This window comes from Pseudomonas sp. GW821-FHT01E10 (assembly GCF_059422365.1).
Genome location: NZ_JBWKWT010000007.1, coordinates 169,451 through 226,071, shown reverse-complemented (window position 1 = coordinate 226,071; position 56,621 = coordinate 169,451). Strand labels below are relative to the sequence as shown.

Annotated in this window: 52 protein-coding genes (1 of these 52 cut by a window edge); 24 read left to right on the top strand and 28 right to left on the bottom strand. The window is 61.0% G+C overall.

Features of this window, described 5'->3' with window-relative positions; all coding sequences use genetic code 11:
- Positions 1–33 precede the first annotated feature (33 nt).
- Positions 34–2,868: an excinuclease ABC subunit UvrA gene (uvrA, locus tag AC07V0_RS15595; RefSeq protein ID WP_018925658.1), complete on the bottom strand. Its 2,835-nt coding sequence runs from the start codon at positions 2,866–2,868 to the stop codon at positions 34–36.
- 191 nt (positions 2,869–3,059) lie between these two features.
- Here uvrA and AC07V0_RS15590 point away from each other — a divergent pair, with 191 nt between their 5' ends.
- On the top strand, positions 3,060–4,457 hold the full coding sequence (locus tag AC07V0_RS15590) for an MFS transporter (RefSeq protein ID WP_019650831.1): 1,398 nt from the start codon (positions 3,060–3,062) through the stop codon (positions 4,455–4,457).
- Between the two features lie 9 nt (positions 4,458–4,466).
- Positions 4,467–4,985: a single-stranded DNA-binding protein gene (locus tag AC07V0_RS15585; protein WP_064620707.1), complete on the top strand. Its 519-nt coding sequence runs from the start codon at positions 4,467–4,469 to the stop codon at positions 4,983–4,985.
- A gap of 173 nt (positions 4,986–5,158) precedes the next feature.
- On the opposite strand, the gene AC07V0_RS15580 is transcribed toward AC07V0_RS15585, so the two are convergent.
- The 10 genes from AC07V0_RS15580 to AC07V0_RS15535 all read right to left on the bottom strand — a co-directional run bounded on the left by AC07V0_RS15580 (position 5,159) and on the right by AC07V0_RS15535 (position 14,557).
- The gene (locus tag AC07V0_RS15580; RefSeq protein ID WP_086945159.1) at positions 5,159–7,357 is read right to left on the bottom strand and encodes an OsmC domain/YcaO domain-containing protein; all 2,199 of its coding nucleotides are present in this window, start codon (positions 7,355–7,357) and stop codon (positions 5,159–5,161) included.
- A gap of 120 nt (positions 7,358–7,477) precedes the next feature.
- On the bottom strand, positions 7,478–8,635 hold the full coding sequence (locus AC07V0_RS15575) for a glutathionylspermidine synthase family protein (protein ID WP_086945160.1): 1,158 nt from the start codon (positions 8,633–8,635) through the stop codon (positions 7,478–7,480).
- Between the two features lie 12 nt (positions 8,636–8,647).
- The gene (locus AC07V0_RS15570) at positions 8,648–9,376 is read right to left on the bottom strand and encodes a DUF1190 domain-containing protein (RefSeq protein WP_018925662.1); all 729 of its coding nucleotides are present in this window, start codon (positions 9,374–9,376) and stop codon (positions 8,648–8,650) included.
- A 19-nt stretch (positions 9,377–9,395) separates the two neighbouring features.
- Positions 9,396–9,824, bottom strand: a complete 429-nt coding sequence (locus AC07V0_RS15565) for a DUF350 domain-containing protein (RefSeq protein WP_086945161.1) — start codon at positions 9,822–9,824, stop codon at positions 9,396–9,398.
- Positions 9,825–9,838: 14 nt separating this feature from the next.
- Complete coding sequence (locus tag AC07V0_RS15560) at positions 9,839–10,519, bottom strand: DUF2491 family protein (RefSeq protein ID WP_086945162.1); 681 nt, start codon at positions 10,517–10,519, stop codon at positions 9,839–9,841.
- On the bottom strand, positions 10,506–11,540 hold the full coding sequence (locus tag AC07V0_RS15555; RefSeq protein ID WP_086945163.1) for an ion channel: 1,035 nt from the start codon (positions 11,538–11,540) through the stop codon (positions 10,506–10,508). The genes AC07V0_RS15560 and AC07V0_RS15555 overlap by 14 nt, the downstream gene beginning before the upstream one ends.
- A 71-nt stretch (positions 11,541–11,611) precedes the next feature.
- Positions 11,612–12,175, bottom strand: coding sequence for a rhomboid family intramembrane serine protease (locus tag AC07V0_RS15550; protein WP_086945164.1), 564 nt, complete (start codon positions 12,173–12,175; stop codon positions 11,612–11,614).
- Between the two features lie 247 nt (positions 12,176–12,422).
- The gene (locus AC07V0_RS15545) at positions 12,423–13,121 is read right to left on the bottom strand and encodes a PspA/IM30 family protein (RefSeq protein ID WP_007933675.1); all 699 of its coding nucleotides are present in this window, start codon (positions 13,119–13,121) and stop codon (positions 12,423–12,425) included.
- Positions 13,122–13,145: 24 nt separating this feature from the next.
- Positions 13,146–13,835, bottom strand: coding sequence for a YjfI family protein (locus AC07V0_RS15540; RefSeq protein WP_064620689.1), 690 nt, complete (start codon positions 13,833–13,835; stop codon positions 13,146–13,148).
- Positions 13,836–14,008: 173 nt separating this feature from the next.
- Positions 14,009–14,557 carry a cysteine hydrolase family protein gene (locus AC07V0_RS15535; protein WP_018925668.1) on the bottom strand — a complete coding sequence of 183 codons (549 nt, stop codon included), beginning with the start codon at positions 14,555–14,557 and terminating at the stop codon, positions 14,009–14,011.
- A 101-nt stretch (positions 14,558–14,658) separates the two neighbouring features.
- Between AC07V0_RS15535 and AC07V0_RS15530 the strand changes: the two genes are divergently transcribed.
- The 3 genes from AC07V0_RS15530 (at position 14,659) to AC07V0_RS15520 (ending at position 17,721) form a co-directional block, all read left to right on the top strand.
- On the top strand, positions 14,659–15,654 hold the full coding sequence (locus AC07V0_RS15530; RefSeq protein ID WP_086945166.1) for a GlxA family transcriptional regulator: 996 nt from the start codon (positions 14,659–14,661) through the stop codon (positions 15,652–15,654).
- Between the two features lie 209 nt (positions 15,655–15,863).
- Positions 15,864–16,973, top strand: a complete 1,110-nt coding sequence (locus tag AC07V0_RS15525) for a DUF3182 family protein (RefSeq protein WP_086945167.1) — start codon at positions 15,864–15,866, stop codon at positions 16,971–16,973.
- Entirely contained in the window at positions 16,963–17,721 is a 759-nt protein-coding gene (locus tag AC07V0_RS15520; RefSeq protein ID WP_018925671.1) for an alpha/beta hydrolase family protein, read from the top strand. The genes AC07V0_RS15525 and AC07V0_RS15520 overlap by 11 nt, the downstream gene beginning before the upstream one ends.
- Positions 17,722–17,763: 42 nt before the next feature.
- Here the strand turns inward: AC07V0_RS15520 and AC07V0_RS15515 are convergent, their stop codons facing one another.
- The 6 genes from AC07V0_RS15515 to AC07V0_RS15490 form a co-directional block, all read right to left on the bottom strand.
- A complete protein-coding gene (locus AC07V0_RS15515; protein WP_086945168.1) occupies positions 17,764–18,750 on the bottom strand; it encodes a lysylphosphatidylglycerol synthase domain-containing protein in 987 nt (328 codons plus the stop codon).
- Positions 18,747–20,033, bottom strand: coding sequence for a cardiolipin synthase ClsB (clsB, locus tag AC07V0_RS15510; RefSeq protein WP_086945169.1), 1,287 nt, complete (start codon positions 20,031–20,033; stop codon positions 18,747–18,749). The genes AC07V0_RS15515 and clsB overlap by 4 nt, the downstream gene beginning before the upstream one ends.
- On the bottom strand, positions 20,030–20,827 hold the full coding sequence (locus AC07V0_RS15505; RefSeq protein WP_018925674.1) for an endonuclease/exonuclease/phosphatase family protein: 798 nt from the start codon (positions 20,825–20,827) through the stop codon (positions 20,030–20,032). Before AC07V0_RS15505 ends, clsB begins: the two co-directional genes overlap by 4 nt.
- Positions 20,824–21,750, bottom strand: coding sequence for a DUF72 domain-containing protein (locus AC07V0_RS15500; RefSeq protein ID WP_018925675.1), 927 nt, complete (start codon positions 21,748–21,750; stop codon positions 20,824–20,826). Before AC07V0_RS15500 ends, AC07V0_RS15505 begins: the two co-directional genes overlap by 4 nt.
- Positions 21,751–21,907: 157 nt before the next feature.
- Positions 21,908–23,119 (bottom strand): MFS transporter, encoded by a 1,212-nt coding sequence (locus AC07V0_RS15495; RefSeq protein ID WP_086945170.1) that lies wholly within the window; start codon positions 23,117–23,119, stop codon positions 21,908–21,910.
- Positions 23,120–23,390: 271 nt separating this feature from the next.
- Entirely contained in the window at positions 23,391–27,731 is a 4,341-nt protein-coding gene (locus AC07V0_RS15490) for a DEAD/DEAH box helicase (RefSeq protein ID WP_086945171.1), read from the bottom strand.
- A 225-nt stretch (positions 27,732–27,956) separates the two neighbouring features.
- Between AC07V0_RS15490 and AC07V0_RS15485 the strand changes: the two genes are divergently transcribed.
- Positions 27,957–28,841 (top strand): sugar nucleotide-binding protein, encoded by an 885-nt coding sequence (locus AC07V0_RS15485; protein ID WP_032833719.1) that lies wholly within the window; start codon positions 27,957–27,959, stop codon positions 28,839–28,841.
- Entirely contained in the window at positions 28,834–29,763 is a 930-nt protein-coding gene (locus AC07V0_RS15480) for an NAD-dependent epimerase/dehydratase family protein (RefSeq protein WP_086945172.1), read from the top strand. The genes AC07V0_RS15485 and AC07V0_RS15480 overlap by 8 nt, the downstream gene beginning before the upstream one ends.
- Positions 29,764–29,950: 187 nt before the next feature.
- On the opposite strand, the gene AC07V0_RS15475 is transcribed toward AC07V0_RS15480, so the two are convergent.
- The 5 genes from AC07V0_RS15475 to AC07V0_RS15455 form a co-directional block, all read right to left on the bottom strand.
- Positions 29,951–30,649: an OmpW/AlkL family protein gene (locus AC07V0_RS15475; protein ID WP_064620668.1), complete on the bottom strand. Its 699-nt coding sequence runs from the start codon at positions 30,647–30,649 to the stop codon at positions 29,951–29,953.
- Between the two features lie 223 nt (positions 30,650–30,872).
- On the bottom strand, positions 30,873–31,391 hold the full coding sequence (locus tag AC07V0_RS15470) for a DUF3299 domain-containing protein (RefSeq protein ID WP_018925681.1): 519 nt from the start codon (positions 31,389–31,391) through the stop codon (positions 30,873–30,875).
- 11 nt (positions 31,392–31,402) lie between these two features.
- Entirely contained in the window at positions 31,403–32,668 is a 1,266-nt protein-coding gene (locus AC07V0_RS15465) for an ABC transporter permease (RefSeq protein ID WP_007933653.1), read from the bottom strand.
- A gap of 1 nt (position 32,669) precedes the next feature.
- Complete coding sequence (locus AC07V0_RS15460) at positions 32,670–33,380, bottom strand: ABC transporter ATP-binding protein (protein WP_086945959.1); 711 nt, start codon at positions 33,378–33,380, stop codon at positions 32,670–32,672.
- Positions 33,381–33,536: 156 nt separating this feature from the next.
- Positions 33,537–34,124, bottom strand: coding sequence for a DUF2796 domain-containing protein (locus tag AC07V0_RS15455; RefSeq protein WP_086945958.1), 588 nt, complete (start codon positions 34,122–34,124; stop codon positions 33,537–33,539).
- A gap of 135 nt (positions 34,125–34,259) precedes the next feature.
- Between AC07V0_RS15455 and AC07V0_RS15450 the strand changes: the two genes are divergently transcribed.
- Entirely contained in the window at positions 34,260–34,601 is a 342-nt protein-coding gene (locus AC07V0_RS15450; protein ID WP_086945957.1) for a hypothetical protein, read from the top strand.
- 15 nt (positions 34,602–34,616) lie between these two features.
- On the opposite strand, the gene trxA is transcribed toward AC07V0_RS15450, so the two are convergent.
- From trxA to AC07V0_RS15435, 3 genes are all read right to left on the bottom strand, one after another.
- The gene (gene trxA / locus AC07V0_RS15445) at positions 34,617–35,489 is read right to left on the bottom strand and encodes a thioredoxin (protein ID WP_086945956.1); all 873 of its coding nucleotides are present in this window, start codon (positions 35,487–35,489) and stop codon (positions 34,617–34,619) included.
- Between the two features lie 193 nt (positions 35,490–35,682).
- Positions 35,683–36,339, bottom strand: coding sequence for a class I SAM-dependent methyltransferase (locus AC07V0_RS15440; RefSeq protein WP_086945955.1), 657 nt, complete (start codon positions 36,337–36,339; stop codon positions 35,683–35,685).
- The gene (locus AC07V0_RS15435; RefSeq protein WP_018925687.1) at positions 36,336–36,800 is read right to left on the bottom strand and encodes a YbaY family lipoprotein; all 465 of its coding nucleotides are present in this window, start codon (positions 36,798–36,800) and stop codon (positions 36,336–36,338) included. Before AC07V0_RS15435 ends, AC07V0_RS15440 begins: the two co-directional genes overlap by 4 nt.
- A gap of 116 nt (positions 36,801–36,916) precedes the next feature.
- Between AC07V0_RS15435 and nrdR the strand changes: the two genes are divergently transcribed.
- The 12 genes from nrdR (at position 36,917) to AC07V0_RS15375 (ending at position 45,626) form a co-directional block, all read left to right on the top strand.
- Positions 36,917–37,381, top strand: coding sequence for a transcriptional regulator NrdR (nrdR, locus tag AC07V0_RS15430; RefSeq protein ID WP_007906838.1), 465 nt, complete (start codon positions 36,917–36,919; stop codon positions 37,379–37,381).
- Positions 37,378–38,511, top strand: a complete 1,134-nt coding sequence (ribD, locus tag AC07V0_RS15425; RefSeq protein WP_018925688.1) for a bifunctional diaminohydroxyphosphoribosylaminopyrimidine deaminase/5-amino-6-(5-phosphoribosylamino)uracil reductase RibD — start codon at positions 37,378–37,380, stop codon at positions 38,509–38,511. Before nrdR ends, ribD begins: the two co-directional genes overlap by 4 nt.
- A 44-nt stretch (positions 38,512–38,555) precedes the next feature.
- A complete protein-coding gene (locus AC07V0_RS15420) occupies positions 38,556–39,233 on the top strand; it encodes a riboflavin synthase (protein ID WP_086945954.1) in 678 nt (225 codons plus the stop codon).
- 16 nt (positions 39,234–39,249) lie between these two features.
- On the top strand, positions 39,250–40,341 hold the full coding sequence (ribBA, locus tag AC07V0_RS15415; RefSeq protein ID WP_019581380.1) for a bifunctional 3,4-dihydroxy-2-butanone-4-phosphate synthase/GTP cyclohydrolase II: 1,092 nt from the start codon (positions 39,250–39,252) through the stop codon (positions 40,339–40,341).
- A gap of 91 nt (positions 40,342–40,432) precedes the next feature.
- Positions 40,433–40,909, top strand: a complete 477-nt coding sequence (ribH, locus tag AC07V0_RS15410) for a 6,7-dimethyl-8-ribityllumazine synthase (protein ID WP_495019691.1) — start codon at positions 40,433–40,435, stop codon at positions 40,907–40,909.
- Positions 40,906–41,406: a transcription antitermination factor NusB gene (gene nusB, locus AC07V0_RS15405; RefSeq protein ID WP_007933632.1), complete on the top strand. Its 501-nt coding sequence runs from the start codon at positions 40,906–40,908 to the stop codon at positions 41,404–41,406. Before ribH ends, nusB begins: the two co-directional genes overlap by 4 nt.
- Before the next feature lie 23 nt (positions 41,407–41,429).
- Positions 41,430–42,395: a thiamine-phosphate kinase gene (gene thiL, locus AC07V0_RS15400; RefSeq protein ID WP_086945953.1), complete on the top strand. Its 966-nt coding sequence runs from the start codon at positions 41,430–41,432 to the stop codon at positions 42,393–42,395.
- Entirely contained in the window at positions 42,392–42,895 is a 504-nt protein-coding gene (locus AC07V0_RS15395; RefSeq protein ID WP_018925692.1) for a phosphatidylglycerophosphatase A family protein, read from the top strand. Before thiL ends, AC07V0_RS15395 begins: the two co-directional genes overlap by 4 nt.
- A 22-nt stretch (positions 42,896–42,917) precedes the next feature.
- Entirely contained in the window at positions 42,918–43,652 is a 735-nt protein-coding gene (locus AC07V0_RS15390; protein WP_064620650.1) for a type 2 periplasmic-binding domain-containing protein, read from the top strand.
- A 140-nt stretch (positions 43,653–43,792) separates the two neighbouring features.
- On the top strand, positions 43,793–44,410 hold the full coding sequence (gene ribA, locus AC07V0_RS15385) for a GTP cyclohydrolase II (protein ID WP_018925694.1): 618 nt from the start codon (positions 43,793–43,795) through the stop codon (positions 44,408–44,410).
- Complete coding sequence (locus AC07V0_RS15380) at positions 44,407–44,826, top strand: hypothetical protein (RefSeq protein ID WP_018925695.1); 420 nt, start codon at positions 44,407–44,409, stop codon at positions 44,824–44,826. The genes ribA and AC07V0_RS15380 overlap by 4 nt, the downstream gene beginning before the upstream one ends.
- The gene (locus AC07V0_RS15375; protein WP_086945952.1) at positions 44,826–45,626 is read left to right on the top strand and encodes a cobalamin-binding protein; all 801 of its coding nucleotides are present in this window, start codon (positions 44,826–44,828) and stop codon (positions 45,624–45,626) included. Before AC07V0_RS15380 ends, AC07V0_RS15375 begins: the two co-directional genes overlap by 1 nt.
- A gap of 55 nt (positions 45,627–45,681) precedes the next feature.
- On the opposite strand, the gene dxs is transcribed toward AC07V0_RS15375, so the two are convergent.
- The 3 genes from dxs to AC07V0_RS15360 all read right to left on the bottom strand — a co-directional run bounded on the left by dxs (position 45,682) and on the right by AC07V0_RS15360 (position 48,798).
- The gene (dxs, locus tag AC07V0_RS15370; RefSeq protein WP_086945951.1) at positions 45,682–47,580 is read right to left on the bottom strand and encodes a 1-deoxy-D-xylulose-5-phosphate synthase; all 1,899 of its coding nucleotides are present in this window, start codon (positions 47,578–47,580) and stop codon (positions 45,682–45,684) included.
- Between the two features lie 91 nt (positions 47,581–47,671).
- Positions 47,672–48,559 (bottom strand): (2E,6E)-farnesyl diphosphate synthase, encoded by an 888-nt coding sequence (gene ispA / locus AC07V0_RS15365; protein ID WP_086945950.1) that lies wholly within the window; start codon positions 48,557–48,559, stop codon positions 47,672–47,674.
- A complete protein-coding gene (locus tag AC07V0_RS15360; RefSeq protein WP_007894317.1) occupies positions 48,556–48,798 on the bottom strand; it encodes an exodeoxyribonuclease VII small subunit in 243 nt (80 codons plus the stop codon). The genes ispA and AC07V0_RS15360 overlap by 4 nt, the downstream gene beginning before the upstream one ends.
- A 508-nt stretch (positions 48,799–49,306) precedes the next feature.
- Between AC07V0_RS15360 and AC07V0_RS15355 the strand changes: the two genes are divergently transcribed.
- The 4 genes in view from AC07V0_RS15355 to AC07V0_RS15340 are tightly spaced (at most 48 nt apart) and all read left to right on the top strand, a layout consistent with a single transcriptional unit that may run on beyond the window.
- The gene (locus tag AC07V0_RS15355) at positions 49,307–50,098 is read left to right on the top strand and encodes a YfaP family protein (RefSeq protein ID WP_018925700.1); all 792 of its coding nucleotides are present in this window, start codon (positions 49,307–49,309) and stop codon (positions 50,096–50,098) included.
- A gap of 48 nt (positions 50,099–50,146) precedes the next feature.
- The gene (locus AC07V0_RS15350; RefSeq protein WP_064620641.1) at positions 50,147–51,868 is read left to right on the top strand and encodes a DUF2138 domain-containing protein; all 1,722 of its coding nucleotides are present in this window, start codon (positions 50,147–50,149) and stop codon (positions 51,866–51,868) included.
- Positions 51,838–52,503, top strand: a complete 666-nt coding sequence (locus AC07V0_RS15345; RefSeq protein WP_032833720.1) for a DUF1175 domain-containing protein — start codon at positions 51,838–51,840, stop codon at positions 52,501–52,503. Before AC07V0_RS15350 ends, AC07V0_RS15345 begins: the two co-directional genes overlap by 31 nt.
- An 11-nt stretch (positions 52,504–52,514) precedes the next feature.
- Positions 52,515–56,621 carry the 5' portion of an alpha-2-macroglobulin family protein gene (locus AC07V0_RS15340; protein WP_370741144.1) on the top strand. The gene runs 453 nt beyond the window's last position, so only the first 4,107 of its 4,560 coding nucleotides appear in the window; its start codon is at positions 52,515–52,517; its stop codon lies off the right edge, out of view.

The following is a 56,621-nucleotide window of genomic DNA, read 5'->3' as shown; positions in this document are numbered from 1 at the left end:
ACAAAGTGACAGGGGCTTTTTCATGGGCCTGATTCAGGCCTTGTCGCGAGCCAGCAGTGGTTTGAGGTAGTAGCCAGTGTGAGACTGCTTCATCTCGGACACGTCTTCCGGCGTGCCGACGGCAATAATCTGGCCGCCCTTGGAGCCGCCTTCCGGCCCCAGGTCCACCAACCAGTCGGCGGTCTTGATCACATCCAGGTTGTGTTCGATCACCACCACGGTATTGCCATGGTCGCGCAAGCGATGCAAAACATCGAGCAGTTGCTGGATATCCGCAAAGTGCAGGCCGGTAGTTGGCTCATCGAGGATATACAGGGTCTTGCCGGTATCGCGCTTGGACAGCTCGCGGGACAGTTTCACCCGCTGGGCTTCACCGCCCGACAGCGTCGTCGCCGATTGTCCCAGCTTGATGTACGAAAGGCCTACGTCCATCAGCGTCTGAAGCTTGCGCGCCAAGGCCGGAACTGCGTCGAAGAACACCCGGGCTTCCTCGATGGTCATCTCGAGGGTTTCGTGGATGCTCTTGCCCTTGTATTTGATCTCAAGGGTTTCGCGGTTGTAGCGCTTGCTCTTGCAGACGTCGCACGGGACATAGATGTCCGGCAGGAAGTGCATCTCCACTTTGATCAGGCCATCGCCCTGGCAGGCTTCACAGCGTCCGCCCTTCACGTTGAAGGAGAAACGCCCCGGCCCGTAACCGCGGGAGCGCGATTCCGGTACGCCGGCGAACAACTCGCGAATTGGCGTGAACAAGCCGGTGTAGGTCGCCGGGTTGGAGCGCGGTGTGCGACCGATCGGGCTCTGATCGATGTCGACGACTTTATCCAGGTGCTCAAGGCCCTTGATGCTGTCGTGAGCCGCCGCTTCCAGGGTCGTTGCCCCGTTGAGTGCGGTAGCGCTCAAGGGAAACAACGTGTTGTTGATCAGCGTCGATTTGCCCGAGCCGGACACGCCGGTCACGCAGGTCAGCAGGCCGATTGGAATCTCCAGATCGACATTGCGCAAATTGTTACCGCGAGCACCCTTGAGGGACAGCGATAGCTTCTTGTTACGGGGTGTGCGTTTGGCTGGAACGGCGATCTTCACCCGGCCCGACAAATACTTGCCGGTCAGCGAATCAGGGTGAGCCATGACTTCGTCCGGCGTACCTTCGGCAACGATATGTCCACCGTGCACACCTGCGCCCGGGCCAATGTCCACCACATAGTCAGCCAGACGAATCGCGTCTTCGTCGTGCTCGACCACGATGACCGTGTTGCCTATGTCACGCAGGTGCTTGAGGGTGCCGAGCAATCGGTCATTGTCTCGCTGGTGCAGGCCAATTGACGGTTCATCGAGGATGTACAGAACCCCCACCAGGCCGGCGCCAATCTGACTGGCCAGGCGAATGCGCTGGGCCTCACCGCCGGACAGCGTGTCGGCACTGCGATCCAGTGACAGATAGTCCAGGCCTACGTTGACCAGAAACTGCAGGCGTTCGCGGATTTCCTTGAGGATCTTGTCGGCAATTTCGCCACGGCGGCCGGTCAGCTTCAGCACGCCGAAGTATTCGCAGGCATCGCCGATCGGCAAGTTGGTCACCGCCGGCAAGGTCTTCTCGCCAACCCACACGTGTCGCGCCTCGCGACGCAGACGGGTGCCACGGCAATCCGGGCAAGGCTGGGTGCTGAGGAATTTGGCCAGTTCTTCGCGGACTGAAGCCGATTCGGTTTCGCGGTAGCGGCGTTCCAGGTTCGGCACGATGCCTTCGAACGGGTGCGAGCGTTTGACGATATCGCCGCGGTCGTTCAGGTACTTGAAGTCGACGTTCTGCGAGCCACTGCCGTGCAGGATGAATTTCTGTTGATCGGCCGGCAGTTCGTTGAACGGCACTTCGAGGCTGAACTTGTAGTGGGCGGCCAGCGAGCCAAGCATCTGGAAGTAATAGACGTTGCGCCGGTCCCAGCCGCGGATCGCGCCTTCGGCCAGGGTCAGTTCACCGTTCACCAATCGTTTGGTGTCGAAGAACTGTTTAACCCCCAGGCCATCGCAGGTCGGGCAGGCGCCGGCCGGGTTGTTGAAGGAAAACAGCTTGGGTTCCAGCTCGCTGATGGCGTGGCCACAGATCGGGCAGGCGAAGCGTGCGGAGAAGATGATTTCTTCGCCGGGCTCGTCGTCCATTGGCGCCACCAGAGCGATGCCGTCCGCCAGTTTCAGCGCGGTCTCGAACGATTCGGCCAGGCGCTGTTGCAGATCGGCGCGGACCTTGAAGCGGTCGACCACGACGTCGATCGAGTGCTTCTTCTGTTTATCCAGCTTCGGCAACTCGTCCAGCTCACAGAGCTTGCCGTTGACCCGGGCCCGCACAAAGCCCTGGGCGCGCAGTTCTTCGAAGACCGAGAGGTGTTCGCCCTTGCGCTCGCGGATTACCGGAGCCAACAGCATCAGTTTGCTGCCTTCCGGTTGCGCCAGCACCAGGTCGACCATCTGGCTGACGGTCTGGGCTTCCAGCGGAATGTCGTGGTCCGGGCAGCGCGGAATACCGACGCGAGCGTAGAGCAGGCGCAGGTAATCGTAGATTTCGGTAATGGTGCCAACCGTCGAGCGCGGGTTGTGCGAGGTCGACTTCTGTTCGATGGAGATCGCTGGCGACAGACCTTCGATGGTGTCGACGTCAGGCTTTTCCATCATCGACAGGAATTGCCGGGCGTAGGCCGACAGCGATTCGACATAGCGGCGCTGGCCTTCGGCGTACAGCGTGTCGAAGGCCAGGGACGACTTGCCGGATCCGGACAGGCCGGTGATGACGATCAGTTTGTCCCGTGGCAGGGTCAGGTCGATGTTCTTCAGGTTGTGGGTTCGGGCCCCACGAATCAGGATCTTGTCCAAAGTGGCCTCGCTCGGCGGGCGTCGAAAACGTAGGAGTATACGGCCAAATACTGGATGGATGCACACTATCAAATGAGGGGCGCGCAACCTTGCATGAAGATTGCGTCATCTGCGCGCGTCATAGCGTCGCTATATACCCCGTCAATCGATGGGACTGGTAGAATCGCCGCCGGTTCAGATGAGGTTTTTCCATGCACGATCCCCACAGCGAACGCATGAGTGGCAGTGAGACCCGCGCAGCAAGCGGTCTGGCCCTGGTGTTCGCCTTCCGTATGCTTGGCATGTTCATGGTGTTGCCGGTGCTGGCGACCTATGGGATGGACCTGGCAGGCGCGACCCCGGCCCTCATCGGGTTGGCGATTGGCGCTTACGGCCTGACCCAGGCGATTTTTCAGATTCCCTTTGGCTTCATTTCCGACCGCATCGGTCGTCGCCCGGTGATTTACCTGGGGCTGATCGTCTTCGCCCTGGGCAGCGTGCTGGCGGCCAATGCCGATTCGATCTGGGGCGTCATCGCCGGACGCATCCTGCAGGGCGCCGGGGCGATTTCTGCGGCGGTCATGGCATTGCTGTCGGACCTGACCCGGGAACAGCATCGGACCAAAGCCATGGCCATGATCGGCATGACGATCGGTCTGTCGTTCGCGATTGCCATGGTGGTAGGGCCATTGCTGACCCGTGCCTTCGGCCTCTCGGGGCTATTCTTCGCCACCGGCGGCATGGCGCTGCTCGGTATCGTCATCGTGATGTTCATGGTGCCGCGCGCCACCGGGCCATTGCAGCACCGCGAGTCCGGTGTCGCGCGTCAGGCACTGATCCCGACGCTCAAGCACCCGGACCTGCTGCGCCTGGACCTGGGCATTTTTGTGTTGCACGCGATGTTGATGTCGAGCTTCGTTGCATTGCCCCTGGCGCTGGTCGAAAAAGCCGGTTTGCCCAAGGAGCAGCACTGGTGGGTGTACCTCGCTGCGCTGCTGATTTCCTTCTTCGCCATGATCCCGTTCATTATCTACGGCGAGAAGAAACGCAAAATGAAACGAGTTTTATTGGGCGCGGTGCTGACGCTGATGCTCACTGAGCTATTCTTCTGGCAGTTCGGCGACAGCTTGCGGGCTCTGGTAATCGGCACGGTGGTGTTTTTCACCGCGTTCAATCTGCTGGAAGCGTCCTTGCCGTCGCTGATCAGCAAGGTTTCACCGGCAGGCGGCAAAGGCACGGCGATGGGGGTTTATTCCACCAGTCAGTTCCTCGGTTCGGCACTGGGCGGGATCCTCGGCGGCTGGCTGTTTCAGCACGGCGGTTTGTCGGTTGTGTTCCTGGGATGTGCCGGGCTGGCTGCACTTTGGCTGGCCTTTGCTGTTACCATGCGTGAACCACCTTACGTCACGAGCCTGCGCTTGCCGTTGTCGCCCGAGGCGATCCGCGAAGCGGGTCTGGTTGAGCGCCTGAAGGCCGTCGTAGGGGTAACAGATGCGGTGATCGTTGCTGATGAAGCGGCGATTTACATCAAATTGGACACAGAACTATTGGATCGCACGACCCTTGAGCGCCTGGTGAACAACCCGGCCGAGGCAGCGTGCGTAGCCTAGGAGAACGTTATGGCCCGTGGGGTTAACAAAGTCATATTGGTCGGCACTTGCGGCCAGGATCCCGAAGTTCGCTACTTGCCTAACGGTAACGCCGTGACCAACCTGAGTCTGGCGACCAGCGAACAGTGGACCGACAAGCAAACCGGTCAGAAGGTCGAGAAGACCGAATGGCACCGTGTTTCGATGTTCGGCAAAGTGGCCGAAATCGCCGGCGAATACCTGCGTAAAGGTTCGCAGGTCTATATCGAAGGCAAGCTGCAGACCCGCGAGTGGGAAAAAGACGGTATCAAGCGTTACACCACTGAAATCGTGGTCGACATGCAAGGCACCATGCAACTGCTGGGCGGCCGTCCACAACAGGGCGACCAACAAGGCGGGAATAACTACCAGCAATCCGCTCCAGCCCCACGCCAGCAGGCTCCGCGTCCGCAGCAGTCGGCACCGCAACAGTCGCGCCCGGCTCCACCGCAGGCTGCTCCGCAACCGGCTCCGGATTTCGACAGCTTTGATGACGATATTCCGTTCTAGGACTTACCTGAGACTTTTTTGTAAAGTTTAGGTCTGGAACCCCCGATCAGTCCTCTCGACTGGTCGGGGGTTTTCTTTTGCGCACCATATTGTAGGAGCCGGCTTGCTGGCGATGAACGATAACTCGGTTTGCCTGGTTAACCGCGGCGCCTGGATCGCCAGCAAGCCGGCTCCTACAGGGCGGTCATGTTGGCCCGCGCCATGTGCAGTTTTTTGTAGCTCTCGATCAAGCGCAAATGCCTGTCGAGCCCTTCCAGTTTCATGCTGGTCGGCGTCAAGCCATGGAAGCGCACGCTGCCGTCTACCGATCCAATCGCTGCATCCATCCGCTCGTTGCCAAACATCCGGCGGAAGTTGGCCTCGTAGTCTTCCAGTTCCAGGTCTTCGTCCAGCTTCATCTCCAGCACCACATTGACCGCCTGATAGAACAAGCCGCGCTCAACCGTGTTGTCGTTGTACTGCAGGAACATTTCTACCGCTTCTTTCGCCTCTTCAAACCGCTGCAAGGCGAGATAAATCAGCAGCTTCAACTCCAGAATCGTCAGCTGACCCCAGGCGGTATTGTCGTCAAATTCGATGCCGATCAAGGTGGTGATGTCGGTGTAGTCGTCCAGCTCACTTTCCACCAGACGCTCAACCAGCGCTTGCAGCTCTTCTTCGTCCAGGCGATGCAGGTTCAGGATGTCGGCGCGGAAGAACAGCGCTTTGTTGGTGTTGTCCCAGATCAGATCGTCTACTGGATAAATTTCCGAATAGTCTGGCACCAGGATGCGGCAGGCCGTTGCACCGATATGCTCGTAGACCGCCATGTACACTTCTTTGCCCATGCCTTCGAGAATGCCGAACAAGGTCGCGGCTTCCTCGGCATTGGAGTTTTCACCCTGGCCGGAGAAGTCCCATTCCACGAATTCGTAATCCGATTTTGAGCTGAAGAAGCGCCACGACACCACGCCGCTGGAGTCGATAAAGTGCTCGACGAAGTTATTCGGCTCGGTCACCGCATGACCTTCAAATGTCGGCTGGGGCAGGTCGTTGAGGCCTTCGAAGCTGCGGCCCTGCAGCAATTCGGTCAGGCTGCGTTCCAGCGCCACTTCCAGGCTCGGGTGCGCGCCGAACGAGGCGAACACACCGCCGGTACGCGGGTTCATCAACGTGACGCACATCACCGGGAATTCACCTCCCAGGGACGCATCCTTCACCAGCACGGGGAACCCTTGCTCTTCCAGTGCCTGAATCCCGGCCAGTATTCCGGGGTACTTCGCCAGCACGTGAGCCGGCACATCCGGCAGGGCAAATTCACCTTCGATGATTTCGCGTTTTACCGCGCGCTCGAAGATCTCCGACAGGCACTGCACCTGGGCTTCGGCCAGCGTGTTACCGGCACTCATGCCGTTGCTCAGGAACAGGTTTTCAATCAGGTTGGACGGGAAATACACCACCTCGCCGTCGGACTGGCGCACGTAAGGCAGTGAGCAGATGCCGCGCTCTTCATTGCCCGAGTTGGTGTCGATCAGGTGGGAGCCACGCAGCTCGCCGTCGCGGTTGTAAATCTTCAGGCAGTACTCGTCGAGGATTTCGGCCGGCAGTGCATCTTTACGGCCAGGCTTGAACCAGCGTTCGTCCGGGTAGTGCACAAACGCTGCGTCGGCGATGTCTTCGCCCCAGAACTGGTCGTTGTAGAAGAAGTTGCAGTTGAGTCGCTCGATAAACTCGCCCAACGCCGACGCCAACGCGCCTTCCTTGGTCGCACCCTTGCCGTTGGTAAAGCACATCGGCGAGTGCGCATCGCGGATATGCAGCGACCACACATTGGGCACGATATTACGCCACGAGGCGATTTCAATCTTCATGCCCAGGTCCGCCAGAATGGCCGACATGTTGGCGATGGTTTGCTCCAGCGGCAGATCCTTGCCGGCAATATAGGTGCTCGCCTCTGAGCTGGAAGCAGGCATCAGCAACGCCTGGGCATCGGCGTCGAGGTTGTCCACTTCTTCGATCACAAACTCAGGCCCGGCTTGCACCACTTTCTTCACGGTGCATCGGTCGATGGAGCGCAGGATGCCCTGGCGGTCCTTGTCGGAGATGTCCGCCGGCAACTCGACCTGGATCTTGAAAATCTGGTTGTAGCGGTTTTCCGGGTCAACAATATTGTTCTGCGACAGGCGGATGTTATCCGTGGGGATATTGCGCGTGTTGCAGTACAACTTCACAAAATACGCCGCACACAGCGCCGACGAAGCCAGGAAGTAGTCGAACGGACCCGGTGCCGAGCCATCGCCCTTGTAGCGGATAGGTTGATCGGCCACCACCGTGAAGTCATCGAACTTGGCTTCAAGTCGCAGGTTGTCGAGAAAGTTGACCTTGATTTCCATGGGGGATTACCAGAATAACGGCTAAACGAATGGCCGCCATTATCCGGCATTTGCGCAGTAAGTCTTGTGGGTGTCTGACGATATGTCGACACCAGGCTTTTTTAGTGGGCAATGAAGGGCTCAGTCGAGTATCAGATGCGGCAAGAACCGGCTCGAATCCTTGGTAATCAAGCTGTTGTCCTCACGCACGCCGATGCCGGCCGCCTGATCCCCGATCACCCAGGAGCCGATCAGCGTGTAGCTGTCGCCAAATTTCGGCAGCGGGGCAAACTCCTGAAGGATAAACGGCGCATCAGTGTAGGGGCCGTCCTCTTTTACGATCAGGCCATCGGCAGTTTGCAGCTCAATGTTCGCGCCTTCCCGTGAGAAGAATGGCTTGCGCACCCAACCTTTGGGCACCGCTTTACTCGGATCGGAGTCCAGGTGCGCCGCGAGCAGGTTCGGGTGACCTTGGTTGAACTCCCACAGCAGCGGCAGGATGCCCTTGTTGGAGATGATGGATTTCCAGGGCGGTTCGAAAAACTGCGTATCGCTCTGGGCAATCGCTGCGCCGAAGGGTTCGTGGAAGATGAACTCCCAGGCATGCAGTTTGAACAGGTGAGGGATCCAGCGATCTTCGAGGTCAACGAAACGTCCGTCACTGGTGAGGCCAATGTCTTCGATGTCGATGTGCCGCGATTCGATGCCGACCTTTTCCGCGACCAGGCGCAGGTAATCGGTGGTGCCCTTGTCTTCGACCGAGTCTTTCATCGAGGCGAAATAGAAGGGCTGTTTGAGCTGCAGTTGGGCAAAAGCCTGATGCAGCTTGGTGTCGATGCTGTTGAACTGGTCGGCGTGCCTGGGCAGCAAGCCACGCTCGATGCATTGTTCCAGCCAGCCCCACTGAAACGCCGCGGCCTCATACAGGCTGGTCGGCGTGTCGTAGTTGAGTTCCAGCAGCTTGGCTGGCCCGCTGCCGTTGTAGGAGAAGTCCATGCGCCCATACAGGTGCGGGTGGCCTTCGAGCCATGAAGTGCGAACCATGTCGAAGAACGGCGCGGGGATGCTCAGGCGCTCCAACAACTCTTCGCTTTGCACCACTCGCGCCACCAGGTCCATGCACATCTCATGAACTTCGGTGGTCGGGTCTTCGAGGTCGTTCTCGATCTGCTTGAGCGTGAACTGGTAGTACGCGCTCTCGTCCCAATAGGGTTCGTCGTCGATGGTATGGAACAGAAAACCGAGGCTTTCGGCGGTCTGTTTCCAGTCATGACGCTCTGCGCAGAGGATTTTCTTCATGGCCTTGTTCCCTTAGCTACTCGAACCGCCAAAACTCTTGCCTGATCCACCCCAGCCACTGCGTGCGCTGGCCTGGCTGCCGAACCCGCCGCGGGAGGTGGACGATGCAACGGACACCGGCTTGCTGCGGGTGATGGTGTCGGTGTAACTGCCACTGCTGCCGTAGCGCGCCTGATTGGACCTGTTGAAGGTTGAACCTGACGATACCCGCTGACTGAGTGTCGAGGACGAGTAGTCACCGCGATCATCGCGATAGCGGTAGACCGGTTCGGAGTAGTAGCTGTTGCGGTTGCTGCTGAGCATGTTGCCGATCAGCAGCCCGGTCAGCAGGCTACTGCCGGAGAAACCCGACCCTGCGGCATTCGCTTCCGATGCGGGCAATTTAGCCTTGGCCGCGTCCACTTCGGACTGCGTCACCTCGCCATCGGCACTCAGTTCGAAACCGCCGAGCTTGGGGATGAATTTGCCGGCGGAATCCTGCTGGCACCAGTCGGCGACAAAGTCGGCGTCGCAATCAGCCTGGTTGTCGTACACCGGCGCAATGCTTCGATGCTGGGCCATGGCCTTCATATAGGCGTCAGAACAGATGTCGACCGGGAGTTTTTCATCGGCGCACTGCTGGACGGACTGGAAGTTGTACTTTTTGTGTATCTCGTAGGTTTTTTCCGTCGGCCCGCAGCCTGATATCGCCATGGCGACCGATGCCGCCAGCGAGAGCTGAACGTACTTGCTTCGTTTCATCGCAATCTCCGTGGCGCAATCAGTTCTGGGAAGGGGTCATGCACGCGGCGTTCAACATGCCGACGCTGATGGCCACTGCCGCGACATAGATACCCGCAGCGATTTCGCCTTTCTTGATGCGTTCAGAGGCGCCTTTGAGCACCAGGCTGGTCACCAGGAACGCCAGCAGTTGTACGAAAGCGGCGATCACCGCCCAGACGACGAAGTCCAGAATGCTGATCGAGTAGGCGATCACATTGCTGGCCGGAATGGCGAATCCGATGATGGCGCCGCCCAGGGCGATGGCGGCCGCAACGTTGCCCGCACGGATCAACTCGAATTCCCGGTGCGGTGTGATGCGGGTGTAGATGAACTGGAACAGCGCGAACAACGCGGCGGCGCCGAGGATGTACAAAACAAACCCGAGCACGGCGGCTTTGTTCAGGGAGATAGAGAGCGCTTCAAGCATGGACTTCTTCCTTTTTAAAAAGTGTTCAGGTCGGTGGTGTACAGCGATATACCCAGCGAAGTGCTCAAGCTGATGGTGCCTTCGGCGTCTTCTTCGACGGAAAACAGCAGGAATTCCCGGCGATCGGTCAGGCCGGTTTCGCGGGCGTACAACATCGAACAGTGCTGGATGCTGTATGTTTCGTCCGGATTCTTCAGGTGTTCGCTCAACGGCACCAGTTCGGTCTGGCCGTTCTCGGTGCCCCATTCGCGGGTGTATTCGACACCGTTGAGGGTGTAGGTCGGCAGCCCGATCAGGCTTTGAGGGCCGGCCAGCCGCCGCAGCTCCGCTTCACTGTTGATGGTGACGTAGCTGAGGTAGTTGAACAGGATCACCGACTCGACCTGCCCGGCGATGTCGCCGGTGGTGTGCACTTGCAGCCAGTAGTCTTCGTCGTTCATGTAATAGCGCGACAACCAGGTCGACTGCCCGAGCTCAATGGTGCCGGCGCTCCAGATCTGCTGGGAGCCGGGAATGGTTACCGCGGTTTTTTCGTCGAGTAACAGTTTCAGGGTCGTGTCGAACATCACGCCCTTGCCCATTGCCAGGCCCAGCGGGCCGGTGACTGGCAGGTTATCGTTGGCTGTCCATTTCGAATCGGTATTCGTGCCCGCGTTCGGGGCCTCAAGCCCCAGCAACTGTTTAAACCATCCCATTGGAGATTTCCTTGAGGCGAGTAGAGGCGATGTAGAAGAGTTCGCCGCCCTTGACGCGAGTGGCGCCGGGCGGGTTGATTGAAGGCTGTCGGGCGCCTTTGGCGCGGTAGCCGATAAGGGTCGCGTTATGGCGTTCTTTCATCTGTGCGTATAGATCGCCGAACGTTGTTTCAAAGGTTTCGGGCAGTCTCATCAGGTATTGGGTGGCGCCTTGGCCCACGCACAGCAATTCATTGATGACCACTGACGAGCCCGGATCCTGAGAGGCGCGCACCAACATCTCGATGGCCATGCTTGAGGTGCATTCCAGGCTGGGCGCGTAGGCGCTGGCGAGCGCGGCGATTTCACTTTCATTGAAGTGGGCGACCACATGCCCGACCGGGCTCAGTTGATTGACCGCCAGCACGGTGGCCAGGGTCAGATCATCTGAATGGGTACGCACCAGTACGCGTTCGGCGCCAGGCACGCCGGCACGCAGCAAAAGCGCGGCGGATGACAGGCTTTCACCTTTGATAAAGGCGGCCTTGCCCGGCATGGGGTTTTCTTCGAGGTCGCAATCGCAAATGACGATCAGGTTGTCATTGGACGTTTCGTCCTGCAGCAGCAACTCAATAACCCGCTCGCTGGACGCGCCTTCCCAGCCGATGAGAACGGTATGGCCGACCTTGCCGGTGAAATCGCCTTTGCCCTTCATGCCTTTTCTCCATACATCGATGACACTGCTGGTGGTTTTGCCGATGGCCGCCGTCAGCAGCGCAATGCCCCCGAGCATGACCCAGGTAGCCACGAAAATCCGTCCCGCGGCTGTCTGTGGCGCAAGATCGCCGTAGCCGACGGTGAGCGTGGTGGTGAGATAGAAGTAGGTGAACGTGGCGGGAGCGATGAGGTGTTGTTCGCCCAGAAACGCCAGGCCGAGCCAGGCCGTGCTCAGGTGTACGCCCAGCGCAATGGCCAGGCCGGCCCAGCCGAAGCGATGGAAGAAGGACGCCGCGTACGCGCGCAATAAAAGGAAAATCGACATTACATCCCTGACTCCTTGGGGGCTCATTCCTGGCGACGTAATCACTCGGGCATCTGAGTGCTCGAGTGTGGTTACCGGGCGGCATTAAACCTGCTGCGCGGCGTAGATAACAGTACCTTGGCTGCAATATACCCGGCGATTGCAGCAAAAATATGCCCTTCGAAGGAAATGCCCCGGCGCGGAAGGAAGCCAACAATCAGCCCACCATAGAGCAGGGCCACGACACTGGCCGTTATCAGGTTGCTCCAGCTCCTCTGAAACCAGGCGCGCGACAGGAGATACGCCCACAGCCCGAACACCCAGCCGCTGGCACCGATATGCACGCCGGCAAAACCGAACAGCCAGATCAGCGAACCGCCCAGCAAAATGATGATGGCGCTGACGGCCATGAACCGGTTGAGCCCTTCGGCGATGACCAGGGTGCCGAGGATCAAAAAGGCAATCAGGTTGGCACTCAGGTGCGCAAAGGATGTGTGCAAGAAAGGCGAGGTGATGATGCCGACCAGTCCGTGCAAGGTTCTCGGAACCAGGCCGAAGGCGTTAAGGCTGTAGCCGGTCGCCACATTGAGCAGTTGCAGCGCAACCATGAAGATGGCCAAGCCGGCGACTGTCTTGAAACCCTTCAGGGTATCCATCCTTGACCTCAATTCGGCAGTAAAGAAGGGCGATCAATTAATGCCTGCCAGTTAAGAGATAGAACAAGCACTGAGTAAAGTTGTGGCGAGGGAGCTTGCTCCCGCTGGGCCGCGAAGCGGCCCCTCTTATCCCCAAAAAGAAGGGACTGCTGCGCAGTCCAGCGGGAGCAAGCTCCCTCGCCACAGGGTCAGTGCACTTGACTGACTGGCATCAGGGCAATGAATGCCCTTTCTGCTGGGGTATTGCTTACTCGGCCGATTTTTTCTTCAGGCGTTCCAGGATCGCATTGGCGCTGCCTTCGTCCGGCGTGATGCCGGCTTCGCGCAGTTTGCGCTCCAGGTCGGTGCCGGTCGACGCATCGGCCAGTTCGTCCTGGGCTTGCAGTTCAGCGGCGCGTTGCTGCTGCTTGGCCTGCAGGCGGTTCAGTGTACCGACGGCGGTTTCCAGCTTGCCGTTGGCGCCGCCACTGGCGATCGAGGCGCTGACCTGGGCTTTCTGTACACTTTCACGAGCCTTGGCCATGTCCACTTGCTGGCGCAGGCTTTTGATGCGGTTTTCAGCCTTGGTGATGTCTTTGCGCATGTTGTCGGCGTAACCGCCGAATTCGGTGGCCTGCTTTTGCTCGACATCCAGTTCATTGGTCAGGGTCGAAATGGCTTCGGCCACTTCCAGTGCCAAGTCTTCGCGGTTGGCCTGGATCGCGGCCAGGGCTTTGGATTCCAGGTCCTTGATCTTGGCGTTGTACTCGCTGACGCGGTCAGCCGACAGTTTGTGCTTGGCCATGATGGTGACCAGCTCACGCTTGGCGTTGGCCAGCGCGCTGTCAGCATCGCGAATTTCCTGGTCGAGAATGCGCAGGGCCTGTTGGTCGACGATCGATTCGCCGACTTCGTTGGCACCGCCACGCAGCGCGGTGAACAATTTGCTCCAGATGGACTGAGTCATTGGATATATCCTGTTCCCGAATAATTAATTGAAGAAGCGTTCAAAGGCTTCGCTGGCGCGCTGGACGTTGTCGACGAGGGTTTTGATCTCAGTCACAACGTTGGTCAGGCTGGAGTCGGAGCTCAGCGCGCCGAACATGTTGTAAACGACCTGCCCGTTGGGCATGGACTCGATACCGATCGAGGACAGCGGGAACATTTCCCGGCTGCGCAAAACGGCATCATTGAATGCCGGGACGTTGTTGATCGATTCGACATCGACCAGGACCGTATCGACGATGATCTGATCGCCAACCACCGCGATGTAAATCGGCAAGCCACCGAAATCGTTCATTTCCAGCTTGATGCTGGATTCGGAGCCTTGAACGAGGGAGAGGGTGATTTCGTTCGCAACCACTTCGTCGAGGGCCTGGAGGGCGCTGTAGAGGCGATCGATGTTCCAGTTATTACCTGCGCTCATGTAATTCTCCGACATGAATGAGCCAGCCAGAATCGGTTGGCGTAGCTGTTTCTCCATCTGCTTGAGCAGGCTTCGATTTTCGGGAAGCACCCAAGTCTCGTGTTTCACATAGCCGGCGGCACCCAGGCCCGCGCGCATCTGCTTCATGTAGAAGCTCGATGGTTTTTTCGCGGAGGGTTTCGAGCGCTCTCCTTTGCGGCTCGCTGAATCGGTAACAGACCCGGTAGGCGGATCTGATGGAGAGCTGCTTTTCATGGTGCTGATCCCGTTGTGAAAAAACTCACGCGTGATAACACTACAGGCTATTTTTGCAGCCCTCAATAGCTCACGCGTGAGATTTTTTCGACGGTTGCGCAGGTGTATGAAAAAGAAGGGAAGCAGCATGATTCCGATCAGTTAAGCGCAATCCTGTGGAACGAGCTTCTCATCTAACCAGCCAGAAAGTCATCGGTGGACACCACGCTGGCATAGGCAAAACCCAAAGCCGACATGAACGCGGCATGCACATGGGCGGCCGGGACGGTGACGCCGTTGAACTCCAGATCAAGGGTGGCACAGGCGTCGTGGATCACCGTGACCGTATAGCCGAAGTCCGCTGCGGCACGGGTGACGCCGTCGATGCACATGTGGCTCATGCTGCCGACGACCACCAGGTGTTCGATACCTTGCTGGTCGAGGATGGCCTTGAGTTCGGTTTCGCGGAACGCGTTGACGAAGTGCTTGAGCACCACCGGTTCATCGGCGCGGTTGAGGACTTTGGGGTGCAGCTTCGCGCCGTCGGAGCCCGGGGTGAAGAACGGCGCGGCGTCGGAGGTGAATTCGTGGCGGATGTGCACCACCGCGTCACCGGCCTCGCGAAAGGCCTGGATCAGCCGTGCAGCGTTGTCTGCGGCGGCATCGGCGCCCGCCAAAGGCCACTTGCCCTGGGGGAAGTAGTCGTTCTGGATATCGACTACGATGAGTGCTTGCTTGGCCATGAGTGTTTCCTCGAAGTGCTTGTTGGGTGTGATTCAAGTATCAGGTTCTGCAGGCCGTCCGAGGATTGGCCGCACCGACAATAGAAGGGGGAAAACTGACAATGGGCGTAGAAAGGGCAGTCGTCGAATTGGGCGTGCTGATCTATCCCGGCGCGCAGATGGCGGCGGTGCATGGGCTGACGGATCTGTTCGGGGTGGCCAACCGGATTGCCGCCGAGCATCAGACGGCGCAGTTGCCGTTGTTGCGGGTCAGTCATTGGCGGGTCGAGGGCGATCAGGTGCCAGAGCGGGTCTATGACAGTCAACCCGGCCCGGCCGAAGCGTTGGTCGCGGTGTTGATCCCGCCGTCGATTGGCGGCTTTTCCGAGGGCCAGGCACCGCAGGGGCTGATCCGCTGGATTCGTCAGCAACACGCCAGTGGTGCGACGTTGGGCGGGGTTTGCGTGGGGTCGATCCTGTTGGCTGAAAGCGGCCTGCTCGACGGCCGTAGCGCCACCACTCATTGGACCTCTGCCAAAGCCTTCGCCGAGCGTTACCCGGCGATCAAGCTCAAGGCCGACACGCCCATCGTCGACGACGGCGATCTGATCACCACCGCCGGGCTGATGGCCTGGTCAGAGCTGGGATTGCGCCTGGTGAACCGTTTACTGGGGCCGAGCATCGCCACCAGCACGGCACGCTTTCTGGTGGTGGAGCACAGCGACAGCGGGAGCGAATGCGGCAGTAATTTTTCACCGATTCTCAGCCATGGCGATGCCTCGATTCTCAAGGTCCAGCATTGGCTGCAAAGCACCGGGGCGGTCGATGTCTCGCTGGCGGCAATGGCCGAACGGGCGGAGCTGGAAGAGCGCACCTTCCTGCGGCGATTCCGTGCGGCGACCGGGTTGAAACCCACCGAGTACTGCCAGCACCTGCGCGTCGGCAAGGCGCGCGAGATGCTCGAATTCACCAACGGCACCATTGATCACATTGCCTGGACCGTGGGTTATCAGGACCCGAGTGCGTTTCGTGCGACGTTCAAAAAGATTACCGGGCTGGCGCCGAGTGATTACCGGACGCGGTTTGGCGTGACGCCGCCAGCTGTTGTGGCCCGGTAGCCAGAGCACGCCAGATCAAGAAAATGTGGGAGGTTTGAGTCGTGCAAAATGCCGGAGTCCTGAAGGGCGTCGTGCATAATCAAACAGGCGTAATGCCATTACTGTCTGGGCAACCGGCTGATTTAACAGTCGTTCTTCATCAGCCGCCATTGGCCTGATCCCTGCACCCCTCCAGCTACATTTATCCAACGCAGATTGAAGGGGGACGCATGACCCCAACAAATCGCAAGAAACTGGTACTCGCCCATTCGGTACGGCCCGATGCCCCGTTGCACGAAGTTGAAACCAATCGGGCGCTGGCTCGTTGGCTGGCGCAGATCGTCGGGCTCGAATACGGCGGCAGTTACGACCCGCAACTGCACAGCGGTCGTGACCGCTATCTGTTGCCGACCCAGACGCTGGTGGGCGCCGCTACCGCCCGGAAGCTGGGCGTCAAAGGGCCGGAGGATTTGTGGGGCGGTTACGTCGACCACGATTTCATCTGCACCAAAGCCATCAGTCATGGGCTGTTGAACCGCTATGCGTTCGCGCCCGAAGGCTGGGCAACGTTGTTTTGCGAACGGGTGCGCAGCGTCGTGCTCGATGGCCTCAGCGTGTTCTCCCTGGACGATGCGCGCCCGGCGGCGGAGCACCTGCTCTACAGCGGCCCGATCCGCATCAAGCCTATTCACGCCTGCGCCGGACGCGGTCAGGAAGTGATCAAGAGCCTCGACCAGTTCGACGCCATCCTCGCTCGCCCCGAGGCCAAGACACTGTTCACCGAAGGCGTGGTGTTGGAACAGGACTTGACCGAGGTGATCACCCACAGCGTCGGCCAAAGCTTCATCGGCGACAAAGTGCTGAGTTATTGCGGTGATCAATACTTGACCGAAGACGCTCAGGGCGAGCAGGTTTATGGAGGGTCCAATCTGTTGGTGGTGCAGGGTTATTACGAGGACCTGCTGGCGCTGGAACTGCCGGATGACGTGAGGCTGGCGATCCAGCAGGCACAGGTATTCGACAGTGCGGCGGATGAAGCCTACCCCGGTTTCTATGCTTCGCGGCGCAACTACGACATCGCCCAGGGGCTGGACTGCAACGGCCGACAACGCAGCGGCGTGCTCGAACAATCCTGGCGTTTGGGCGGTGCCAGCAGCGCCGAAGTCGCAGCGTTGCAGAGCTTCGTCCACGACCCCGGCCTGCGTGCGATTCGCGTGTCCTCGGTCGAAACCTATAGCGATCAATCGCTGCCGGCGAACGCTATCGAGGTGTACCGCGGGCCGGCGGAACACAGTGATTTTCTTCTCAAGTACGTGACGGTCAAATCCTATGACGGCTAGAAGCGAAACCATTCAGATCGACATCGACGATGAACAGATGAGCGGGACCTTTCTCAGCCCCAAATCGAAAGTCCCGGGGGTGCTTTTCGTCCACGGCTGGGGCGGTAGCCAGGAGCGCGACCTGGAGCGGGCCAAAGGCATTGCCGGGTTGGGTTGTGTGTGCCTGACGTTCGACTTGCGTGGCCATACCGGCGGGACCGGCATTCCGTTGTCCAGGGTCACCCGCGAAGACAACCTGCGCGACCTGCTGGCAGCCTACGACCGCTTGCTCGCCCACCCGGCGCTCGACACCTCTGCGATCGCGGTGGTCGGCACCAGTTATGGCGGTTATCTGGCGGCGATCCTGACGACGTTGCGTCCGGTGCGCTGGTTGGCGCTGCGGGTACCGGCATTGTATCGCGACGACTTGTGGCACACGCCCAAGCGTGAGTTGGACAAAGCCGACTTGCGCGACTATCGCGGCACGCTGGTGCGCGCCGACAGCAATCGCGCGTTGCACGCCTGCTCGCAATTCACCGGGGATGTGTTGCTGGTGGAGTCCGAGACCGATGCCTATGTACCCCACGCGACGATCATGAGTTACCGCGCCGCGTGTCAGCAGACTCACTCGCTGACTCACCGGATCATCGATGGTGCGGATCACGCCTTGAGCGACCCGGTTTCGCAACAGGCGTACACCTCGATTCTGGTGGATTGGATCACCGAGATGGTGGTGGGTGAGCGGTTGAGCATCATTCAATCGAGTTGAGAGAGGCGGTGGTCTTGCGGTCGTTCGCAGGCAAACCACATCTCACCGAGGTTTCTTCGAGATCCGCAACGACTTGGCCTTGGCTTCCACCACCAGGTACATCACCACGGTTATCAGCAGCGGCAGAATGAAATAGATCGCCCGATAAGCGATCAACCCCGCCACCAGGCTGCCCCGCGATACTTCGTGCTGCAGCAGCGCCACGAACACCGCCTCCAACACACCGAGCCCGGCCGGGATATGGGTGATGACCCCGGCAATGGCGCTGATCAGCAACACGCCAAGCACCGGCGGATAGTCCAGTTTGCTCGGCAGCAACGTGAAGATCACCGCCGCCATCAGCGCCCAGTTCAGTGCGCCGAGGGCCAGTTGCAGGATTGCCATGCGCAGCGACGGCAGAATGATATCTACGCCGCGAACCGACCATTTCCGGCGCCTGGAATACCGGCAGGCCGCCAGATATCCCATGCTCAACAACAGCAACAAAATCCCCACGTCCTGCAGTGCATTGCTGCTCACTTTCCAGCCCGGCGGCATTCGCATCAGGCCGCTGCTGAACACCGCGCCGGCAATCACCATGTAGCCGAACCAGTTGGTCGCCAGGCTCAGCCCGAGGATTTTTGCGATGTTGCCTTTGCTCACGCCGAGCCGCGAATACAGCCGATAACGCATGGCGACGCCGCCGACCCAGGCGCTCAGGTTGAGGTTGAAGGCATAGCTGATGATCCCCACCGGGAGGATCTGCCGCCAAGTCAGGTTCTGCCGGATGTAGGTGCGCCCGATCAGGTCGAAACAGGCATAGACCAGAAAGCTTGCCAGGGTCACACCTGACGCAATGATCAACGTGCGTACTTTGAAATCAGCCAGGGTATCGAACACTTCGTTCCATTCGATGCGCTGGGCGAGCATCGTGAACAATACGATCAGCGCCAGGAAAAACAGCATCGTCAGCGGCCTTTTCCAGCGGTGCCAGTGGTGTTTGCCCGGCGTGTCGGAGTGCGACGCAGGCTGCGCTTGGGAATGGCTCATGCCTTGGCGCTCCCGGGTGGGTGGATGAAGGGCTTCAGGCGTGGTTTATGCGCCGGCAACCAGCCGGCCCATGCGGGGAAATGCCGCAGGAAGTGAAACACCAGAAAGCCGATGGTCATGTCCCAGATTCGCCCGCGAGGGGCTGTGTCCACCGAGATGACCTTGCAATGGTTGCTGCTCAACTCGTCGAGACGCTCGTACAGATCGCGGTTGAAGATACGGTCGCGGATCAGCACGTTGGCTTCCAGGTTCAGGGACAGGCTCAGCGGATCGAGGTTGCTTGAGCCGACAGTGCTCCAGTCCTCGTCGACCAGGGCGACTTTGCCGTGCAGTGGGCGGTCGCAATATTCGTAGATCACCACCCCGGCCCGCAGCAGGTAATCGTAGGTCATGCGCGCGGCGAGCCTGGCCACCCGCAGGTCCGGTTGTCCCTGAAGAATCAGGCGCACCTCGACCCCCCGGCGTGCCGCATTGCGAATCTCGCGCAGCAGCCGATAGCCCGGAAAGAAGTAGGCATTGGCGATCACCACGCGACGCCGGGCACTGCGCAGCACCTGCAAATACACCTCTTCGATATCGTTTGGGTGTTCTGCGTTGTCGCGATACACCAGCCGCACCTGACCGTCATGATCGCTGACCGCCAGTTCAGCGTGCCGCTGCCGGCGGCGCTGCCACCAGTATTTGGCCCGAGCCGGTCGACCGCTTTTTAGCAGGGCGAAATGATGAATATCGGCCACTGCCGGGCCTTGCACTTCAACCGAATAATCCTGCTTGGCCTCGGGGCCGAAGTCGGCCAGATGGTCGGCGGAAAAATTGATCCCGCCGAGGAACGCAATCGTGCCGTCGACCACCACAATCTTGCGGTGCAGACGGCGGAACCAGTTGGTGCGGATGCCCAGGTGACGCGGGGCAGGGTCGAATATTTGCAGGTGCACGCCTGCGTTGCTCAGGGCGGCGAGGAACGCCGTACTCAGTTCGCCACAACCAAAGCCGTCGAGACTGACCGTGATACGCACACCGCGTTGCGCCGCTTCAATCAGGATCTGTTGAAGCTCATTGCCGACCTTGTCTTCGAACAGAATGAAGGTTTCCAGGAGGATTTCCCTCTGGGCCTGGCGCAGCACTTCAAACACCCGTGGAAAGTACGCCTCACCGTTTTCCAGCAACTCGACCCGGTTGTTACCGTGCCAGCCGTATTCAACTTCAGTCACCGCAGGCTCGCGCACGGGGGGAGGAGGGGAGACGTGTTCGACCGTGGTTTTTTCCATCGATGGGCTGCTCATAACTCGATCTCCACCGACAGGGGCGCATGGTCGGAAAGGTGTGACCAGGGGCGTGCCGCCAGCACTTGCGGATGGCTGGCCTTGAGATGGCGCACGTAGATGCGGTCCAGGCGTAACGCCGGCAAACGCGCGGGGAAACTGCGCGCCGGTTTGCCATGCTGCTCGGCAAAGACCTCACGCAAACCGCAAGGCTTGAGCAACGCATCGGCGCGTTGGCGCCAGTCGTTGAAGTCGCCGGCGACCACCACCGGGGCATCTTGCGGTAACTCTTCCAGGCGTCGGATCAGCAGCTTGAGCTGTGCCGTCCGGTGGCTTTCGCGCAGACCCAGATGGACGCAAATGGCATGCACTTCCCGGCCATCGCCGGGCATCCGCAACACGCAATGCAGGACTCCACGGTTTTCATGGCCGCTGATGGACACGTCGAGGTTGTCGTGGCGAATGATCTGGAATTTCGACAACAGTGCATTGCCGTGATCGCCCGCCGGGTAGACCGCGTTGCGCCCGTAGGCGAATTGCGGCCACAGGCTATCGGCAAGGAATTCGTACTGGGGCATCGCCGGCCAATTGTTGTAGCGCTGGGGATGCTGTTCGTGGGTGCCGTGGACCTCCTGCAAAAACACCACATCGGCGGACACACTGCGCACCGCTTCGCGCAACTCGGGCAGGATGAAGCGCCGATTGAGTGCGGTGAACCCCTTGTGGGTGTTGACCGTCAGCACGGTGAAGCGGCTCACGGCATTGATGATGGGTTGCTGTTCATCCGTTCCGCCGACCGGTTCGGGAATGCTCATGGCAGCGCTCCTTCGGCAACCGGCTCGCCGGGGGCCGTGACCAGGTCTTTGTCGAGATGCAAACGCTCAAGCAGGTGGCGGGCATCGAAGGGCGCGCGGACTTTGATGTCGTTATCGAAATAGCAGAACACTTCCCGGGATCTGCGAGTCTTGGGTTTTTGCCGGGGCGCGATCAATTGCGGATCTGCCGGTTGCTGGCCGTGATGCCAGGCCTCGATCCGCTCGCTCCAGCGTTGCAGCGCTTGAGGGGTGTAACCGCTGGCGTAGAGTTCTTCGGCGCCGTGCAGGCGCAGGTAGACGAAATCGCTGGTGAGGTCTTCGCGGTACGGCCATTTGCCGGCGGTGTCGGCAATCACCAACGCGGTGTTGTAGCGTTTGAGCAGCCGGACGAAGGCCGGATCGACGAAGCTTTCGTGGCGAATTTCCACGGCATGACGCACTGGTTTTTTGCCGTAGGCCTTCATGCTGGCGTGACCGTTCAGACGTGGTTCGTGCTGGCGGGCAAGGGCGGCGGCCTGTTCGGTGTCGTGGGGCAGTTGTTCAAGAAAGTGTTCGAACAGCTCCGGGTCGAATTTGAAGCTGGGCGGGAACTGCCAAAGGATCGGGCCGAGTTTTTCCTTGAGTTCCAGCACCCCGGAGGCGAAGAAATTCGCCAGGGGTTTATGGATCTCCCGCAAGCGCTTGATGTGGGTGATGAAACGCGGCGCCTTGACGCTGAACACGAAGCCCGCCGGGGTTTCGGCGTACCACTGGGCGTAACGTTCGGGCCGTTGCAGGGCGTAGAATGATCCATTGATTTCGATGCTGTTGACCGCCCGTGACGCGAATTGCAATTCGCGTTTGTGGGTCAGCCCCTTCGGGTAGAAGGCTCCCCGCCAGGGCGTGTAGCGCCAGCCTGAAATGCCGATATGAATCGCCGCCATGTCGCCTCCCATCCTCGGACAGCCCTGTCTTTTGATGACTGCCGGGTGTGCGAGAAAGTTTCGACGGGGCTACGGACGGTAAAAGCAAAAGATCGCAGCCTTCGGCAGCTTCCCACAGGCGTGCAGGAGTTGCCGAAGGCTACGATCTTTTGATCTATCAGTGCCCGACAACGATCCGGGCCGAACCTTCAGCCGGCTCGGCATACACCGGACCCAATCGATCGAGACGACCACTCCAGGCGGTCAGTGCCAATGCCACCAACACCACCAGGCCACCGATCCACGCGGTATGGATCAGGCCCATATGCGCCACGATCAAGCCACCACCCCACGCACCACCGGCAATGCCGAGGTTGAATGCCGCGATGTTCAGGCCCGACGCCACGTCCACCGCATGCGGGGTGTGATGTTCGGCCTGACGCACCACATACACCTGCAGCCCCGGCACGTTGCCGAACGCCACCGCACCCCAGACCAGCACAGTGGCCAGGGCCAGCCATGGATTGGCGGCGGTGAAGGTCAGTGCGAACAGTACGGCGGCTAGCAGGGCGAAGATGATTTTCAGGGCGCCGATCGGGCCGCGTTTATCCGCCAGCTTGCCGCCCCAGATGTTGCCGACGGCCACCGAGATGCCGTACACCAGCAGCACCAGGCTGACGGTGCTGGCGCTGAAGCCCGCAATGTCCTGAAGAATCGGTGCCAGAAAGGTGAAGGCGATGAACGAGCCGCCGTAGCCGACCGCCGTCATGGCATACACCAACAACAGGCGCGGTTGCTTGAGCACTTGCAACTGCTGCAACAGCGAAGCCGGTTTGCTGTGGGCGATGTTCTTCGGTACGTAGAGCAGGCTGCCGATGAAGGCGATCACACCCAGTGCAGACACCGCGAGGAAGGTTTCACGCCAGCCGAAATGCTGACCGATAAACGTCCCCAGCGGCACGCCAGTGACCAGCGCCACAGTCAGGCCGGTAAACATGATGGCAATCGCGCTGGCGGCTTTTTCCTTAGGCACCAGGCTGGTGGCGATGATCGAGCCAATTGAGAAAAACACCCCGTGGGCCAGGCCGGTGACGATCCGCGCAATGATCAGCGACTCGTAGCTCGGCGCTTTCCAGGCCAACAAGTTGCCGAGGGTGAACAGCACCATCAGCGACAACAGCAGCAATTTACGCGGGACTTTGCCGGTGAGGGCGGTCAGCACCGGCGCGCCGACGGCCACCCCGAGTGCATACAAACTGACCAGCAAACCGGCAGACGGCAGGCTGACGCCCAGGTCGGCGCCGATGGTGGGTAACAGGCCAACGATGACGAACTCCGTCGTCCCGATGGCGAAAGCGCTAAGGGTCAGCGCCAGCAAGGCAATGGGCATGGCTGCAACTCCGATGGATTGATTGATGGAGCGCAGTGTCGGGGTTTGGGGCGTGCGGAAAAATACAGGGATGGGCATTTGATATTTGCGTGCAGGTCAAATATCTCGCGGCTGGTATTAAACCTTGTGGCGAGGGAGCTTGCTCCCGCTCGGCTGCGGAGCAGTCGCAAAGCCATACAGCGCGGTGCATCCGGGAGAAATTGGTTTACAGGTTTTGGGGGCGCTTCGCACCCCAGCGGGAGCAAGCTCCCTCGCCACAGGAGATTGAATCCTACAGGGGGGAGTGGCGGATCAGTGTGTTGCGTACTTCTGTAGTCGATTGCTGATCCAGCTCCAGCCAGAATTGCTGCTTGCCGGCGATCTCGGCGGCGGTCGGCAAGCCGTCGCGATAAACCAGCCGATTGCTCGCCAGCGCCGGCACTTTCGCGCCCGGCAGCAGGGTGCCGGCGAGGTTCAGCGGATCGACCCCGCACACCGCGATCAAACTACCGTCATGGGGGCGCCGCCTGACTTCGCGCAACAACGGGATCGCCTCGGGCAGGGCAAACTGTTCGCCGGCCAGGCCACTGACAAACCGCCCGCCACGAATCTCGCCCCGGGCCTCCAGCCGATGGAACGTGCGCAGCAATTCCCGCCAACTCGGCAACCAGTCCGCCTCGCGCTCCAGCAAGCGCCAGAACACCACACCGTACCGGCGCAGCAAGGTCATGGCGATGTGTTCCAGGGTTTCTGTGGGTGTGGACGTCGGGCGTTGTTTATCCACAACCGGTTTATCCACAACCGGCGCGACCGCACTGCGGCGCAGCAAGGCCCAGCGCCCGGCGTCTTCCATCCCGCCGACAAACGCTCCACGCCCGCGTCGGCTGCTGCGATTCTGGCGTTTGCTGGCCGGGGTGATCAGCGCCCGCAACCCGGCGAAACTGTCGGCGTTGACCAGTCCGGCACCGACCAGTTCCTGCAAGGCGATTTCCAGTTCCGAGCGCAGCAGATGGGCCTCGTGCATCAGCTCATCAAAAAACAGCGCGCCGTGCTGGCTGAGTGCTGCATGGACCTTTTGTGTTTTGGGCGACAACTCGTTGACCGGCGTCTGCTCGGTCAAGCTGCTCCACAACCCGACCTGATTACGCGGCAGCAGCAGAATCGGCGTGCTGCGCAATGCCGTGCCGGTGCTCTTGTTGCGCGCGGTCAGGCGGGTCCAGACCAGTTTGCCGCTGCGGCATAACTCATCCAGCCAGCTCGCCGAATAGTCTTTGAGCCGCGCCGGCAGAATGTCGCTGTCCCATGCCGAAGCGGCGGCGGGGTAGCCTTCGAACTGGCTGATGATCGCCGGCAACACTGCGCTGCCCTGGCCTCGGCTCATGCTGGAAAGATGCTGCCAGTCGAACAGAAAGCGCATGAAATCCTGCAACGCCACTGGCTCGATTTCCCGGCGCAGCCGTTTGACCGTGTAGCGATGAATCCGCGCCAGCAGATGCCGTTCGCACCATTCCTCTTCGCGGGCGCCGGGGCTGAATTGCCCGCGCAGCACGTAACCTTCGCGTTCCAGTTGGGCCAGGGCCTGAGTGACTTGAAGCGCCGGTAAACCGAGCGGTTCGGCAATCGCTTTCAGCGGCAATGGACCAAACGCACTGAGTCGCGCGCGGACCACTTCCAGCACCGCTTCGTCCGTCTCCCAGGTTTCATCGAAACCGGGCAACGCCTCCAACGACGGAAACAACATGGCCTGTGGATAAATCGCCCGTAGGCAGGTCAGTCGCTCCAGTGGCAGCCACAGCGATTGCTTGGCGTTGATCTGCAAACGGCTGGCGCGGCCACTGTCGGCCAGGGTGTTCAGCCATTCGAGCCAATTGGGGTTGGCCCGGGCCTCGGCGTCGGTGATGCACGCCAGGCTCATCAAGGCCTCATGCATTTCATCGAGGCCGGTTGGCGTTGGCCAGGCTTCGTCGCGCACCGCGGCAATCGCCTCGGCGTCCAGTGCACCGAGGTCGTCGGTGGACTGCGGATCGCTCCAGCGACGGTTGAGTACCGCCTGAGTACGGCGTTCTTCCAGCGGCGCGTCGTCGAGGAAGGTGTAGGGGCGGGCACTGAGGATTTCCGCCGCCATTGGCGAAGGCGCCGGCAGGTCGCGGCTGATCAGGCGTATATCGCCCTGTTCCATGCGCCGCAACAACGCCAGCCAGCCTTCGCTGTCCATGGCCTCGTGCAGGCAATCGTCGAGGGTTTGTTCCACCAGCGGATGGTCGGGAATCTCGCGCTCGCCGGCGAGGTTTTCCACGCAGGCGATCTGATCGGGAAACACGCTGGCGATCAGGTCTTCGCTTTTCATCCGCTGGATCTGCGGCGGCACTTTGCGGCCGCCGCTGTAGCGTGGCAGCGCGAGGGCGACCCCGGCATTCCAGCGCCAGCGTACGCCGAACAGCGGGGCTTCGAGCACCGCTTGAGTCAGGATATGTTCGGCGCTGTTGCTGTGCAGGTAGCGCCAGACGTCGTCCAGCTCGAAGCTGTGGCTGGTGGACAGCGACAACACGATGGCGTCCTCGCTGGCGGCGGCCTGCAATTCGAAGTTGAAGGTGCGGCAGAAACGCTTGCGCAGGGCCAGGCCCCAGGCGCGGTTGATGCGGCTGCCGAACGGTGAGTGGATGATCAGTTGCGTACCGCCTGACTCGTCGAAAAAGCGCTCCATCACCAGTGTGTCCTGGGACGGCAAGGCGCCGAGGGTCAGGCGGGCCCGGGCCAGGTAGTCGACCAGTTGCTCGGCGCTGGCGAGGTTCAGGCCGAGGGTGTCGGTCAGCCAGTCGAGGGCCGGTTGCAGATCGCCGGGTGTGGTGGCGAGCAGTTCATCGAGTTGCGCTTGCAGGCGGGCCACGGCGAACGACAGTTCATTGCTGCGACCGGGTGCTTCACCGAGCCAGAACGGAATGGTCGGCGGCTGGCCCTGAGCATCTTCGACCCGGACCTTGCCGGTTTCGACCCGCAGGATTCGATACGACGTATTGCCCAGCTGAAAGATATCCCCGGCGATGCTTTCCACCGCGAAGTCTTCGTTGACGCTGCCGATGTTCAGCCCCTGAGGCTCCAGCAACACGCTGTAGTCGGCGTTGTCGGGAATCGTCCCGCCGCTGGTCACGGCGGTCAGCTTGGCGCCCCGACGACCGCGCAAGGTGCGGCTTACGGCGTCCCGGTGCAGGTACGCGCTACGTATGCCCTGGCGACCGTTGTAGCCCTCGGCGAGCATGTGCAGCAGCGCCTGATAATGCTTTTCGTCGAGCTTGGCGTAAGGCGAGGCTTTACGCAGCGTCTCCAGCAATGCCTGCTCGTGCCATTCCTGGCAACTGACCTCGGCGATGATCTGCTGGGCCAGCACGTCCAGCGGCGCTTCGGGGATCAACAAGGTGTCGAGTTCGCCACGGCGCACGCAATCGAGCAAAGCGGCGCATTCGATCAGGTCGTCGCGGGTGGTGGCGAACAATCGGCCCTTGGGCGTGCCGCCGACCTGGTGCCCGGAGCGGCCGACCCGTTGCAGAAAACCGGCAATCGAGCGTGGCGAAGCGATCTGGCACACCAGGTCGACGTCGCCGATATCAATCCCCAGTTCCAGCGAGGCGGTGGCGATCAGCACTTGCAGCTCGCCGCGCTTGAGCCGTTGCTCGGCGTCCAGACGAAACTCCTTGGCCAGGCTGCCATGGTGGGCGGCCACCGCGTCTTTGCCGAGGCGTTCGCTCAAGTGTCGGCTCAGGCGTTCGGCCAGGCGCCGGGTGTTGACGAAAATCAGCGTGGTCCGGTGTTCGCGGGCGAGGGCGGCGAGGCGGTCATAGACCAGCTCCCACACGTCGTTGGCCATCACCGCTGACAACGGCACGGGCGGCACTTCGATATCGAGATCCCGTGGGCGGGCATGGCCGATGTCGATGATTTCGCAGTCGCGATCACCGCCAACCAAAAAACGCGATACCGCCTCGATGGGTTTTTGCGTGGCGGACAGGCCGATCCGCACCAACGGTTGCGGGCAAAGCGCTTGCAGGCGCTCCAGGCTCAGGGCCAGGTGACTGCCGCGTTTGCTGGCGGCGATGGCGTGGATTTCGTCGACGATCACCGTTTGCGTGGTGCCGAGCATTTTCCGGCCGGAGTCGGAGCCGAGCAGCACGTATAGGGATTCCGGAGTGGTCACCAGAATGTGCGGCGCGGTTTTGCGCATGGCCGAGCGGTCTTTTTGCGGCGTATCGCCGGTGCGCACGGCAGTGCTGATCGGCACGTCGGGCAGGCCCATCAGGCGTAACTGCTCGGTGATGCCGGCCAGCGGGTTTTGCAGGTTGATCCGGATGTCGTTGGACAGGGCCTTGAGCGGCGAAACGTAGACCACCAGGGTTTCGTCCGGCAGGCCATCCGGGTTTTCCAGGCCGCGATGGACCAGATCGTCGAGCACGGCCAGAAACGCGGTGAGGGTTTTGCCGGAGCCGGTGGGCGCGGCAATCAGCGTTGAACGGCGCTGGCGGATCAACGGCCACGCCCGGGCCTGGGCGGCGGTAGCCGTCGCGAAGGTGTTGCTGAACCAGGCGCTGACGGCGGGGTGGAAACCGTTCAGCGCGCTGTCTGCGGGGATGGGCAGGTTCATGAGCCAATTTATGCGGGTGGGGACGGGAAGTTGCAAGTACCGCTCAGGCTCTGTGTTGCTCCTGAGGCCAGTAGCGGCACCACAAATCCCCGGGAACTACACTTTACGGGTGACGGTTGCGCACTAAACCCGCAAAATGCAACGATTCCGGCAATTATTGAGGACATCGCCTGCGGGCGCTGTCGATAAAGCCATCGTTCCAATCAGACTGGGCCTGCTGACTCTATGCGAATGCGCCTTATGTTACTGGGCGGCGGAAATGCCCTTGGGCAGGCGCTGATTCGCCTCGGTGCGGAGGAAGACATCGGTTTCCTCGCCCCCCGCCCACCACAAGACGGCTGGGACGCCGCGAGCCTGACGCAACTGCTCGACGATACCCGTCCAGATGCGTTGATCAATCTCGCCTACTATTTCGACTGGTTCCAGGCGGAGACCGTCAGCGAACAGCGTCTGGCCGGGCAGGAGCGCGCCATCGAGCGTCTGGCCGAATTGTGCCAGCATCACAACATCGTGCTGGTGCAACCGTCGAGTTATCGCGTGTTCGATGGCTCCCGGGCGACCGCCTACAGCGAAAAAGACGAACCGGTACCGTTGGGCCTGCGCGGTCAAGCTTTGTGGCGCATTGAGCAAAGCGTGCGCGCCACTTGTCCACAGCATGTGTTGCTGCGTTTCGGCTGGCTGCTCGATGACAGCCCCGAGGGCACCCTCGGGCGATTCCTCGCCCGAGCCGAGAAAGCTGAAGAACTGCTGTTGGCGGATGATCGTCGCGGTAATCCGACGCCGGTGGACGACGCTGCCCGAGTGATCATTTCGGTGCTCAAGCAACTCGATTGTGCTGCGCCGCTGTGGGGCACCTACCACTACGCCGGGCATGAGGCGACCACACCGCTGGCACTGGGGCAGGCGATTCTCACTGAAGCGCGCGCCCTGCATCCGCTGGCCATCGAAGCGCCGACCGCCCAGGCTCACGCCGCGCGGCCCGACGCTGCCGAAGAACCGCAACACGCAGTGCTGGCCTGCAAGAAAATTCTGCACACCTTCGGGATCAAGCCCCGCGCCTGGCGCGCGGCACTCCCGGGCTTACTGGATAGGTTTTATCGCCATGGCTGACGGCCCTGTTTTAATCACCGGCGGCGCCGGTTTCATCGGTTCGCACCTGACCGATGCCTTGCTTGCCAAAGGTCATTCGGTGCGAATTCTCGATGACCTGTCCACCGGCAAGCGCAGCAACCTGCCGATGGACAATCCCCTCGTCGAACTGATCGAAGGCGATGTCGCTGATGCCGCCCTGGTGGCGCAGGCGATGCTCGGTTGCAGCGCGGTGGCGCATCTGGCCGCGGTGGCTTCGGTGCAGGCTTCGGTGGATGACCCGGTGAAAACTCACCAGAGCAACTTCATCGGCTCGCTGAACGTCTGCGAGGCCATGCGTCAGGCCGGTGTCAAACGCGTGTTGTACGCGTCCAGCGCAGCAGTCTATGGCAACAATGGCGAGGGCGAGTCGATCGACGAAGACACGCCCAAGGCACCGTTGACGCCATATGCGGTGGACAAGTTGGCGAGCGAGCATTACTTCGATTTCTATCGCCGCCAGCATGGTCTGGAACCGGTGATTTTCCGCTTCTTCAACATCTTCGGCCCGCGTCAGGATCCGTCTTCGCCATACTCCGGTGTGATCAGCATTTTCAGCGAGCGCGCGCAGAAAGGCCTGCCGATCACCGTGTTCGGTGATGGCGAGCAGACTCGGGATTTTGTCTACGTCGAGGATCTGGTGGACGTGCTGGTGCAAGCCATCGAGAAACCGCAGGTCGAGGTCGGCGCAGTGAATGTCGGCTGGAATCAGGCGACGACTCTCAAGCAGATGCTTGAAGCCCTTGAAGCCGTGGTCGGCAAGCTGCCGCCCGTTAGCTTTGGCCCGGCGCGTTCCGGTGACATCCGCCATTCACGAGCGAATAACCGGCGTTTGCTGGAGCGGTTCACCTACCCGGAGCAGACGCCGATGAGCGTTGGCCTGGCGCGGTTGTTGGGGCGCTGAGGTTTTACACAGTTGTGAAAAAGGCGCCTTGAAGGCGCCTTTTTTGTGTGTCGAATATGACCGATGCAGTTCCGTGGCGAGGGAGCTTGCTCCCGTTCGACTGCGCAGCAGTCGCCATCAATCTTGGGGCTGCTTCGCAGCCCAGCGGGAGCAAGCTCCCTCGCCACAAAAGCTGATCACATGTTGCTTAGAACTTGTAACCCAGACCGACCATGTAGATGAACGGATCGACGTCCACGTTCACCCGTGCGCGGGTGCCCGGAGCCACGGCGTTGTTTTCCACGGTGGCACGGGTGTCGATGTCGATGTAGCGCACCTGGGCGTTGATCATCACCTTATCGGTGAGCATGTAGTCGGCACCGACTTCCCAGGCCAGGCCCCAGGAGTTTTTCGCGTTGAAGTTGCTGAAGCCATTGGCGCTGGCTTCGCTGCTGACGTGCTCGTCGTAGATCCAGGTGTAGTTGATCCCGCCGCCGACATACGGCTGGAATGCGGACTTGGCATCCATCGGATAGTAGACCAGGCTCAGGGTCGGCGGCAGGTGTTTCAGGGTGCCGAGTTTGCCGTTGGCGGCGCCGAGCGCGGTGCCTTTGAGCTTCACGTCATGCTCGAACGGCGAGGCCGCGAGCAGTTCGATCCCCAGGTGGTTGGTGATCATGTAGGCGAAGTTCAGGCCCAGTTGCGTGTCGCTGCTCATGGTGGCCTTGCCACCCAGGTCGGCGCCCTTCAGCGGGCCTTGATCGACCTTGACGCTGGAGCTGTCGGCTGTCGGATTGACGGTGATCGCACCGGCCCGAACGATGATATTGCCAGCCTCATGGGCATGGGTGAGCGGGGCTGCGAGCGCGAGGGCAAGCAGCGAAGCGCTGAGCAGGGACTTGTGCATGGGGGCTCCAAAGGACGTTAAAAATGTTCGATGTCCAATGGTAGGGATCCAACTGATACGGTCTTTTGACTCAGCTCAACGAATCAGTGATGGCCCAGATTTTTGCGGAACCTTCGAGGGCCTCTTCGCGGGCAAGCCTCGCTCCTACAGGTTCAACATTGCCTTGTAGGAGCGAGGCTTGCCCGCGAAGGCGTCCTTTCATTCAACACCGAACTACCGGTGTTCACTCCGGCAGTTCATACACATAAATCTTCTGCGCCTCCATCTGATACCCGGCATCCGCCAATTCGCTGGTGGACGCCTTGACCTGCAACGCACCTTCGACCCAGTACGGCTGGTACAGCTCATCGAGCTTCACGCCGACTTCGCTTTTGACGTGCACGATCTGGTTCGACGGCGGAGGCGGTACGTGGATGCAGGCGCCGAAATACGGCACCAGCAGAAACTCCGTGGTGCGGCCTTCTTCACTGACCTCCAGCGGCACGATGTACCCCGGCAAGCGAATGTTCTGGCCATCGAGACTTTTCACCACCGGCGCGTTCGGCATGTCCTGTTTGGCGGCCGGGGCCGACTCCGCGGACAATGCGTCGCTCATCTTCGACAGGTCGTGCAGCGGCGTCATGTTCGGCACTTCCGGCGGGGCATCCGGCGGGATCATTTCCGACCAGGTCAGGTCTTTCGGCTCGGCCGCCCACAGCGGCAGAGCAACCAGCATCAACAGCGCAAGCAGAGCGCGGGGCATGTTCAACGTCCTCACAGGCGGATCGACAGGCCATCGGCCAAGGATTGGCGATAAGCGCGCCAGGCCGGCACGCTGCCCATCAGCAGCGCGGCGATCAGGATGCCACCGAGCAGCGTCCATTCATATTCGCTTGGCCAGGCCAGTGGCAGGTACAAACCGTAATTCGACTGCACGTAACCCTGCGCCACGGCGATGCCGACATACAGCAGCGCCACGCCGGCAATCACTCCCGACAGCGCCAGGGCAAACGCTTCCAGCACCAGTAAAGTCGCGATATGCCATGGCCGCGCACCCACCGAACGCAGAATCGCCATCTCCCGGCGCCGCTCGTTGAGGCTGGTGAGAATCGCCGTGAGCATGCCGATCAACCCGGTCAGCACCACGAACAGCGAGACGACGAACAAGGCTTTTTCCGCCGTGCTCATCAAACTCCACAGCTCCTGCAACGCCACACCCGGCAGGATCGCCAGCATCGGTTCGCCACGGAATTCGTTGATTTCACGTTGCAGCGCGAAGGTCGAAATCTTGTTGTTAAGGCCGAGCATGAACGCGGTGATTGCTTGCGGCGTCAGGTCCATGTTGCGCGCCTGATCGGCACTGACCCGACCGTTACCCCGCGCCGGTACACCGTTGTGCCAGTCGATGTGGATCGCTTCCATGCCGCCGAGGCTGATGTGCAGCGTGCGGTCCACCGGGGTGCCGGTGCGTTTGAGAATGCCGACCACGGTGAACGGTTTGTCGTCATGCTTGACCAGGCTGATCGCCGCCACGCCATGGGCCAGCACCAGTTTGTCGCCGAGTTTGTAGTGCAGCGCGTCGGCCACTTCGGCGCCGAGCACCACTTCGAACGGATCGCTGGCGAAGGCACGGCCGTCGGCCAGTTCCAGATGCTGTTGATGGCCGTACTGGTAATGCTCGAAGTACGCCTCAGTGGTGCCCATCACCCGATAACCACGATGGGAATCGCCGAGGGACATCGGGATCGCCCACTTCACTTTCGGGTTGTTGGCGAACTGCTCGAAGCTGTCCCAGCGGATGTTGTTGGTGGCGTTGCCGATGCGGAATACCGAATACAGCAGCAGGTTCACCGAGCCGGAACGCGCGCCAACGATCAGGTCGGTGCCGCTGATGGTGCTGGCGAAACTGGCCTTGGCCTCGGTGCGCACCCGCTCCACCGCCAGCAGCAGGCAGACCGACAGGGCGATGGCGAACGCGGTGAGGATCGCGGTGAAGCGACGGTTAGCGAGGCTGGCCATGGCTAGACGAAACAAATACATCTCAAACCTCGGACGGGGTGGCGGCGCGATTGAGATCGGCCAGCGACAGGTGGCGATCGAACAGCGGCGCGAGGCTCTGATCGTGGCTGACGAATAACAGGCTCGAGCCGGCTTCGCGGCATTCGGCGAACAGCAGGCGAATGAAGTTTTCGCGGGCGTCGTAATCCAGTGCCGAGGTCGGTTCGTCGGCGATCACCAGTTCCGGCTGACCGATCAACGCACGCGCGGCAGCGACCCGTTGCTGCTGGCCGATGGACAGCGAATCGGCGCGGCGGGCCAGAATGTTTTCGTCCTTCAGGCCCAGATGGGCGAGCAGGGTGGCGGCGGCCTGATCGACGCTGCCGTGGCGTTGTTTCGCCCGCTCGGCGCGCAGTTTCGAGAAGTGACAGGGCAGTTCGACGTTCTCCCGCACCGACAGAAACGGCAGCAAGTTGAACTGCTGGAAGATGTAGCCGGTGTGATCGACCCGGAAGTGGTCGCGAGCCCCGGCAGACAGTTCGGTCAATTCCTGGCCGAGCAGCCGGATGCTGCCGCGATCAGGCTTTTGCACACCGCCGAGCAAGCCGAGCAGGGTGGTCTTGCCGCTGCCGCTGGGGCCTTTGAGGAACAGGGTTTCACCAGGCTCCAGGCGAAACGCCGGGATGTCCAGCAACGGCGGGTGACCGGGCCAGCTGAAGCCCAGGTCGGACAATTCGATGAGTGCTTGGGTCATGGCGCCGATTTCATGAGGTTTGTCTCGACTTCACATTCAACATTACCCCCTGTAGGAGCGAGGCTTGCCCGCGAAGAGGCCAGTAGATCCAACAGAGATGTTGACTGACAGATCGCTTTCGCGGGCAAGACTCGCTCCTACAGGATTGGTGTCGGATCAGAATTTCAGGGCAGCCGCCTTGGCCGTCACCTCAACCCCTTGCTGCCCGCTCGGGCTGACCAGTTGTACCTGAATCTTCTGGGTAGCCGGGAACGTGTTGAAGACAGTCGCCAGGTCCAGGGTCTTCAGCGCGCCCGGGGCCGAGCAGCTGAATTGGTAACGGGCGTGGATTTCGCTGTGGTCATGTTGATGCTCGTGACCATCCTTGGCTTCTTCATGCTCATCGTCGGCATCCGGTTTGTCACCGAACAACGGGCTTTCCAGCTCCTGGGTCGCGACCACGCACCCGGCGGCTTTCGGCAGGTTGAACAGTGTCAGTGGTTTTTCCAGTTGGGCACGGACGGCGGCGACTTTGGCCTTGTCGGCATCGGTGGTGGCGGCGTGCTCGAAACCCACCAGGTTCATTGCCGGGCTTTCCAGCTCCAGCTCCAGGGTCTGGCCGTCCAGCGCCGCATTCAAGCGACCGACGCCGTGTTCGTGGGCACCGAGGCTGCCGTGCTCATGGTCGTGATCTTGCTCGACAGCCGCGTGGGCGACAGCCAGCGGTAACAAGGCAAACGGCAAAGCGAGCAGCAGACGGCGCATGACGGGTCTCCGAAAAGTAAAATGAAAAATTTGTTATGTAATCTTATAACGAAAGTGCCGAGAGTTTGACCGTCTGCTTGGCGTTGTGCAAGACCCATGGGAGCATGCGAGTCAGGTATGTGCTGGAGCAGACTTATGTTGCGAATACGCGGAAGCATCGGCGACTGGCCGGTGGATTTGACCCTTGAACTGGATGAGGGCGACTGGGCGCAGCTCGGTGCGCAGTTGCAGGCTGCCAAACCCGAGGCGAGTGCAACACCGGTCAAACCGGTGAATCAGGATGATGCGCTATGGCAGATCGCCAAAGAATTGCTGCGCAAGGCCGGGCAATTGAGTGGGCCGGATTTGCTGGAGCAACTGGAAGGGCTGACCGGCAGCGCAGCGGCGGGCAAGCGCTTGTTGGTGCGCTTGCGCCACTGCGCAGAGGTCAAAGTAGTGAGCGGCGGGGATACGCCGCTCTACAGCTGGATCGAGTAAGCCGCAAAAAAGAGCTTAATAGAGCGCGGCAAACAGCTTGCGACGGTACGTGGTCACCAACGGGTGATCGTTGCCCAGCAGTTCGAACACTTGCAGCAAGGTCTTGTGTGGCAAGCCTTCGCTGTAGCTGCGGTTGCGGACGAACAGTTTCAGCAACGCATCCAGCGCCGCGTCGTATTGCTGACGGGCCAGTTGCTGGATCGCCAACTGATAGACCGCCTCATCATCCTGCGGATTTTTCGCCAGGCGTGCTTTCAGGTCTGCCGCATCCGGCAAATCCCTGGCCTGGCCGAGAAACTGGATCTGCGCCTTGGCGCCGGCCAGCGCGGCCTTGTGTTCATCGGTCTTGACCGCGTCGAGTACGGCTTGCGCTTCACTCAGCTCGCTGCGCTCGGTAAGGCAGCGGGCGTAGAGGATCAGTGCCTTGGCATTGGTGTTGTCTTCAGTCAGCAAGATTTTGAGCGTGGCTTCGGCGTCGGCGAAACGGCCTTCATCGAACAGCGCCTGAGCCTGTTCAAACGGGTCGGCGGCGGCTGGAGGCGGCATTTGCACATGAGGTTCGAGCATCGTGCGCACAGCGGATTCCGGTTGCGCACCGGCAAAACCGTCCACCGGCTGACCGTCCTTGAACAGCACCACGGTCGGCAGGCTGCGAATGCCGAAACGCGCAACAATGTCTTGCTCGATGTCGCAGTTGACCTTGGCCAGCAGCAACTCACCCTGATAGCTCTCGGCGATGGTTTGCAGCATCGGCATCAAGGCCTTGCACGGCGCACACCATTCGGCCCAGAAATCCACCAGTACCGGTTTGTGGAAAGAGTTCTCGATCACCGACTGGTCGAAATCGGCAGTCGTGGCGTCGAAGATGTACGGCGTTTCCTGACTCATGGGGGATCTCGTAAAAGCGTGGATGAGGCCACTATAAGGCTTGGTGGGGGGCGGCTGAAAGCGGGGTGATCATTGAGTGATGTGCTGCCAGGCAGGACGTCTTCGCGGGCAAGCCTCGCTCCTACAGGTCCGCGCTGATTTCGAAATCGCCACCCAACCCTGTAGGAGCGAGGCTTGCCCGCGAAGCTTTTTGCTAACCGCGCCGCGCGTGGTAAAGGCTCACATGCCGAAACTCTTCGGGTTCGGCCAGGTCCGGCAAGGTCATCGCCTGCAGCATCTCGATGCGCTGATACAGCGGATGGCGAAAATCCCGCACCCGTGAATCCGCCACCAACGCTTCCCGGCCACGGCTGAGAAACTCGTCGAGTAGCGGCAGATTTTCCCGGTCGTACAACACGTCGGCCACCAGAACCAGATCAAATCGATCCGCTTCGGCGAAAAAATCCGTCGAGTAGCGCAGCTGCACATCATTGAGTTCGGCATTCGCCCGACACGCGGCAATCGCCAGCGGGTCCAGGTCACAGGCCACCACTTCCAGCGCCCCGGCCTTCACGGCCGCAATCGCAGCCACGCCGGAACCGGTGCCGAAATCCAGCACCCGTTTGCCTACGACCCAGTGCGGGTGTTCGGCGAGATAGCGGGCCACGGCCAGCCCACTGGCCCAGCAGAAACTCCAGTACGGCGGCTCGTGGAGAATCCGCCGGGTTTCTTCGGGGCTGAAAGCGCGGTCCATGTTGTCGCCGTCGATCAGCCAGAGTTTCAGCTCGGTGCCCGGCAATTCACAGGCTACAAGCTGTGCGTCACCGAGCAGTTCACCCAACGCCTGTTGCAGGCCGAGCGGTGCAATCATGGCGCTTTGACGAATTGCAACTGACCCAGGGCCTGGGTCGTCGGCTGGGTGATGAGTTGCGCCGGCAGATGCAGAATCAACTGCCCGGACTGGCTGGCGCGGCCGCGCAGTTCAACGCGAGCGCCAACCGGGAAGGATTCAGGGTTGAAACGCAGGCGAAACGGCAACACCTGATTGGTGCCAATCAGGTTGGCACTGGCGAGCAATTGTTGCGGGCGATCCTTTTCGTCGATCACCAGCAGCGCCAGTTCGACTTCGGCGTCGGCCGGCACGCCCATCAGGGTGCCACTGATTTCACGTTGGTAAGCCGGCAGCGGGCCGAGCTCGGCAGACGCCTTGGCCTTCTTCTGCGCCTGTTGCGGCGCTGGGCCTGGTGTTGGTGGCTGGGGCTTGGGTGCATCGCTGCCACAGGCCACCAGCAGGCTGAAAAGACTGAGCAAAACGAGCGGTCGTAACGACATTGGCGGCTCCAGCAAGGTGAAAACATTATAGCCCGTCTGTATACCGCAAACCCTATGGCTTGTCTTGCCACGGGGATGCGCTACCATGGCCCTCCCATTTTTTGTTGCCTGCCACCATGCACTGTCCCTTCTGCGGTGCCAACGACACCAAGGTCATCGACTCGCGTCTGGTCGCCGAGGGCGAACAGGTGCGCCGCCGGCGTGAATGCCTGGCCTGCGGCGAACGCTTCACGACGTTCGAAACCGCTGAACTGGTGTTGCCGCGCCTGATCAAAACCGACGGCAGTCGCCAGCCGTTCGACGAAGAAAAACTTCGTGCCGGCATGCAGCGAGCGCTGGAGAAGCGCCCGGTGAGTGTCGAGCGCCTGGAATCGTCGCTGGTGCACATCAAACACAAGCTGCGCGCCACTGGTGAGCGCGAGGTCAAATCCCTCGTGGTCGGCGAACTGGTGATGGCCGAGCTGAAAAAGCTTGATGAAGTCGCCTATATCCGCTTCGCTTCGGTGTACCGACGCTTCCAGGACCTCAACGAGTTCCGCGAAGAGATCGATCGCCTCGCCCGTGAACCGGTGAAAGAATGACCACCTCCCCGGAACAAGCCATCCTCGACGCCCATTACATGGCCCGTGCCCTGGAACTGGCGCGCAAAGGTCATTACACGACGCACCCCAACCCGCGGGTTGGCTGCGTGGTGGTGCGTGACGGGCAGATTGTCGGCGAAGGCTGGCATGTGCGCGCCGGCGAGCCCCATGCCGAAGTCCACGCCTTGCGTGCCGCCGGCGACAAGGCGCGAGGCGCCACGGCTTACGTGACCCTGGAACCGTGCAGCCACCACGGCCGTACGCCGCCCTGCGCCGATGCACTGGTGAATGCCGGTGTGGCGCGCGTCGTTGCGGCGATGCAGGACCCGAACCCGGAAGTTGCCGGTCGCGGTCTGCAACGTCTGGCCCAGGCGGGAATCGCCACCGAAAGTGGCGTGCTGGAAGGTGAGGCGCGCAAGCTCAATGAAGGCTTCCTCAAGCGCATGGAACACGGCTTGCCGTTCGTGCGGGTCAAGTTGGCCATGAGCCTCGACGGTCGCACAGCGATGGAAAGCGGCGAGAGCCAATGGATTACCGGCCCGGCGGCGCGCTCGGCGGTACAACGGCTGCGCGCGCAGGCCAGCGTGGTGCTGACCGGCGCCGACACGGTGCTGGCGGACAATGCCCGCTTGACCGTGCGTGCCGATGAATTGGGCCTCGATCCCGAACAAACCGCCTTGGCCATGAGCCGTCCGCCACTGCGCGTGCTGATCGACGGTCGCCTGCGGGTGCCTCTGGACGCGCCGTTTTTCAAGGCTGGTCCGGCGTTGGTTGCGACGTGCATGGCGATCGAAGAGCAATACGCCAACGGTCCGGAGTGCCTGATCGTGGCGGGCGACGATGGCCAGGTCGACCTGCGCAAGTTGCTGGTTGAACTGGCTGCCCGTGACGTCAACGAGGTGCTGGTCGAAGCCGGTCCGCGTCTGGCCGGGGCGTTTGCTCAGCAAGGGTTGGTGGACGAGTTCCAGATTTTCATTGCCGGCAAGTTTCTCGGCTCCACGGCGCGACCGTTGCTGGACTGGCCGCTGGCGCAGATGAAAGATGCGCCCGAGCTCAAAATTACCGAAATCCGCGCGGTTGGCGATGACTGGCGAGTCATTGCCATACCTGTCCCAACGGTCAGCGTATAATTCCCGGCTGCAGCCCAGAAGGCCCTGTTCTCGAGGAGGACTCCATGTTTACCGGCATCATCGAATCCATCGGCAGTATTCGTGCATTGACCCCAAAAGGCGGAGATGTGCGGGTTTACGTAGAAACCGGCAAGCTCGACCTGAGCGACGTCAAACTGGGCGACAGCATTGCCGTCAACGGCGTGTGCCTGACGGCGGTTGAACTGCCGGGCAATGGCTTTGCGGCGGACGTCAGTCGCGAAACCCTCGACTGCACCGCCATGAATGACCTCAAGAGCGGCAGCCCAGTGAATCTGGAAAAAGCCCTGACCCCGACCACCCGCCTCGGTGGGCACTTGGTCAGCGGTCACGTCGATGGTGTCGGCGAAGTGGTCTCGCGCAGCGACAATGCCCGCGCCGTGGAATTTCGCATCCGTGCGCCGAAAGAACTGGCCAAGTACATCGCCCATAAAGGTTCGATCACCGTCGACGGCACCAGCCTGACGGTGAACGCGGTCGATGGCGCCGAATTCCTGCTGACGATCATTCCGCACACCCTGAGTGAAACCATCATGGCTTCTTACAAGCCAGGTCGCCGGGTGAACCTGGAAGTGGACTTGCTGGCACGTTATCTGGAACGCCTGCTGCTGGGTGACAAAGCTGCTGAACCGGGCTCATCACAAAAGTCTGGCGGCACTATTACTGAAAGCTTTCTGGCCCAAAACGGCTACCTCAAATCCTGACTCAAGGGGGTGCCTTGTGGCGCTCAATAGCATCGAAGAACTGGTTGAAGACATCCGCCAAGGCAAGATGGTCATCCTCATGGATGACGAAGACCGCGAGAACGAAGGCGACCTGATCATGGCCGCCGAGTGCTGCAAGGCTGAGCACATCAACTTCATGGCCAAGCACGCCCGTGGCCTGATCTGCATGCCAATGAGCCGCGAGCGCTGCGAACTGCTCAAGCTGCCATTGATGGCGCCACGCAACGGTTCCGGCTTCGGCACCAAGTTCACCGTGTCCATCGAAGCCGCCGAAGGCGTGACCACCGGTATCTCCGCGGCCGACCGTGCGCGTACCGTACAAGCCGCTGCCGCCAAAGACGCCAAGGCTGAAGACATCGTCAGCCCCGGCCACATCTTCCCGCTGATGGCCCAGGCCGGCGGCACCCTGGCCCGCGCCGGCCATACCGAAGCGGCCTGCGACCTGGCGCGCATGGCCGGTTTTGAACCGAGCGGTGTGATCTGCGAAGTGATGAACGACGACGGCACCATGTCCCGTCGCGCCGAACTCGAAGCGTTTGCCGCCGAGCACAACATCAAGATCGGCACCATTGCCGACCTGATCCACTACCGGATGATCCACGAACGTACCGTTCAGCGGATTGCCGAGCAGCCATTGGACAGCGAACTGGGCCAGTTCAACCTGGTGACCTATCGTGATTCGGTGGAAGGCGACGTGCACATGGCCCTGACCCTGGGCAACGTGTGCGCCGAAGAACCGACCCTGGTTCGGGTGCACAACATGGACCCGCTGCGTGACCTGCTGATGGTCAAGCAACCGGGCCGCTGGAGCCTGCGCGCCGCCATGGCCGCGGTTGCCGAGGCTGGCAGCGGTGTGGTGCTGTTGCTCGGTCACCCGCTCGATGGCGACGTGTTGCTGGCGCACATCCGCGAAACCGCCGACCACCTGGCGGTGAAAAAGCCGACCACCTACAGCACTGTGGGTGCCGGTTCGCAGATCCTTCGGGACCTGGGCGTGCGTAAAATGCGCCTGATGTCTGCGCCGATGAAATTTAATGCGATATCCGGTTTCGATCTGGAAGTTGTAGAATACGTGCCCTCCGAATAATGACCGGTTGTTTCCAGTCCTTGATTCGCGGCTAACACATCACTGAGGGATGCGTAGAAAACGCGTCCCGGCTCTTTAAGAGATCTAACGAATGACCCTGAAGACCATCGAAGGTACCTTCATCGCCCCTAAAGGCCGCTACGCTCTGGTAGTGGGCCGTTTCAACAGCTTCGTGGTTGAAAGCCTGGTCAGCGGTGCAGTTGATGCCCTGGTTCGCCATGGCGTGAGCGAAAGCGACATCACCATCATCCGTGCGCCTGGCGCCTTCGAAATCCCGCTGGTTGCGCAGAAAGTCGCTCAGAAGGGCGAGTTCGCGGCAATCATCGCCCTGGGCGCGGTCATTCGTGGCGGTACTCCGCACTTCGAATACGTGGCTGGCGAGTGCACCAAGGGCCTGGCCCAGGTGTCCATGGAGTTCGGCGTACCGGTCGCTTTCGGCGTACTGACCGTTGATTCCATCGAACAAGCCATCGAACGTTCCGGCACCAAGGCCGGTAACAAAGGTGTTGAAGCTGCCCTGTCCGCTCTGGAAATGGTCAGCCTGCTGGCGCAGTTGGAGGCCAAGTGATTAGCGACGATAGCGATCGTTTCAACCCGCGCGATCCAAAGCCTGCGGATGCCGGCAAGCCATCGAAAAGCGCAAAGCGTCGCGAGGCCCGTCAGCTCGCGACCCAGGCGCTGTACCAATGGCACATGGCCAAGCAGTCGCTGAACGAGATCGAAGCGCAGTTCCGGGTCGATAACGATTTTACCGATGTCGATGGCGCGTACTTCCGCGAAATCCTGCACGGGGTTCCGCAGTTCAAGACCGAGATCGACACCGCGCTCAAGCCTTGCCTGGACTTGACCATCGAAGAGCTGGACCCGGTTGAACTGGCGGTTCTGCGCCTGTCCACCTGGGAACTGCTCAAGCGTGTCGACGTGCCGTACCGCGTGGTGATCAACGAAGGTATCGAACTGGCCAAGGTCTTCGGTTCCACCGACGGCCACAAGTTCGTCAACGGTGTGCTCGACAAGCTGGCCCCGCGTCTGCGTGAAGCCGAAGTGAAGGCGTTCAAGCGCTGATTGGCGCTTGAACTGCCATTGCCATGGGTGAGTTTGAGCTGATCCGCAACTTCTTCGCCGCCGCGCCTTGCGCGCAGGGCGGTGAAGGCGTTGCCCTCGGGATCGGCGACGACTGCGCCTTGCTGGCTGTTCCTCCCGGGGAGCAGTTGGCGATTTCTACCGATACGCTGGTGGCCGGTGTGCATTTCGCCGACCCCTGCGATCCGTTTCTGCTCGGCCAGCGCTCGCTGGCCGTGGCCGTCAGTGACCTGGCCGCCATGGGCGCCACCCCCGTTGCCTTTACCCTTGCCTTGACCTTGCCGACCGGGACTTCCGATTGGCTGGAAGCGTTCGCCCGTGGTTTGAACCTCATGGCGCAGAATTGCCGTGTGGCACTGGTGGGCGGCGATACTACTCGCGGGCCGTTGAGCCTGACCATGACCGTGTTCGGCCGGGTGCCGACCGGTCTGGCGTTGACCCGCAGCGGCGCACGGCCGGGCGATTTACTCTGTGTGGGCGGTGAGCTGGGTAACGGCGCGGGCGCATTGCCGCTGGTGCTCGGCCAGCGGACAGCGGACGCGGCCATCGCCGAGCCATTGCTGGCCCATTACTGGTCGCCGCAACCGCAACTGGCGTTGGGCCAGGCGTTGCGCGGCAGGGCCACGGCGGTGCTGGACATCTCCGATGGCTTGCTCGCCGACTGCGGGCATATTGCCCTGGCGTCGAAAGTCGGGATTCGGGTAGAGCGCAGCAGGCTGCCGTTGTCGAAGGCGCTGCTGGCTTTCCTCGGTCAATCCGACGCGGAGCAAGCCGCCCTGAGTGGCGGTGACGATTACGTGCTGGCCTTCACCTTGCCGCCTGCCGAGTTGCCATCGTTACTGGCGGACGGCTGGCCGATCCATGTGCTCGGGCAGGTGGTTGCAGGGCAGGGCGTGATTCTGCTGGACGCCGACGGACACGACATCACCCCGCCAATCCGGGGTTACCAACATTTTCGGGAGACACCGTGACAGATCATCCCAAACAGGTTCCGTCGGAGTTCGTACCGCCGTCGGTCTGGCGCAATCCGTGGCATTTCCTGGCGTTCGGCTTCGGCTCGGGCACCCTGCCAAAAGCGCCGGGCACCTGGGGTTCGTTAGTGGCGTTACCCTTTATTCCGTTGTGGCAGATGCTGCCCGACTGGGGCTACTGGCTGATGCTCGGCATCACCATGCTGTTCGGCTTCTGGCTGTGCGGCAAGGTCGCCGACGATTTGCGCGTGCACGACCATGAAGGCATCGTCTGGGACGAAATGGTCGGGATGTGGATCACCCTGTGGCTGGTGCCGCAAGGTTGGTATTGGTTGTTGGCGGGGTTCCTGATGTTCCGCTTCTTCGACATCCTCAAGCCGTGGCCGATTCGCTGGATCGACCGGCATGTGCACGGTGGCGTCGGGATCATGCTCGACGACGTGCTTGCGGGGGTGTTCGCGTGGTTGGCGATGCAAGGGCTGGTCTGGCTTTTCGCCTGAAGGCTACAGTCGAGGACGAAAGATGGCTCGCTGGTTGATGGTGATGGTTTTCGCGACGTTTTGCTCGTTCGCCCAGGCGGGGGATGCACCGACGACGCCGTCCGTGATTCACCTGGCCAGCGAAGCGTGGGAAGACTTTACCGCCGCCGATGGTCGTGGTTTGGGCTGGGACGTGTTGCGCGAAGTGTTCGAGCCTGCGGGCGTCAAACTGGATATTCGAATCGAACCGTATACGCGCGCCACGGGCCTGGCACAGCGTGGCGAAGTGGACGCGTGTGTCGGTGCCTATCGGGATGAAGTCAGTGACGTGCTCTATCCGCGCTGGAGTTTCGATACCGATCCGATCTATGCACTGGGCCTGGCCACCAATCCGGCGCCGACCCCGGAAAATCTGGGCAATTACCGTTTGGCCTGGGTACGCGGCTACAAGTACCAGGCTTACCTGCCCAACGTGCAGCGCTATAACGAAGTCGCGCGGCGTACCGGGATTCTGCCGATGCTGATCCACAACCACGTCGACTACTACATTGACGCGCTGGACGAGGTTAACTCTATCGTCAGCCGAGCCAAGGATCCGTCGCAGTTCCGCCGCACGCACATCGCGGATTTACCGCTGTACCTGTGCTTCGCCGATACCCCTCGGGCACGGCAGTTGATGGTGCTGTTCGACCAGCGTATGGAATTGCTGGTAAAAAGCGGTCAGCTGAAACCGGTCTTCGAACGCTGGAAACAGCCCTATCCGTTCGGCTCGAAATGAAAACGTTCAATGCGGGCGCGGGGCAGATATCAAACTTTTTGATCGTTATGGCCGATAATTCAGCCTAAGCGTCTGTAGGAACGTGCTGTTACAATGCCGCCTCTGCGAATCTTCAGTACTTATAGATCAGGAGCACACCGGTGCCTGTCGTTTTTGTCGCCGCTTCCAAGCTGCCAACGCCTTTTGCGCAATTCACCATGCACGGCTTTCTCGATGAAGAGAACGGGCGTGAGCACGTGGTGCTGAGCCTGGGTGAGATCGCCGACGGTGCTCCGGTACTCGGTCGGTTGCACTCCGAATGCCTGACCGGCGATGCCTTGTTCAGCCAGCGTTGCGACTGTGGTTCGCAACTCGAGGCGGCGTTGCAGGCGATCGCCCGTGAAGGCCGTGGCGTATTGCTCTACTTGCGTCAGGAAGGCCGTGGCATTGGCCTGCTGAACAAGATCCGCGCTTATGAATTGCAGGACGGCGGTGCTGACACCGTTGAAGCCAACGAGCGTCTGGGTTTCGCCGCCGATCAGCGCGACTACGCCATGTGCCTGCCAATGCTGGAGCATCTGGGCGTGAAATCCCTGCGACTGATGACCAACAACCCACGCAAGGTCAAAGCCTTGACTGACATGGGCATCGTGGTTGCCGAGCGCGTGCCGTTGCACACAGGGCACAACCCGCATAACAAACTCTACCTGGCGACCAAGGCCAGCAAGCTCGACCACATGATGGGCAACGAGCACCAGGGCGAGGCTGACAGGGCGTGACCCGCGGTCAGGTACGGCGACGACTGGCCGTCAACTGGTGGCAATATCTGGCGTTGGCCTTGCTGCCGCTGTTCGTGGTCAATGGCTTATTCGGCCAAAGCGAGGCGATTCTGCCGGTGCTGGCCATGCCGTTTTTCATTGCCGGTGTGGCGTCGATGTTTGTCAGCCTGAAGTTCTTTGGCGGTTACAAACATGCGCTGATCGCGACCCAAAAAGCCCTCGATACCCCTGAAGAACCCGCCGCCTGGATCGCCCTGGCCGCGAAACGCCGTGCTGCGTTTCTGGTCGCCGGCCTGCCCGCCTGGATCGGCGCACTGGCAGTCTTCGTTGGTCTGGAAGCCGTGCCGCTGATGCTGCTGGCGTTGTCGACGGTGGTGCTGTTCTACCTCTACCGTATCCCGCGTCAACTCGGCTGATGCGATGCGTCTGGCTGGCAGTCCTGTTGCTGGCCATCGGTGGTCCGGCAGCTGCGGCCGAGCGGGTTGTCAGCCTGGCACCGTCGCTTTCCGAAATCGTGATTGAACTGAATTCGGCTGACCTGCTGGTCGGAGTGCTGGATGCCGGTGAGCGTCCGGCCGAGCTCAAAGACATTCCTTCGGTGGGCCGCTACGGTCAGTTGGACATCGAACGGTTGCTCAGCCTCAAACCTGATTTACTGCTGCTCTGGCCGGGCAGTGTGGGGCCGGCTCAGCGTGAACAGCTCAAACGGCTGAACATTCCCACCTATGTCGCCGAACCGCATAACCTCGAACAACTCACTGTGCAGATCGAAGCGATAGCCACGCAACTCGGGCGAGCGGAGCGGGGCGTTGCATTGGCCAAAAAACTGCGTCAGCGACTCGACTCCTTGCGCCAGCGCTATCGAAGGGACGAGCCGCTGCGGGTGTTTTATCAAGTCTGGGATCGGCCGCTGTACACCGTGGGCGGAAGGCAGATCATCAGTGATGCGCTACAGGTTTGCGGGGCAAGCAATGTGTTTGCCGACCTGCCACAGCCTGCACCGCAGGTCAGTGTGGAGGCGGTGTTGCAGCGCAACCCCGAGGTGATTCTGGCCAGCGATCAGGCGCAGCTCGAGGCGTGGAAGGCTTGGCCCCAGGTGACGGCGGTGGCGCAGGGGCAATTGCTGTTAGTGACGGATAAAGGCCTGGAACGACCGAGTGGGCAGATGATCGAAGCGACGGCCAAGCTCTGTCAGTTGATCGCACCCGATCTTTAACCTGTGGCGAGGGAGCAAGCTCCCTCGCCACAGGGTTTTGCATGTAGCCAGAGAATCAGATATTCAGCAATTGCAGGCGCTGACGCACCGCCTCTTCGATCCCGGCTTCATCCAGCCCGCATTCGGCGAGCATTTGCGCAGGCTTGGCGTGTTCGACATAGATGTCTGGCAAGCCCAGGTGCAGCACCGACTTTAGGATGTTCTCGCGGGCGAGGAACTCGCTGACCGCGCCACCGGCGCCGCCCATGATCGCGTTCTCTTCGACGGTCACCAGCAATTGGTGGCTGCCGGCGATTTCGCGAACCAGTGCTTCGTCGAGCGGTTTGACGAAACGCATGTCGACGACCGTCGCATCCAGCTTCTCGGCGACTTTCAGTGCCTCGGCCAGTTGCACGCCGAACACCAGCAGGGCGACTGTGCTGCCCTGGCGACGAACCACGCCCTTGCCGATTTCAATCGGTTCGAGGTCTTTCGCGATCGGTGCATTCGGGCCGGTGCCACGCGGGTAACGCACCGCCGCCGGGCCGCTGTACAGGTGGCCGGTGCTGAGCATTTTGCGCAGTTCGTTTTCGTCGCTCGGGGTCATCACCAGCATGCCGGGGATGCAACGCAGGAACGACAGGTCGAAGCTGCCTGCGTGCGTCGGGCCGTCTTCGCCCACCAGGCCGGCGCGGTCGATGGCGAACAGTACGTCGAGGTTTTGTACCGCGACGTCATGAATCAGCTGGTCGTAACCGCGTTGCAGGAAGGTCGAATAGATCGCCACCACCGGTTTGGCGCCTTCACAGGCCATGCCGGCTGCCAGGGTCACGGCGTGTTGCTCGGCAATCGCCACGTCGAAATAGCGCGTCGGGAAGCGTTCGCTGAAGGCCACCAGGTCGGAGCCTTCCTTCATCGCCGGGGTGATCCCGACCAGGCGCGGATCGGCTGCGGCCATGTCGCACAGCCACTCACCAAACACACCGGAATATTTCGGCCCGCTGGCTTTTTTCGGCGCGGCGGCCGGAGCGTCCAGCGGTTCGAGTTTGGTAATGGCGTGGTAACCGATCGGGTCGACTTCCGCCGGGGCGAAGCCTTTGCCCTTCTTGGTGACCACGTGCAGGAATTGCGGGCCTTTCAGATCGCGCATGTTGCGCAGGGTGGCGATCAGGGTCGGCAGGTCGTGGCCATCGATCGGGCCGATGTAGTTCCAGCCCAGCTCTTCGAACAGCGTGCCAGGGACCAGCATGCCTTTGGCATATTCTTCCGTGCGACGGGCGATTTCCCAGGCGCCGGGCAGGCGCGACAGGACCTTTTTGCTGCCTTCGCGCATGCTTGCGTAAGTGCGGCTGGAAAGGATTTTCGCCAGATAGTTCGACAACCCGCCGACGTTGCGCGAGATCGACATATCGTTGTCGTTGAGGATCACCAGCATGTTGGCGTCCACTTCCGGCGCGTGGTTCAGCGCCTCGAAGGCCATGCCAGCGGTCAGTGCGCCGTCGCCGATCACCGCGATTGCCTTGCGATCACTGTGTTGCAGGCGGGCGGCAATGGCCATGCCCAGCGCTGCGCTGATCGAGGTGCTGGAGTGGCCGACGCCAAAGGTGTCGTACTCGCTCTCGGAACGACGCGGGAAGGCGGCGATGCCATCCTTCTGGCGCAGGGTGCTCATGCGCGCGCGACGGCCGGTGAGGATTTTGTGCGGATAGGCCTGATGACCCACGTCCCACACCAGCCGGTCGTCCGGGGTGTCGAAAACGTAGTGCAACGCGATGGTCAGCTCGATCACGCCCAGGCCGGCACCGAAATGCCCACCGGTCTGGCCGACCGTGTAGAGCAATTCCAGGCGCAACTCATCAGCCAGGGTTTCCAGCTCGGCTTCGCCTAACCGGCGCAGGCCGTCCGGCGTGTTGGCACGGTCGAGCAGGGGCGTGGTCGGGCGCTTACGGGGAATCTCATGAAACGTCGTGGGCATCAGGCGAATCGTTATAGGTATAAAAGATGCGGCAGTTTACCTGATGCATCGCCCCCTGCCCACGCGTTGGTCTTTTTTGGCGGATACGCCGTCAGTTGCGGCGGTCAACGATGTACCGGGCCAGATCGCGCAAGGGCTCGGCTGCCGCGTCAAACGGTCGCAATGCGTGCAGGGCCTGGTCGCGCAGTTCCAGAGCGTAGGCCTTGGCCACGTCGAGACCGAGCAGTGCCGGGTAGGTCGGCTTGTCCCGGGCGATGTCGGCGCCCTGGCGTTTACCTAGGGTGGCGGTGTCACTTTCGACGTCGAGAATGTCGTCCTGGACCTGAAATGCCAGGCCGATGGCCTGTGCATAACTTTGCAGCGACTTCAGTTCGTCCTTCTCGGCACGGCCACTGGCCAGGGCACCGAGTTTGACGCTGACTTCGATCAACGCGCCGGTCTTGTGCCGATGCATGTATTCAAGGGCTTTTTGATCGAGCTTCAGTCCCACCGAGCCAAGATCGATGGCTTGCCCGCCGACCATGCCCGCCGGGCCTGCCGCCAGCGCCAGGGCGCTGACCATCTGCAGCCGGGTTTCGGTATCCGACGAGCTCAGGCGTGGGTCGAGCAGGGCGCTGAAGGCCAGGCTCTGCAAACCGTCGCCGGCGAGAATCGCGCAGGCTTCGTCGAATTTCTTATGGGTGGTCGGCTGGCCGCGACGCAGGTCGTCATCGTCCATGGCCGGCAAATCGTCGTGCACCAGCGAATAGGCATGGATCAGCTCAACCGCGCAGGCTGCGCCGTTGGCTTGCTCGGCCTTGCCGCCCAGCGCTTCACACGCGGCGTAGGCCAGCAGCGGACGTACGCGCTTGCCGCCATTCATCACGCTGTAGCGCATGGCTTCATAGAGGCGGGCGAGCTCAGGGCTCGGCGGGTTGAACAGGATTTCCAGTGCTGCATTGACGCGGGCCTGGCTGGCTGCCGAATACGCTGCAATCATTCTGGCTGATCCGCGTCGAAGGGTTCCTCGGCCAACTCGCCATCACGCTCGAGCAGCACTTGAACCTTCTGCTCGGCCTGGGCCAGCGCCGCCTGGCAATCACGGGTCAGCCCGATGCCCTGCTCGAAAGCGGTCAGCGAGTCTTCCAGCGACAATTCGCCGTTCTCCAGACGCTCCACCAGCGTTTGCAGGTCAGCGAGGGATTGTTCGAAATCCAGTGCAGCTTTTTTGCGGGCCATGGCGGCTATTTCCGGTTGACGTTAAACCGGCGCGACACTAGCAGACATGGGGGGTATGGGCAAATGAGCTGGGCCATTTGGAGCAGCAGTTCCGGGGTGACAACACACCTTGGGGCGAGGGAGCTTGCTCCCGTTCGGCTGCGCAGCAGTCGCGAGCCTCTGGACACGGTAGGCCTGAATAAACGCGATGTATGGTTTTGGGGCCGCTACGCTACCCAGCGGGAGCAAGCTCCCTCGCCACAGATGTATGTCGTCTATATAGGTTGTGTGGATTATTCGGCTCACTTTATGAGCCGAATAAGATCGCTATTCGGCTCACGCCCAACAAACACCGTGATTCTCACCGCAAATATAGATGTATCCGATTGTTAAAAAACTGCCGAATGGCTAATCTTCGCGCCTTCAACGACCCTATATTCAGGGTCTTCTGACGAAACGCAGTTTTTTTGATCTGTAACGCGCCGAGGATCAGGCGCCAGGTTTCGTTATGCATGGCAGGAGGCGTCACATGCGTTGGGTTCTTTCACTGCTGATTACGCTGGTCTGCGCTCAAGTGGCGCGGGCCGAGCCCACGGCCGAGCTATCGGAACCGGTGGGTGGTTGGCGCTATCACGGCTTGCTGGACCGCAGTGAAAACCCTCGCGTCGCCTATCCCACACCGCCCATCGACCGGGGCGTGCAGCGCAATCGCACAATGATCGAAGGCCAGCTCAAGGCCCTCGGCACGCTCCGTCCGCCCCACAGCCTGGCGGTCAACGGCAATCCCCTGAATCTGTACACCGACGATCAAGGGCGTTTTGCCCGCCCGTATGCGTTCGGCGCCGGTTCCAACAGCGTCGAAGTGCGCAGTTCCGAGGGCAAGTCGCTCAAGCGCGTTCAATTCTATGAAGCCAATAACCTGCGCACCCCGGCGCGGATTCGCGTGGTGCTGGGCTGGGACGATCCCAAGGCCGAACTCGACCTGCACATCATTACCCCCGACGGCCAGCACGCGTTCTGGGCCAGTCCGGCGATGAGCAACGGCGGTGGGCTGGACCCGGACGGGGTCGATGGCCCTGGCCCTGAAATGTTCACCATGACTGCGCCGATGCACGGCACCTATCTGGTTTACGTGAACTATTGGGGCAACTACGGCAGTGGCGGCTATAACTTCGATGAGAACAGCAACCAGAACGAGGTGATCACCTCGCAAATCAATCTGGTGCTCAATGAAAACACCGTCGACGAAAAACGCGAGACGTTCATCGTGCCCTTGCGGGCGATCGGCGACCTGCTGCTGGTCAAGACTTTCAACTATTAAACATCCCGCACCACGGTTGAATTCAGCCTTGTGAAAATGAGCGTGAACATGAGTGATAACACGATTCCACCAGCAGCTTCCCCGGCCGCCGCACCCGCTGCCAAACCTCCTCGCCGCTGGCCAGCGCTGGTGATCGGGCTATGCCTGGTGGCCGGAGTGGCGGGCGGATTGGGCTGGTTCCTGCACAAACCCAAGGCCCCGCCTGCGCAATTGGCCAGTGACAAACTGGGCATGAGCCGGCCGGACGGTCTGCTCGAAACCCATTCCTTGAGTCAGCTGCCCAAGGATTTGCTGGCCGTGCCGTTCCTCAAGGAAACCCTGACCGAAGATTTCGTCTTCTATTACGAAGCTCACGCCGACCGTCTCGGTTTGATTGGCAGTCTGCGGCGGATTATTTACGAGCATGACCTGAAGCTGCAGGACAGCCTGATCGAGCAGCTCTTCGACCAACCGGCGGATGTGGCGCTGTGGCGTGGGGCGGATGGGCGTCTCAAGGATTTCCTGTTGGTGATGGATCGCGGCGGACTGGCCAAGGTGCTGGAGCCGCTGGCGAAAGTGGCGCTGGATGATTCGCAACTGAGCAAGCTCGGCGAAGTGAAAGTCGGTGCCGACGCCGTCACCCTCTATCAGCTCAACTACAACGCCAGCAAGTCGTTGGTGTTTGCTTCCCATGGCGACAAATTGGTGGTGCTGTCCAATCCGGCCAAACTCTACGACCCGGATAACGGGGCTTTGGAGGAAACCGGCGGCGTTTCGACCAAGGCGATCGCCGCCTTGCTCAACGGCGACAAACTGTTCCCCGAAGCCTTCGGCCTGCCGCCCCGTGCGCCCGAGGTAAAACAACGCCTCTCGGTCAACTCCAGCGTGTTGGCCATGGGTTATCAGCGCTTCATCCCGAACTTTGCCGGCCTGCGTTTCGACATGGATGACAAGGGCTGGCACAGCTTCCTCGCCATGGACGAACTGGACAAGCAGCCGGACTTCGACTTCAAACCGATCTGGCAAGCCATGCCGATGGGCGCCAGCGCTTGCGTGGCCTTGCCGTTGGCCGCCGAACAACAGAAACCGCTGCTGGTGAAACTTGGCGCCGAAGAGTCCGTGGCCCAGGCCCTGACCGAACATATGGCCGGTGCCGCCGGCCTGTGCTGGTACGCCGATTCGCGGCTGTACACGCCGCTGCTGGTGGCCAGCCTGAATGACGATGACAGTGCCAAACTCGACGGTGACTTGGGCAACCTGTTCGGCTCGATGGTCGGTGCCTACGAAGGCAATGTTGCCGAGCACGCATTCCCGGTGGTCGAGAAACAGGACGGTAAAACCCATCAGTGGCAGCGCCAGGTCAGCTCCAACTTCGGCCCCTATAAGGCCAAGGATGCCGAGCAGCCGGACGCGATCACCGGCAAAGCCTTCATGCGCGTCAGCCTGGCGCGCCATGGTTCGACGCTGCTGTTCTCCCTCGACGACAAACTCGTCGACAAAGCGCTGGGCACCCTCGACAAACGCTTCCCGCCGCTGGCTGACGTGCTGCCGAAAGACCTGCTGATGCCGATCTATTTCGGCCCCGACTCCATGGCGCAACTGATGCAGCAGGAAACCCTCGACAGCCTGCCGCAGGACATGGAGCCGGTGTTCTACAACGCCGCGCAAACCTACCTGATCCCGAAACTGCGCACCCTTGGCGGCTACGGCAAATACGCCCTGACCTTGCCCAAAGGCAGCGAGCCCGACGGCCACTGGCAATGGCTGCCGCTGGAGTGGAAAGCTCTGTGACCGCACTCATCCGAGGCCTCGGCTTGCTGGCGTTGCTGCTGGGGACCCGCACATTCGCCAGCGAAGCCGCCGCGCTCGACCCGCAGCAATCCCAGGTATTCCGTGCCTGGTTCGTGCGCATCGCCCAGGAACAATTGACCCAAGGCCCGAGCCCGCGCTGGTATCAGCAGGACTGCGCCGGGCTGGTGCGGTTTGCCGCCAACGAAGCGCTGAAAGTCCATGACGACAAATGGCTGCGCAGCAATGGCCTGTCCAACCGCTACCTGCCGCCGGAGTTGCAACTGAGTGACGCCCAACGCGGCCTCGCCCAGCAATGGCAGCAGGGCGGCGGCAAGGTCGGGCCCTACGTCAACGCGATCAAACTGATTCAGTTCAACAGTCATCTGGTCGGCCGCGACCTGGCCCAGGCCCGGCCCGGCGACCTGATGTTTTTCGATCAGGGCGATGACCAGCACCTGATGATCTGGATGGGCCGCTTCATCGCCTATCACACCGGCACCACCACCCCCACCGACAACGGCATGCGCTCCGCAAGCCTGCAGCAACTCATGACATGGAAGGACACCCGATGGATACCCGACGCAGCCAACCCCAACTTCATCGGCGTCTATCGACTGAACTTTCTCTCCCAATGATCGGTGCCCGCATGCTGCGCATTTGCTCAAAACTGCCTCTTTTGCTTGCGTTGGTTCTGCCGCTGTCGGCAGTCAACGCCGAAGACACCGTCGAGCCGAGCGGCTATACGCCGGTAGCCGGTGAAAGCTTTTTCCTGTTGGCCGACAGTAGTTTCGCCAGCGATGAACAAGCGGTGGTACGCCTCGAAGCGCCGGGTCGTGACTATCGCCGGTTCCGCATGGAGCCTTACGGCGGTGCGGACATTCGGGTGTATCGCATCGACAAGCCGCTGGATTTCCTCAAGCGCCAGAAGAACTTGCACCGTGTGGTCAGCGACGGCCAGTTCAAGGGCGAAGGCCTGTCGAACACCCTCGCGTACCTGTGGGACAACTGGTACCGCAAATCCCGTCGGGTGATGCAGCGGGCGTTTTCCTACGAGTCGCGTAAACAAGTCACCGAGGAAGTGCCGGAACTGAAGATGGGCACCGCCATCGCCGCGCCAACGCCCTACGATGCACAGCCACAATTTGCTTTGATTCCGGGCCTGCCGGTGGTCAGCCAATTCCGTTATCCGCTATGGCAAGCCAAACCGATCCAGCCGCCTGAAGGCGTGAAACTGGTTGGTTCTTCCAGTGAGTTCGTCAGCGTCTCGCCGGGCAACGTGTACATCCCGTTGGGCAACCTGAAACCGGGCCTGTATCTGGTGGAAGCGCTGATCGGCAAGTACCGCGCGACCACTATGGTGTTCGTCTCCAACACCGTGGCCGTGAGCAAGATTGCCGGTGATGAATTGCTGGTGTGGGCTGCGCGCAAACACGAAGGCAGTTCGGTGCCAAAAGTGAATGTGCTATGGACCGACGGCCTGGGCGTGATGAGCAGTGGCGCTACCGATGCCGATGGTTTGCTGCGCCTGAAACACGTCAGCCCCGAGCGTTCGTTCGTGATCGGCGAGGACGAAGAGGGCGGGGTGTTCGTCTCCGAGAACTTCTATTACGACAGCGAAATCTACGACACCAAACTCTATGCGTTTACCGATCGACCGCTGTACCGGCCGGGTGATTGGGTGTCGTTGAAAATCGTCGGTCGCGAGTTCAAGAATGCCCGGGATTCCGTGGCGCCGACCGCTGCCGATGTCAATGTGACGGTGCTCGATGCCACCGGTACTGCGCTGCAGTCGTTGGCGTTGAAGCTCGATTCCAAGGCCGGCACCCAGGGCCGTTTCCAGTTGCCGGACAATGCGGTGGCAGGTGGTTATGAGCTGCGTTTCAGCTACAAGGATCAGGCCTACAGCAGTGCCTTCCGCGTGGCTGAGTACATCAAGCCGCACTTCGAGATTTCTCTGAACCTGGCCAAGCAAGATTACCGCACCGGCGAACCGGTCAAGGGCAGTCTGGTGTTGTTGTACCCGGACGGTAAACCAGTGGCCGACGCCAAGGTGAGCCTGAGCCTGCGCGCCCAACAACTGTCGATGGTCGATAACGAACTGCAATACCTGGGGCAATTCCCGGTGGAGCTGACCAGCGCCGAACTGACCACCGACGCCAAGGGCAACGCGACGCTTGACCTGCCCGCCGCCGAGAAACCGAGCCGCTACATGCTCACCGTGTTCGCCAGTGATGGCGCGGCGTACCGGGTCAAGACCACCAAGGAAATCCTCATCGACCGTGGTGCCGCCAGTTTCCGCCTGAGCGCGCCGCAACGGTTCAGCGCGGTGGGCGACAAGGTTGCCTTCAGCTACGCCAATGAAGGTGGCAGCGAGCAGAGCAAAGCGGTCAACCCGAGCAGCTACAGCTGGGTGCGACTCGAAGATCAGACCACTGGCGAAGGAAAACTCGCCGCCAAGGACAAAGGCTTCAGCCTGGCCTTCGACCGTCCGGGTACTTACAACCTGACGCTGAAAGATGATCATGGCCGCGTGCTTGGCGCGACCGGTCATTCGGTCACGGGTGATGGCGTCAAAGCCGTGCCCGGCACCGTGGAAATCGTCCTCGACAAACCCGAGTACAAGGCTGGTGACGAAGCCCTCGCGTTGATCACCTTCCCCGAGCCGGTCAGCGATGCGTTGTTGTCGCTCGAGCGCGACAAGGTCGAGGCCACGGCGTTGCTGTCCAAGGGCGCCGACTGGCTGAAGATGGAAAAACTCAGCGACACCCAATACCGCGCGCGCATCGCGGTGAAGGACAACTTCGCGCCGAACCTGACGTTCTCCGTGCTCTACACCAAGGGCGGTCAGTACAGCTTCCAGAACGCCGGTATCAAGGTGGTCGCGCCACAGATCGATGTGGCGATCACTACCGACAAAGAGGCGTATCAACCCGGCGATACCGTGTCCGTGGACCTCACCACCCAGTTCGCCGGCAAGCCGATTCCGGCGCACCTGACGGTCAGCGTGGTCGACGAAATGATCTACGCGCTGCAACCGGAAGTGGCGCCGACCATCGACCAGTTCTTCTACCACCCGCGCCGCAACAACGTGCGCACCAGCGCCAGTTTGTCGTTCATCAGCTACGACGTGGCACTGCCGGGCAGCCCGGGTGCGCCGGGCAAAGCCAACCGCAGCGAGCGTGGGGTGAAAGTGCTGGAGCGGCCGCGTCGTGAAGACGTCGACACCGCCGCGTGGCAGCCGGAATTGATCACCGACGCCAACGGCAAGACCCGCTTCACCTTCAAGATGCCGGACTCCTTGACCCGCTGGCGCATCACCGCCCGCGCCATCGCCGATGACGGTCAGGTCGGGCAAAAGAAGCAATTCGTGCGCTCGGAAAAACCGCTGTACCTGAAGTGGAGCGGCCCGACCAAATTCCGTAACGGCGACAAACCGGATCTTGGTGTATTCGCTTTCAGTCAGGCCGAGAAACCGGTCAAGGCTGAGCTGGTGATTCATTACGCCGGTGCCGAGCAACGTGTGCCGGTCACACTGAACAACGGCGTCAACTACGTCCCATTGCCGGCATTCACATTGGCCAATGGCGATTGGACCGCCGAGCTGGTGCAGGATGGCAAAACCGCTGATGCATTAGCCGTACGCCTGACCGCGACTGGCGAAGGCTGGCAGGTGACCCAGAGCCAAAGCCTGGACGCGGTCAGCGGCGACACGCCGTTGACCTTGCCGGCGGACGCCACGGATATTCGCCTGCGTCTGGATGACAGCCCGCAAGCGGTGTTCCGTTCGGCCCTCGACGATCTGCTGAGCTATCCGTATGGCGGCGTCGAACAAACCGCCAGCCGTCTGCTGCCGCTGAGCATCGCCTATCCAACGCTGTCGTCGAACCCACAGATCCGTGATCGCTTGCGTTTGATCATGCAGAACAGCCGCCTGCGTCTGGTGCAAATGGCCGGGCCGTCGGCGTGCTTCACTTGGTGGGGCTTTGACGGCGAGCCGGATGCATTCCTCACCGCTTACGCCTATTACGCCGACTGGCACGCCAGCAAAGTGCTGGAACTGAGCCTGCCGCCGGAGCACTGGCAGCGGGTGTTGGAGGTGTACGCGAAACAGGCGCAGAACACACCACTGTTGCAGCGGGCGTTGATTCTGTCGTTTGCCAAACAGATGCAATTGCCGGTGAACACGCTGCTCAGCGGTTTGATCGACGACCTGGTGAAAGCCGGCGAAGGCAATGCCGCGAGCGTGATGGACGATGGCGCAGAGAGCCTGGTCATGAACGATCCGGATTCGGCCTTGGGGCTGGCCAGTGCTCGGGTGTTGACCGCGTCTTTGGCGCGTCAGGCCAAGGTCAATCTGCCGCCGGCATTCAGCCGTCAAGTGGATGCTGCGCAACAGCAAGTGGCCGCCAGCGCTCAACCGTTTGTCGAAGCCCTGAACCTGTCGCTGCAGACTTTCGATCAGGCTCATGCACAAGCGTTGTTGCAACGCCTGTTGCCACAGCAATCGACCCTGGAACGCGCGTTGGCGCTGACCTGGTTGCAACGCAGCATCGAGCAGGCCTCTCCGACCATCGCACTGGCACCGGGTGAGGGCTGGAAGAAACGTTACAGTGATACCGGTGAGATGTATTGGACGTGGCAGGGCTCCTCGCCAGTGCCGGCGGCATTGTCGCTGACCGGGACGCAAGAGCGCCCGCTACGCGCCATGTTGAGCTTCCAGACCAAACAACCGGCAATCGATCCGATGGCTGTG

Excerpts from the sequence above, each read along its gene's own strand:
- AC07V0_RS15590 (WP_019650831.1), top strand. The coding sequence starts at position 3,060 with ATGCACGATCCCCACAGCGAACGCATGAGTGGCAGTGAGACCCGCGCA.
- AC07V0_RS15585 (WP_064620707.1), top strand. The coding sequence starts at position 4,467 with ATGGCCCGTGGGGTTAACAAAGTCATATTGGTCGGCACTTGCGGCCAG.
- AC07V0_RS15580 (WP_086945159.1), bottom strand. The coding sequence starts at position 7,357 with ATGGAAATCAAGGTCAACTTTCTCGACAACCTGCGACTTGAAGCCAAG.
- AC07V0_RS15575 (WP_086945160.1), bottom strand. The coding sequence starts at position 8,635 with ATGAAGAAAATCCTCTGCGCAGAGCGTCATGACTGGAAACAGACCGCC.
- AC07V0_RS15570 (WP_018925662.1), bottom strand. The coding sequence starts at position 9,376 with ATGAAACGAAGCAAGTACGTTCAGCTCTCGCTGGCGGCATCGGTCGCC.
- AC07V0_RS15565 (WP_086945161.1), bottom strand. The coding sequence starts at position 9,824 with ATGCTTGAAGCGCTCTCTATCTCCCTGAACAAAGCCGCCGTGCTCGGG.
- AC07V0_RS15560 (WP_086945162.1), bottom strand. The coding sequence starts at position 10,519 with ATGGGATGGTTTAAACAGTTGCTGGGGCTTGAGGCCCCGAACGCGGGC.
- AC07V0_RS15555 (WP_086945163.1), bottom strand. The coding sequence starts at position 11,540 with ATGTCGATTTTCCTTTTATTGCGCGCGTACGCGGCGTCCTTCTTCCAT.
- AC07V0_RS15550 (WP_086945164.1), bottom strand. The coding sequence starts at position 12,175 with ATGGATACCCTGAAGGGTTTCAAGACAGTCGCCGGCTTGGCCATCTTC.
- AC07V0_RS15545 (WP_007933675.1), bottom strand. The coding sequence starts at position 13,121 with ATGACTCAGTCCATCTGGAGCAAATTGTTCACCGCGCTGCGTGGCGGT.
- AC07V0_RS15540 (WP_064620689.1), bottom strand. The coding sequence starts at position 13,835 with ATGAAAAGCAGCTCTCCATCAGATCCGCCTACCGGGTCTGTTACCGAT.
- AC07V0_RS15535 (WP_018925668.1), bottom strand. The coding sequence starts at position 14,557 with ATGGCCAAGCAAGCACTCATCGTAGTCGATATCCAGAACGACTACTTC.
- AC07V0_RS15530 (WP_086945166.1), top strand. The coding sequence starts at position 14,659 with ATGGGCGTAGAAAGGGCAGTCGTCGAATTGGGCGTGCTGATCTATCCC.
- AC07V0_RS15525 (WP_086945167.1), top strand. The coding sequence starts at position 15,864 with ATGACCCCAACAAATCGCAAGAAACTGGTACTCGCCCATTCGGTACGG.
- AC07V0_RS15520 (WP_018925671.1), top strand. The coding sequence starts at position 16,963 with ATGACGGCTAGAAGCGAAACCATTCAGATCGACATCGACGATGAACAG.
- AC07V0_RS15515 (WP_086945168.1), bottom strand. The coding sequence starts at position 18,750 with ATGAGCCATTCCCAAGCGCAGCCTGCGTCGCACTCCGACACGCCGGGC.
- clsB (WP_086945169.1), bottom strand. The coding sequence starts at position 20,033 with ATGAGCAGCCCATCGATGGAAAAAACCACGGTCGAACACGTCTCCCCT.
- AC07V0_RS15505 (WP_018925674.1), bottom strand. The coding sequence starts at position 20,827 with ATGAGCATTCCCGAACCGGTCGGCGGAACGGATGAACAGCAACCCATC.
- AC07V0_RS15500 (WP_018925675.1), bottom strand. The coding sequence starts at position 21,750 with ATGGCGGCGATTCATATCGGCATTTCAGGCTGGCGCTACACGCCCTGG.
- AC07V0_RS15495 (WP_086945170.1), bottom strand. The coding sequence starts at position 23,119 with ATGCCCATTGCCTTGCTGGCGCTGACCCTTAGCGCTTTCGCCATCGGG.
- AC07V0_RS15490 (WP_086945171.1), bottom strand. The coding sequence starts at position 27,731 with ATGAACCTGCCCATCCCCGCAGACAGCGCGCTGAACGGTTTCCACCCC.
- AC07V0_RS15485 (WP_032833719.1), top strand. The coding sequence starts at position 27,957 with ATGCGAATGCGCCTTATGTTACTGGGCGGCGGAAATGCCCTTGGGCAG.
- AC07V0_RS15480 (WP_086945172.1), top strand. The coding sequence starts at position 28,834 with ATGGCTGACGGCCCTGTTTTAATCACCGGCGGCGCCGGTTTCATCGGT.
- AC07V0_RS15475 (WP_064620668.1), bottom strand. The coding sequence starts at position 30,649 with ATGCACAAGTCCCTGCTCAGCGCTTCGCTGCTTGCCCTCGCGCTCGCA.
- AC07V0_RS15470 (WP_018925681.1), bottom strand. The coding sequence starts at position 31,391 with ATGCCCCGCGCTCTGCTTGCGCTGTTGATGCTGGTTGCTCTGCCGCTG.
- AC07V0_RS15465 (WP_007933653.1), bottom strand. The coding sequence starts at position 32,668 with ATGTATTTGTTTCGTCTAGCCATGGCCAGCCTCGCTAACCGTCGCTTC.
- AC07V0_RS15460 (WP_086945959.1), bottom strand. The coding sequence starts at position 33,380 with ATGACCCAAGCACTCATCGAATTGTCCGACCTGGGCTTCAGCTGGCCC.
- AC07V0_RS15455 (WP_086945958.1), bottom strand. The coding sequence starts at position 34,124 with ATGCGCCGTCTGCTGCTCGCTTTGCCGTTTGCCTTGTTACCGCTGGCT.
- AC07V0_RS15450 (WP_086945957.1), top strand. The coding sequence starts at position 34,260 with ATGTTGCGAATACGCGGAAGCATCGGCGACTGGCCGGTGGATTTGACC.
- trxA (WP_086945956.1), bottom strand. The coding sequence starts at position 35,489 with ATGAGTCAGGAAACGCCGTACATCTTCGACGCCACGACTGCCGATTTC.
- AC07V0_RS15440 (WP_086945955.1), bottom strand. The coding sequence starts at position 36,339 with ATGATTGCACCGCTCGGCCTGCAACAGGCGTTGGGTGAACTGCTCGGT.
- AC07V0_RS15435 (WP_018925687.1), bottom strand. The coding sequence starts at position 36,800 with ATGTCGTTACGACCGCTCGTTTTGCTCAGTCTTTTCAGCCTGCTGGTG.
- nrdR (WP_007906838.1), top strand. The coding sequence starts at position 36,917 with ATGCACTGTCCCTTCTGCGGTGCCAACGACACCAAGGTCATCGACTCG.
- ribD (WP_018925688.1), top strand. The coding sequence starts at position 37,378 with ATGACCACCTCCCCGGAACAAGCCATCCTCGACGCCCATTACATGGCC.
- AC07V0_RS15420 (WP_086945954.1), top strand. The coding sequence starts at position 38,556 with ATGTTTACCGGCATCATCGAATCCATCGGCAGTATTCGTGCATTGACC.
- ribH (WP_495019691.1), top strand. The coding sequence starts at position 40,433 with ATGACCCTGAAGACCATCGAAGGTACCTTCATCGCCCCTAAAGGCCGC.
- thiL (WP_086945953.1), top strand. The coding sequence starts at position 41,430 with ATGGGTGAGTTTGAGCTGATCCGCAACTTCTTCGCCGCCGCGCCTTGC.
- AC07V0_RS15390 (WP_064620650.1), top strand. The coding sequence starts at position 42,918 with ATGGCTCGCTGGTTGATGGTGATGGTTTTCGCGACGTTTTGCTCGTTC.
- AC07V0_RS15375 (WP_086945952.1), top strand. The coding sequence starts at position 44,826 with ATGCGATGCGTCTGGCTGGCAGTCCTGTTGCTGGCCATCGGTGGTCCG.
- dxs (WP_086945951.1), bottom strand. The coding sequence starts at position 47,580 with ATGCCCACGACGTTTCATGAGATTCCCCGTAAGCGCCCGACCACGCCC.
- ispA (WP_086945950.1), bottom strand. The coding sequence starts at position 48,559 with ATGATTGCAGCGTATTCGGCAGCCAGCCAGGCCCGCGTCAATGCAGCA.
- AC07V0_RS15360 (WP_007894317.1), bottom strand. The coding sequence starts at position 48,798 with ATGGCCCGCAAAAAAGCTGCACTGGATTTCGAACAATCCCTCGCTGAC.
- AC07V0_RS15355 (WP_018925700.1), top strand. The coding sequence starts at position 49,307 with ATGCGTTGGGTTCTTTCACTGCTGATTACGCTGGTCTGCGCTCAAGTG.
- AC07V0_RS15350 (WP_064620641.1), top strand. The coding sequence starts at position 50,147 with ATGAGTGATAACACGATTCCACCAGCAGCTTCCCCGGCCGCCGCACCC.
- AC07V0_RS15345 (WP_032833720.1), top strand. The coding sequence starts at position 51,838 with ATGGCTGCCGCTGGAGTGGAAAGCTCTGTGACCGCACTCATCCGAGGC.